This is a genomic window from Mesorhizobium sp. CA4, from assembly GCF_020165075.1.
Taxonomy (GTDB): domain Bacteria; phylum Pseudomonadota; class Alphaproteobacteria; order Rhizobiales; family Rhizobiaceae; genus Mesorhizobium.
This window is the reverse complement of sequence record NZ_JAIUHK010000044.1, coordinates 1-43,085: the sequence shown is the minus strand read 5'-3', so window position 1 is coordinate 43,085 and position 43,085 is coordinate 1. Positions and strand designations below refer to the sequence as shown.

Genomic DNA, 43,085 nt, shown 5'->3' with positions numbered 1-43,085 from the left:
CTGCTTCACCGCCATTGCGATTCCCTCCGAGCTTCCTTCTCAGAGAATCACAACCAGCCAATTACGCAACAGGCCCACGAGGGGGGAGATTGACTTGCGCCTTGCCTCATCCGCGATCACCCGGCATAGATCGGCCATGGCTCAAGACCCCTACCGACCGCGCCGTTCGGTGCTTTACATTCCCGCCTCAAACGACAAGGCGCTCGCCAAGATCGGCTCCCTGGCCTGCGATGCCGTCATCATCGATCTCGAAGACGCCGTCCTGCCCGCCGACAAGAAAGCGGCGCGCGACAAGATTGTCGGCATCCTGGCTGCGCGCCCCGAACGGCGCTGCGAGATGGTGGTGCGCATCAATCCTTTGGCCAGCGAATGGGGCACCCACGACCTCCTGGCCGTGGCCAAGGCCGAGCCCGACGGCATTCTTCTGCCCAAGATCGGCACGCCGCGCGACATTCTCGAAGCCGGCGACCTGCTCGACGACAATTTCGCGCCGGACAACGTGAAACTATGGGCGATGATCGAGACGTCCAGGGCGCTGCTCAACATCGGTGCCATCGCCGAGCTTGGCCGCGACCCTGCTTCGAGGCTGGCTTGTCTCGTGACCGGAACGAACGACCTGGTGAAGGCGACCGGCATACTGGCGACGCCCGACCGGCGCTATCTGATGCCCTGGCTGATGCAGCTGGTGCTCGCGGCGCGGGCCGGCGGCCTCGATGTTATCGATGGCGTCGCCAATGATTTTCGCGACCTCGACGCTTTTGCCGGCGAATGCGCGGAAGCCGCCGCCATGGGTTTCGACGGCAAGTCGCTGATCCACCCCGCCCAGATCGAAGCGGCGAACCGCGCCTTTTCACCGTCGCCCGAGGCGCTGGCCAGGGCCCGCGCGATCCGGGAGGCGTTCGCGCGGCGCGAAAATGCCGGCAAGGGGGTGATTGCGCTGGACGGCCGCATGGTCGAGCGGCTGCATCTGGCGGAAGCCGAGAAACTTCTGGCGAAGGCCGCGATCATCGGCGCATGATGTCGGGCGAAACACGATTCTTCAGGCCCGGCTTTTCACCCAATCACGACAATTAGGCACGACAGATTAGGCACGACAGGATCAATCCATGAAACTCTACCGCTTCCTCACCGGCCCGGACGACGCCACTTTCTGCCACAAGGTGACGGCGGCGCTGAACAAGGGCTGGCACCTGTTCGGCTCGCCGACCTATGGCTTTGACCAGCAGACGAAGTCGATGCGCTGCGGCCAGGCGGTGGTGAAGGATGTCGAAGGCCAGGACTATACAGCCGATACCAAGCTCAGCGACTGGTAGGGAAGGCCAGCAGGCTCTCTCATTCGTCATCCTAGGGCGTAGCGACGCGAAGCGGAGCGCAGACCCTAGGATCCATTCCGTTCTCTCTGCCGAAGGGCGCGGCGGGCCAGAATATAGGGAAATTGCGGTGTCGGGCGGCAGGCGTTCCGTTCTGCACCGCGGGCTTGGTGTTGATGGAATGGCATGGATCCTAGGGTCTACGCGCGTCGCTTCGCTCCTTGCTTCGCCCTAGGATGACGAGGTGCGCTCTCAGCCCGGTGCCGCCTGCTCGGCGGCTTCCTCGATCCGCTCCATGTCGTCGTCCGACAGGCCGAAATGGTGGCCGATCTCGTGGATCAGCACATGGGTGACGATGTCGCCCAGCGTCTCCTCGTTCTCGGCCCAATAGTCGAGGATGGCGCGGCGGTAGAGCGTGACGCGGTTCGGGCCCTCGCCGGTCTGTGGGTTCCAGCGCTCGGCGATGCCGCGTCCCTCGAACAGGCCGAGCAGGTCGAAGGGCGTCTCCAACGACAGGTCGTCCATGATCTCGTCGGTCGGGAACTCGGCGATCTGGATGATGATCTCGCCGGTGAGCTTGCGGAACTCGTCCGGCAGATGGGCGTAGGTCTCCAGCGCCAGAAGCTCCATCTCGTCCATCGACGGAGAAAGCTGGTCGTGCCAGCTGCGGGTCTTGTAGATGCGGGCCATGAACTGTCCTTTGATCCCGGCATATAGGCTTTCGCGCCGATAGAGGCAAATGGGCCGACTGGGCGTCCGCTTTCAGGGTAAAAACTGGAGGAATAAATTCCTTGCGAGTCTGCTTGACTCTTCCGGCCGCCTCTGGAATCTATAAGAACATAACAGGAACAACTGCCGGAAGTGAACGTCATGGCGATAGACGCCGTGGCGCGGGAAACTGTTTTTGCCCTGCGCCGCCAGATCGCGAAGATCGAGGGAACGCTGCCCGAGCGCCTGCAGGCGCCCGCGGGAAGCGCGGCTGGAGCAATTCCAGGAAAAGTGCGAAGCGGTTTTCCGTCCGGAATTGCGGAAAAACAAATATCTCCCCATACCGCCAAATCGGACATGACGATCCTCCGGCGCGGTCTTGCCGTGGCCTCGGCGGACGCCTTCCTGCACACCGGCATTGATCGCCTCGACACCGCCCTTGGCGGCGGCCTGCCCAAGGCGGCGCTCAGCGAAATCCATGGCCTGGAGACCCGCGATGCCGGTGCCGTCGCCGGTTTCGCGCTCTCGCTCGTAAGCCTGATCCTTAAGGAGAAGCAGGGCCTGCCGATCCTGTGGGTCGGCACGGCGGAAATCTTTCACGAGGCCGGCTTGCCCTATGCCAGGGGCCTTCACGCCCTGTTCGGCATCGAGCCGGAGCAATTGCTGTTTTCCGAGGCGCCGAAGCTGCTGGACGCGCTCTGGATCGCCGAGGAAGCGGCCCGCATGACCGCCTTCGCCGCGGTCGTCCTCGAGATCCGCGGCAGCCCGCGGCTTCTCGACCTCACCGCCACGCGCCGGCTGCACGCCCGTGCCCGGAATGCTGGCCGTCCACTGCTTTTGCTGCGCCAGGCCGGCGAGGCCGATCCCACCGCCGCACCCGTGCGCCTCATCGTTTCGGCCGCACCTTCGGCAAGCCGCGAGACGGTCGCCGGGCCGCTCGCCGGCTCGATCGGCCGCCCCGCCTTCAAAGTCGATATCGGCAAGAGCCGCACGGCCCTGCCCGGACAATTCACACTGGAGTGGAACCCCGATGAGCACGCTTTTGCAGAAAGAACAGAGAATTCTGTCGCTGTGGTTCCCGCATCTGGCCGCGGAGCGGATCCTGCGCCAGCGCCTGGGTCGGTCCTGGCGTTCCCGGCCCTCGCATCACCTGCCTCTGGTGATCAGCCATCGCGACAACAACACCCAGCGCATCGCAGCCCTCGACGAGCGGGCTGAGGCGCTGAAGCTGAAGCGCGGCATGGGCATTGCCGATGCCCGCGCCATGCACCCCTCGATCGATGTGGTGGAGGCCGACGCGGAAGCCGACCGCCGCCTGCTCGAAGGCCTTGCCGACTGGTGCGACCGCTACACGCCTTTGGTGGCGATCGACGGCGAGGACGGGCTGTTCCTCGACGTCACCGGCTGCACGCATCTGTTCGGCGGCGAGCGCGCCATGCAGGACGAGATCCTCACCCGCTTCTTCCAGCAGGGCTTCGATGTCCGCGCCGGGCTGGCCTCGACGCCGGGGGCCGCCTGGGCGGCGGCGCGCTTCCATGGCGATCGCATCGTGGCCGGCGGCGAGGAGGAAGCGCTGCTTTCGCCGCTGCCCTTGTCGGCGCTGCGCATCGCGCCGGAGACCCGCGCCGGCCTGGAAAGTGTGGGCCTGTGCACCGCCGGCGCGGTGATGGCAGCACCGCGCGCGCCGCTTGCCCGCCGTTTCGGCGCCACCTTGCTTCTGCGCCTCGACCAGGCGCTCGGCCGCCTAGACGAGGCCGTGTCGCCGCGCCTTCCCGTCGCGCCGCTCTCGGTCGAGCGCCATCTTGCCGAGCCGGTCATGCTCACCGACGATATCGAGCGGCTGGTGAGCCGGCTGGCGATCGCCTTGAAGACCGACCTCGAACGCCGCGGCGAGGGCGCAAGGACGCTGGCGCTGCTTTTCTTCCGCGTCGACGGCGCCGTCAACCGTATCGCCGTCGGCACCTCGCGCCCGATGCGCGAGCCGCGGCTGATCCAGAGGTTGTTCCATGAGCGGCTCACCGCGCTGGAGCAGAATATCGACGCCGGCTTCGGCTTCGACCTCGTGCGGCTGTCCGTGCTGTCGGTCGCCGCCTTCGACCTGATTCAGGGCGACCTGACCGGCGAGGCGGACGACGACGATGCCGACATCGCGCTCTTTGCCGACCGCGTCCGCGCCCGTCTCGGCGAGGCCGCCATGCTGAAGCCGGTGATCGTCGAGAGCCATCTGCCGGAACGGGCCGTCAAAACTGTGCCTTTCGCCGAAGCGCCGCAAAGGCGCGCCCCGGCGGCCGGCCGGGCGGCGCCGCCCCGAACAGCACCGCCGATGACCGTCTATCCGCCGGAGCGGCCGGTGCGCCTGTTCCGCTCGCCCGAACCGATCGAGGTGCCGGCGACCGAGATCCCCGAAGGCCCGCCGATGAATTTCCGCTGGCGGCGCGCGCTCTACCGCGTCGCCCGCGCCGAGGGGCCGGAACGCATCGCCGCCGAATGGTGGCGCCAGCTGCCCGGCGAGGAAGAGGCGCCGACCCGCGACTATTACCGCATCGAGGACAGCGAGGGGCGCCGCTACTGGCTCTACCGCCAGGGTCTCTACAACAGCGCCGCGCAGGCCGCGCCGCCACGCTGGTTCATGCATGGGGTGTTCGCATGAACGCGCTGACCGTCATCCCCTATGCCGAGTTCGGCATCCAGTCGAACTTCTCCTTCCTGCGCGGCGCCTCCAAGCCCGAGGAGCTGGTGGTCACGGCGAAATTCTACGGCTTTGCCTCGATCGGCCTTGCCGACAAGAACACGGTCGCCGGCGTCGTGCGCGCCTGGCAGCAGGCCAAGGTGGAGAAGATGGCCTATCATCCGGGCTGCCGCCTGGTGTTCGGCGACGGCACGCCGGACATCCTCGCCTATCCCCGCGACCGCCAGGGCTGGGGGCATCTCTGCCGCATGCTCACGCAAGCCAATCTGCGCGACGAGAACGAGAAGGGCGCGACGCTGCTCGAGCTTGACGACCTGCTCGAATGGGGCGATCGGATGTCGCTGGCGATCCTGCCCGAGCTGTCGGCAGACGCGAAAGACAATCTGGTATTCATTAGCCGGCTTAAGGATCGCTTCGGCGCGGCGCTCCGTCTTGCCGTGGCGCCGGACTATGGCGGCAATGACCGTTTCCGCATCGAGCAGGCGGCGGCAATGGCCGAGCATGCGCGCGTCCCGCTGATGGCGACCAATGACGTGCTCTACCATGCAGCCGACCGCCGTCCGCTGCAGGACGTGCTCACCGCGATCCGCCTCAACACGCCGGTTTCCGAGGTCGGGCTGGAGCTGATCGCCAATGCCGAGCGTCATCTGAAGCCGCCGCTGGAGATGGCGCGGCTTTTCCGCCGCCAGCCGCAGGCGCTGGCGGAGACGCTGCGTTTCGCCGAGGAGCTCACTTTCTCGCTCAGCGACCTCGAATACAATTATCCGGACGAGCCGACCGAATCCGGACTTGGGCCGCAGGCCGAACTCGAGCGTTTGGCATGTGAGGGGGCGGCAAGGCGCTACCCGGCCGGCGTACCTTCGCATGTCACGCAACGCATCAAAGAAGAACTCGCCCTGATCGAGCGCCTGAATTACGCGCGCTATTTCCTGACCGTCTACGACATCGTGAAATTCGCCCGCAGTCAGGGCATCCTCTGCCAGGGGCGCGGTTCTGCCGCCAATTCGGTCATCTGCTTCTGCATCGGCATCACCGAAGTCGGCCCCGACCGGATCGATGCACTCTTCGAGCGCTTCATCTCCGAGGAGCGCAACGAGCCGCCCGACATCGACGTCGATTTCGAGCATGAACGGCGCGACGAGGTCATTGCCTATATCTACGAGAAATACAGCGCCAAGCGCACCGCCTTGGCCGCCGCCGTCATCAGCTATCGCGGCCGCTCCGCCCTGCGCGAAGTGGCCAAGGCCATGGGCCTGTCGGAAGACGTCAGGAGCGCGCTGTCGAGCACCATCTGGGGCTGGTCGACTTCCGAGCTTGGCGAAAGGGAAGCCAATGCCGGCGGCCTCGACCGCACCGATCCGCTGTCCAGGCAGGTGCTGGAGCGTGCCAACGAGATCATGGGCTTTCCCCGCCATCTTTCCCAGCATGTCGGCGGCTTCGTCATCACCCGCGACCGGCTCGACGAGGTCGTGCCCATCGTCAAGACGGCGATGGAGGAGCGCAAGATGGTCGAATGGGACAAGGACGATCTCGACGCGGTGAAGATCCTCAAGGTCGACGTGCTGGCGCTCGGCATGCTGACCTGCCTGAAGCGCGCTCTGACCTTGCTCACGCAGCATTATCCGCAGGCGCGGGATCCGTTTGGACAGCCCTATGTGCTCGCCACACTTCCGGAAGAGGACAGACGCGTCTACGCCATGATCCAAAGAGCCGATACGCTCGGCGTCTTCCAGATCGAGTCGCGCGCGCAGATGTCGATGTTGCCGCGCCTCAAGCCAAAGAACTTCTACGACCTCGTCATCGAGGTGGCGATCGTGCGGCCCGGTCCGATCCAGGGCGACATGGTGCATCCCTATCTGCGCAGACGACAGGGCAAGGAGAAGGCCGAATACCCCAAGCCTGAGCTGGAAGAGATCCTTGGCAAGACGCTCGGCGTGCCTTTGTTTCAGGAGCAGGCAATGAAGATCGCCATTGTCGCCGGCGGCTTCCGGCCGGGCGAAGCCGACGAACTGCGCCGCGCCATGGCGACCTTCAAGCGAACCGGCACGATCGGCAACTATGAGACGCGGATGGTCGAAGGGATGGTCGAGAAAGGCTATCCCAGGGAGTTCGCCGAGCGCTGCTTCAAGCAGATCGAAGGCTTTGGCGAATATGGCTTTCCCGAAAGCCACGCCGCCTCCTTCGCGCTGCTGGTCTACGCCTCCTGCTGGTTCAAGACCTTTTATCCGGACGTGTTCTGCGCTGCGATCCTGAATTCCCAGCCGATGGGTTTCTACCAGCCGGCCCAGCTCGTGCGCGACGCGCGCGACCATGGCGTCGAGATACGCGAGGTCGACATCAACCATTCCGTCTGGGACTGCACGCTGGAGGCCACCGCCTTCGATCCGTCGCGCATCCTCGAGCGTCACGCCTCGATGCGCGGCGTTATCGAAACGGCGCATGCGGTGCGGCTCGGCTTCCGCCAGATCAAGGGCCTGTCCGAAGAGCGCATGGATACAGTCGTCGCCCAGCGCGGCGACGGCTATCGCTCGGTCAGGGATGTCTGGCTGCGCTCGGGCCTCGATGTCGGCGAGATCGAAAGATTGGCCGAGGCGGACGCCTTCCGCTCGATCGGTCTCGACCGCCGCGCCGCGCTCTGGGAGGTGCGGGCGCTCGACGGCAAGAGCGCCGCCGAGAAACTGCCGCTGTTCGACCAGCCTTCGCTCAATCTGCGTGAGCTGGAGCCGGAAACGAAACTGCCGAAAATGCCGCTCGGCGAGCATGTCGTCCACGATTACCGCTCGCTCGGCCTGTCGCTAAAGGAGCATCCCGTCGCCTTCCTGCGCGAAAGGCTGGATCGCGCCGGCGTCACCCCCAATGCCCGCCTGCCGTCGGTGCGCGATGGCCGCCGCGTCTCTGTCGCCGGCCTCGTTCTGGTCCGCCAGCGTCCCGGCAAGGGCAATGCCATCTTCCTCACGCTGGAGGATGAGAAGTCGATCGCCAATGTGATCATCTGGCCGCGCGTCTTCGACCGTTTCCGCTCCATCGTCATGGGCGCCCGCTTCATCCGCGTCACCGGCAAGCTGCAGCATGAATCGGACGTCATCCACATCGTCGCCGACAGGGTCGAGGATTTGACGTCCTGGCTGAGCGTGCTGCTGGAATCCGCCAATCGACCGGTCATCGAGCATAATCCCGCCGAACGGCCGATGGGATCCGCCGCAAGCCGTGGCCAGCCGGTCCATCAGGATGTCGCGACGCTCTCAAGCGCCGCGCAACAGGTCATGCCGAAAGGGCGGAATTTTCAGTAGGACGATACAGGAAAGCAGACGCCCGACGGCGTGTGCCGTCACGATGCACAACTTGATGTCGGCGGGACAGCATTTCGGATTTCCCCGCTGCAGCGGCCTTATGCAATCACGGACGCCGCCGCCAATCTCGATGGCTTGCGGCATCCTTCCGGAAGTGGTCGTCGGCGTAGGCGCCGTCACGACGGCCCGCTGAGCCGCGGCGGTGGCGTCAGCATGTCCTCGGCCGAGATCGTGCGCGCCTCCGAGGGCAGCATGATCGGGATGCCGTCGCGCACCGGATAGGCGAGCTTCGCCACGCGCGAAACCAGTTCGCTGCGCTCGGGGTCCCAGGTCAGCGGCCCCTTGGTCAGCGGGCAGGCCAGCAATTCAAGAAGCTTCGGGTCGACCTCGGCCTTCCGTCCGTCCCGTCCGTCCGTCATGGAACTCACCCCCGTGTCGGCAAACTATTGCAGGCTCGGCCCAAACTCATCGTCCTCGCGCGCCAGCGTCATTTCGGTGATGGCGATCAGCGTCTCGGCGCGCGTCTTCAGGTCCGGCGCTTCCAGGAGCGCCTGCTTCTCGGCCGGTCCATAGGGCGCCATCATCGACAGCGCGTTGACCAGCATGCCGTTTTCGGCGCGGCTGACGCTCTCCCAATCGGCCTCCAGATCGTTGGCCTGCAGATAGGCGCGAAACGCCTTGAGCAGCGCCGGCCGGTCGACGTCGGCGCCGGCTGGATCTTCCTCGAGATCGGCGAGAAACGGCATGATCTTGCACTGCCGGAACGGCGCCTTTGCCGCGAGCTCCTGCACGATGCGGAACCGGCACACGCCCTGCAGCGAGATCAGATAGCGGCCGTCGCCCGTTTCGGCGAGCGAGATGATGCGTCCGGCGCAACCGACGCTGCACAGCTCCGGCTCGCCGTCGTCGCGCAAAGCGCCGTCGAGGCTCGGCTGGATCATGCCGATCAGCCGGGAGCCGGCCATCGCCTGGTCGATCATCTGCAGATAGCGCGGCTCGAAGACGTTGAGCGGCATGCGGCCGCCGGGCAGAAGCAGCGCGCCGGCGAGCGGGAACACCGGGATTGCCGACGGCAAATCCTTGGCAAGCCGGTAGAGTGCGTTACCGACGCGCACCGCAACCCTCCCAAAGCAACGCCGGCAAGCGCATCACCTGCAATCTCCTCTCGCCCGGCAACTCGTCTTCGTTTGGCGGCGAACCGCCAGCCTGCCCTTATCTGGCGCTGGCGCTCCGCCGCTCAAGCCTGCCGGCCTCGACAGCCGGCAAAAAATTCGGGGCAATTCCGAAAAATCAGCGATTTCGGCCCGGAATTGCGCAAAGAACAAGCCTAGAGCAATTCCAGGAAAAGTGTGAAACGGTTTTCCGTCCGGAATTGCGTCAGAACAACATGACAGCGCGAATCCGTGAAACGCCGAAACCGCTCTACGAGAACAGCAGCGACGAGAGCTTGCGGCGTGCCGCGAGCGTCGCCTCGTCGGTCATTCCCCACGCCTCGAAGAACTTCAACAGCTGCGCCCTGGCGCCGTCGTCATTCCAGCTCCGGTCGGCCTTGACGATCGCCAGCAGATTGTCGGCGGCCGCATTGCGCTCGCCGCGGGCGTTCTGGATCATCGCCAGGTCGAAGCGCGCCTGATGGTCGGCGGGGTTGGCGGCGAGCCGGCGCTCGAACTCGGCCGGATTGCCGAGCGCCGCCGCTTCCGCCGCCAGCGTCATCTTGGCGCGCAGCGCCGCCAGTGCCGGCGCGTCCTTCTTGTCGTCGGGCGCCCGGGCGAGCACCGCTTCGGCGCCTTCCGCGTCGCCGGCATCGAACAGGATCTCGCCCAGCCCCGCGATCGCCTCAAGCGTCTCGGGCGCCTGCTCGAGGATCGCCTCGTAAATGTCGGCCGCGGTCTGCACGTCGCCGGCCGTGCGCGCCTCGGCCGCGGCGGCAAGCGCGTCCGCGATCTGCGGCGCGCCGCCGGCCTTGCCGCCGACCTTCTGGATGAATTGGGTGATCTGGCTTTCGGGGATAGCGCCCATGAAGCCGTCGACAGGCTGGCCGTCCTTGAAGGCAATGACCGCGGGGATCGACTGAATGCCGAGCTGGCCGGCGATCGAGGGATGATCGTCGATGTTCATCTTGACCAGCTTGACCTTGCCGCCCGCGGCCTGCACCGCCTTTTCGAGCTGCGGCGTCAGCTGCTTGCAGGGGCCGCACCATGGCGCCCAGAAGTCGACCAGCACCGGCTGGCGGCGCGATTCCTGGATGACGTCGGCGGCGAAGGTGGCTGTTGTCGTCTCCTTGATCAGGTCGGCCGCCGCCGGCGCGTCGCCCAGCGAAACCTTGGGGCGATCGCCGCCGCCATATTGCACGGTCTGGGCGTACTGGCCGCCATTGCCGCCAAACGCGCCGCTATAGGGATTGTTGTCGCTCATCGTGTCGCCCTTTCGGTCGCGCTCTCAGGCGTCGGTGCCCAGCGCGTTATTGTCGGATTTCGGAACCGCCTTCCATGTGGCGATCAAGCCCCGACTTTCAAGATTATGAGACTTTCAGGATAACAGGATCATGGCCGGTTGCCTCGACGAATCTGATCAGGTCGGCGGCGGCGATCGAGGTCGTCGCCTCATTGGTCAGCGGATGGCCGTTGATAACGTCATGGCTCATCAATGCCTGGTCGAGCACCACCTTGACCTTCCCTTCGGTGTCGTTGATCAGGCCGAAGACGGTGACCGCGCCGGGGATGACGCCGAGCAGTTCCATCAGCATCTCCGGCTTGCCGAACGACACCCGGCTGGCGGCGCCGATCAGGTGGTGGATCTGCTTCAGGTCGACCGCGGCGTCTTCTTCAACGGTGACGAGGAAATAATTGTCCTTCTTGTCCTTGAAGAACAGGTTCTTGGTGTGGCCGCCGGGAATCTCGCCGCGCAGGGTTTGCGAATCGGCGACCGTGAACAGCGGCGGGTGCCTGACCGTCGAGACGGAAATGCCAAGATCGGCAAGAAATTCGTTGAGCTCGGCTTCGGTCTTCGGCATCGGTCCTCGCGCGATCGAACAGGGCTCATGCCGTTTACGGCCAACCGTGCCATCGGGGCAAGGCCGCCGGAGCACTTCCAGGAAAACGGCTTTGCCTGCGGGATTTGCGATCGGTCCGCTTCGGCGCCGGTTCGATGCTTTCGATGCGAACGTCGCCGCGGGAAGAAATTCGCTCCAAAAAGACCGTCATTTCCCTGTTGCAATCGCCGCGCTCTTCGGCCATATAGGCGCGGCTTGCGGCCCAAGGCCGCGCGAGCGGGTGTAGCTCAGGGGTAGAGCACAACCTTGCCAAGGTTGGGGTCGGGCGTTCGAATCGCCTCACCCGCTCCATTTCCTCACCGAGGATCAAGCAAACGAAAGCCGCGGTCTCCGCGGCTTTTTCGTTTTCTAGGCGTTGAAATTGCACGACCCAGAAGCGGCCAGGAAAGTCAGGTTGCCGCGATTGCCAGTTCGCCGATTGATGTACCGTCAACCGCCTCATCGCCGTGATCGCTCTATTCTGTCCTAGTTTAGGGCAGCGGCTCTTTTCGTTCCTCCATGCGCCTGAGGAGAACCGATGCCAGAGACAGGTGATCCAGGCAGCGATCGATAGGATCTGAGGCAATGTCATGCCCGCGAGGGTTGCGGATGGCCGACATCACGCCCGCGAATATGAACTTAAACCCATCTGCTCATCAATGTCGCTCGACGTTGCCAGGTTGGTGAGCTTGATCTTTGGAGCGGCCTCCGCAAACGCTGCCATCATCAGCTTGTAACCGCTATCATTTATGCCGGAGAGCTTTTTTACCTGAATGTCCAGGTACTTGAATGCCTCAAAGGTGGCCTGCGAATAATGGCCGTTGTCAAACAGCTTCACAGAGACCCCGGCGATCTCCGGGTGAATGTTGCGCTCATCGAATGGATGGACGCCCCGACTCTCAGTAACTGAAGGTTGGCCGACATTTTTCGCCGCTCGTGCGATCCTCTCGAAGAGCGTCAGCGCCTCGCTCATGGATAGAGGTTAGCCTTAATGCTCCTGAAGATAGCGTCATAGGTCTCCTGCGTTCCCTCCGCGGGCAGATTGATTTCGACGCGGACTGTGAGAGCTATATCACCTTTCTGCGTCTTCGGAGGGAGGGGCGAAGGGTCCTGTTCAAAGACCTGATCCTGTGCCTTCTGCTCAGCAGGCCTAGCCTTCTTGGGGGAACTCTTCGGTTTTGTGGTGATAGCCGACTTTGTCTTCGGAGTCGGCTGGCTCTGCTCCGCCATATACCCAGCGAGTTCCCGCAGAGCGATGAACACGCCCGCCTGACGGCTCCCGATAACGTCGCTAGTCTTGTCGGCGCTGCGAAAATAACTGATCAGCTGATCCTTGTTCATCGTCCAAGCATCATCGCCGCGCAGTTCGAATAGGTCCGCGTATGCCTTCTTTACTATGCCTGAAAACGACGACTGGAACTCGCTCTCGTCATGCTTGGTCATTGCATCATGACCGACGTCAGTTCGCTTCCCCTGCTCGTCGATTAAGCCCAGGAACTGAAGCACGTTAATAACGTAGCTCTCGTTCTTCGACGCTAACCCGAGCTTCTTGACAGTGTCAGAAGTCACCGTCGTCGGGAAACTCTTCCGGAGAAAGCCAATCATCTGAGTGATGTTGCCAGCGCCGGAGATGTACGGATGACTTGCCATGTTCGCCCCACAAGATTACCCAAGCTATTGATCAACTGACTCGCGCGTCGGGTCAATGCCCGAGCGGTTCGCCGATCGGGCCAATGCCGCAATTGGCGGGCAGGCTAGCCATTCGCCGGTCCCATTCGCCGGCGTCGCTTGAAGACGTCCGGCCTTCGGGGAACAGATCGGCGCGGCGCATCGGCGATTCAACCCCAGATCACATCGGATAACGTTTGCGTGCCACTCCATTTCAACGCCGCGGCGGTTTCTATATCTCCTCCCTGGGCCGAGAACCGCCGGCGGTGGATGGCCTGCACCGCGACACGACGCGACCGGACGGCCCGTTTCGGAAAAAGCGGCTTTGCCGCTTCCTCCATCACGAGGAGATGTCATCATGCGTTCTTTCAACCCTAAAATCATCGCGGCCGCCTCGATCTTCGCGGCCATACCGCTTTCGAGCGCCTATGCCGTGCACCGCCACAATAGAGCGGCGGTCGACACCATGACCACGGCGTCGGTGCCGGCGGACCCGGAAGCGAGAGCCGCGACGGAGCAACTGCTTGGCGTGAAACAAGGCATCCGCACGGCCAGGCAGGCCGGCAAGATCACACAGCACCAGGCCCGCGAGCTGATGCGGCAGGCGGATGCCATCCAGCCCACCCGAGGCCGTTCGGCGATCGCACAGATCAATGAGCTGGACCAGCGGCTTCAGGACTCCACCGGCCAGGGGACCTACATAGGCAGCGGTGGGGACGGGGGCTATTACCCGAACGGCTGACCGCCTGCATGAGCGATGCGATGCGGCAATCCTGGAGCAATTCCGGGAAGGCTGGTCGCGATCCCGCCCGGCGCCGTCGCCTTCGGCCCCGGGTCGCATGACAACAAGGACCTGAAGCGCCCGGTGTTTCGCAAGATCGCCGAGCCGCTTCACGCTTCACCGCTGCCGTCACCGATCACGCAACTACGCCAGCCGCGCCCGCGTCGTCCGCGGTGTCGCCAGCAACAGGCTGGTCTCGCTGCCCGTTATGCCGGGGATCAGCCGGATGCGGCGCAGCACCGCGTCGAAATCCGTCAGCGTGGCGGTGCCGAGCTCGACCACCAGGTCCCAGCGGCCGTTGGTGGTGTGGATGGTCGAGACCTCGGCGAGGCCGCCCAGCGCCTTGACGACGCGGTCGGCGGCGTGGCCTTCGATCTCGATCATCATGACGCCGCGTATCTTCTGATCGACCGCGTCGGCGCGCAGCACCACTGTGTAGCCGATGATCTCACCGGATTTTTCCAGCCGCTCCATGCGCGCCCGGACCGTGGCGCGCGAGACGCCGAGATCGACGGCAAGGTCGGAGATGCTGCGCCGCGCATCGTGCCGCAGTAGCGTGACCAGTCTTTCGTCGAGCGCATCCATGACTTTCCATTTCGATCAAATCATCTGACCAGTATGCTAGATTAATCTTCTCGAAATGCCAATTTTCGCTGTTCGAACCGCCAGCGGCTGGTGGTTCACTCCTTCGATCAATCGCAAGGTGAGAAAAATGCGCTGCAGGATCGTCGGCGCGCCGGTGCAGGACGGCGCAGGCAGGATGGGATGCGAGATGGGGCCGAGCGCGCTGCGCACGGCAGGCCTGGTCTCGGTGCTGGCCGAGCTCGGCCACGAGGTCGAGGACTGGGGCGCGGTCGAGAAGGCCGCCGCGCGTCCGGTGGTGCATGGCAATCTCGCGCTGAAGGCGCTGCCGGAGATTTCCGCCTGGACGGCGGCGATCGCCGAGACCGCCTACGCAGCTTCGCGGGACGCCATGCCGATCTTCCTCGGCGGCGACCATTCGATCTCCGCCGGCACGGTGTCGGGCGTGGCGCGCCGCGCCGCCGAGCGTGGCCGGCCGCTCTTCGTGCTGTGGCTCGACGCGCATCCCGATTTCCACACGCTCGACACCACCACCAGCGGCAATCTGCACGGCGTGCCGCTCGCCTATGCCAGCGGGCAGGCGGGTTTCCAGGGCTATTTCCCGGATCTGCCGCAAGCGGTCGACCCGGCCCGAATCTGCGCCATCGGCCTGCGCAGCGTCGACCCGGCCGAGCGCCGCGCGCTCACTGAAGCCGGCGTCACCGTCCACGACATGCGCGCCATCGATGAGCACGGCATCGCGCCCTTGCTGCGCGCCTTCCTGGCCCGCGTCGAGAAGGAGAACGGCCTCCTGCATGTCAGCCTCGACGTCGATTTCCTCGACCCTTCGATCGCGCCGGCCGTCGGCACCACCGTTCCCGGCGGCGCCACCTTCCGCGAGGCGCATCTGGTGATGGAGATGCTCTCCGACTCAGGCCTGGTCTCGAGCCTCGACCTGGTCGAATTGAATCCGTTCCTCGATGAGCGCGGCCGCACCGCGACCCTGATGGTCGACCTCGCCGCCAGCCTGATGGGCCGCCGCATCATGGACCGACCGACCCGCAGCCATTCCGGAAGCCTCTGATCATGACCCAGCCTTCGCGCCTTGCCATCGTTCCCTTCGTCAGCGTCGACCGCATGATGAAGCTGGTGCTCGCCATCGGCGTCGAGCGTTTCCTCACCGAGCTCGCCGCCTATATCGAGGAGGATTTCCGCCGCTGGGAGCTGTTCGACAAGACGCCGCGCATCGCCTCGCACAGCCATGACGGCGTCATCGAGCTGATGCCGACCAGCGACGGCAAGATGTACGGCTTCAAATATGTCAACGGCCATCCGAAGAACATGCGCGAGGGCCGCCAGACCGTCACCGCCTTCGGCGTGCTCGCCGATGTCGGCTCCGGCTATCCGATGCTACTCACCGAAATGACCATCCTGACGGCGCTGCGCACGGCGGCCACCTCGGCGGTGGCGGCAAAATACCTGGCGCCCAAGGACAGCCGAGCCATGGCCATCATCGGCAACGGCGCCCAGTCCGAGTTTCAGGCCATCGCCTTCAAGGCGCTGCTCGGCATCGACCGGCTGCGGCTCTACGACATCGACCGCTCGGCCTCGGAAAAATGCGCCCGCAACCTCGCCGGCAAGGGCTTCGACATCACCATCTGTTCGACCGGGCAGGATGCCGTGGAAGGCGTCGACATCATCACCACGGTGACGGCCGACAAGCAGTACGCCACCATCCTCACCGACAACATGGTCGGGGCCGGCGTCCACATCAACGCGGTCGGCGGCGACTGCCCCGGCAAGACCGAGCTCCACCGCGACATCCTGTTGCGCTCCGACATCTTCGTCGAGTTCCCGCCGCAGACGCGCATCGAGGGCGAGATCCAGCAGCTCGACGCCGACCATTCGGTGACCGAGCTGTGGCAGGTGATGACCGGGAAGGCCGAGGGCCGCAAGACGCCGGAGCAGATCACGCTGTTCGATTCCGTCGGCTTCGCCACGGAAGATTTTTCCGCGCTGCGCTATGTCCGCAACCAGCTCCAGGCCACCGGCCTCTATGAAGAGCTCGACCTGCTCGCCGACCCCGACGAGCCGCGCGACCTGTTCGGCATGCTGGAGCGGGCGGCCATGCAGCCGGCGGCGTAAGCCAACCGCATAGGGCGCCCCCCTCTCCGTCCGCTGCGCGGACACCTCTCCCCCGCCTTTGGCGGGGGCGAGGAACCCAAGCCTTGCAAGGCCGCGCCGTTAGCGATTGGCGTTTCCTCGCCCCCGCAAAGCGGGGGAGAGGTGGATCGGCGCGCAGCGCCGAGACGGAGCGGGGGGCTGCGCCAACGTCGACGATTAAACAACACTACCGCCGCGCCGCGCAGCTTTCCCTCTCCACCAGCACCGGCGCCAGCACCTCGCGCCTTGAAGGCGCTTCCGGCTCGCCCAGCCTCTCGAGCAGCAGGCTCACCGCCAGCGTGCCGATCTTTTCCACCGGCTGCGCGATCGTCGTCAGCGGCGGCCAGGTGGTGACGGCATAGGGGATGTCATCGAAGCCGATCATCGACATGTCGTCGGGAACGTGCATGCCCCGCGAGCGCAGCAACGTCAGCGCGCCCATCGCCATCAGGTCGTTGCAGGCAAACAGCGCGGTTATCTCGGGCGCCTGCACCATCAGCCGCTCCATAGCCAGGCGGCCGCCGGCGAAATGATAGTCGGAATCGACGATCGACGAGGCCGGCAGCTCCATGCCTGCTTCGCCAAGCGCGCGGGCAAAACCGCGCAGGCGGGCCGGGCTGGAGCTCGAATCGCGCGGGCCGCCGATGACGCCGATCTTCTTGTGGCCGAGCCCGGCCAGGTATTTGCCGGCGAGATAGCCGCCATGCTCGTGGTCGACCAGCACCGAATCGACATTGACCGACTGGATCTCGCGGTCGAGCAGCACCGCAGGCACGCTGGGCAACAGGCGGGCGAAGACCCGCGCATGGTCGGACGAGCCGGCGAAGATCAGCCCGTCGATCTGCTTGGCCATCAGCACCGAGAGATAGCGCTCCTCCTTCTCGGCATTGCCGTCGGAGTTGCACAGGATCACCGTGTAGCCGGAGACGAAGCCCGCATCCTCGATCTGCCGCGCGACGCTGGCGAAGAACGGGTTGGAATTGTCGGGGAGAAGCAGGCCGATGGTCTTGGTCTCGCCGCGCCGCAGACTCCGCGCCACAGAGTTCGGGCTGTAGCGCAGCGCGCTGATTGCGGCGCGCACCCGCTCAGCCGTTTCCGGCTCGACGTGGCGCGTGTGGTTCATCACATGCGAGACGGTGGCGACGGACACCCCCGCATGGCGCGCGACATCTGCGATCGTCGTCATAGCCGTTCCCCTCAGCGGATTTTCCGCAACAGCCTCTCCCGGTACGCGTCTAGGATGACCGCGAGCACGATGACAAGGCCAATCACGATCGGTTTGAAATTGTCGCCGACGCCGAGCAGCTGCAATCCGGTGGAAAGCACCTGCAGGATGCAGGCGCCGACCAGCGTGCCGATGATCGAGCCTTTGCCGCCGCTGAGGCTGGTGCCGCCGATGATGACGGCGGCAATGGCGTTGAGCTCGTAGCCGACGCCGGCGATCGGGCTGCCGATGTTGAGGCGCAACAGATAGACCATGGCCGCGATGCCGGCGGTCAGCCCGCTGATAGTGAAGGCGGCGACCTTGTAGAAATCCGGATTGTGACCCGACAGCCGCACCGCCTCGTCATTGGTGCCGACAGCGAAGATCATGCGGCCGAAGACGGTGAGGCGAAGCACGAACCAGCCGGCCGCGATCACCAGCACCGCCACCAGGAAGATCGACGGCAGGAAGCCGCCGATGATGAGGTTGCCGAAATCTACAAAACTCTGCGGCAGGCCGGTGATGGTCGAGTTGTCGCTGACGACGCGCGCGGCGCCCGCCGCCATGTTGAGCATGCCCAGCGTGACGATGAAGGAGGGGATCTTCCAGCGTGTGGAGATCCAGCCATTGAGGAAGCCGCAGGCTGCGCCCGTCGCCATGCAGGCCAAAAGCGCCAGCGTGATCGCCACGGCCGGCGACAGGCTCTCGTTGATCATCACGGTGGCGCCGACCACGGTGCACAGCGCCAGCACCGAGCCGACCGAAAGGTCGATGCCGCCGGTGAGGATGACGAAGGTCATGCCGGCCGCCAGCACCGTGTTGATGGCGATCTGCACGAAGATCTTCAGCGCGTTGCCGGAGGTGGCGAAATAGGGGGCGGTGGCCGAGAAGAACAGCGTGATCAGCACCAGCGCCAGGAGCACGCCGGCATCGCGCACGAGGAAGCGCAGGAATTTTGCCCGGCCTGGAGAAACAGGCGCCGCAACGGCTGCTTCGGTCGTCTCGCTCATGGCCGCACATACTCCTGATAGGCGAGCGACAGGATCCGCTCCTGGTCGAAGTCGGATCGCGCCACTTCGCCGACGATCCTGTTCCTGGAAAAGACGATGATGCGATGGCACATGCCCATCAATTCAGGGAGGTCGGAGGACACCATGATGATGCCTTTCCGCTGCGCCGCCAGCATCCACAGAAGCTGGTAGATCTCGCGCCGCGCGCCGATGTCGACGCCGCGCGTCGGCTCGTCGAGGATCAGCGTCGAGGTGCCGCGGAACAGCCATTTCGCCAGCACCACCTTCTGCTGGTTCCCGCCGGAGAGATTGCGCACCGCCTGCTCGATCGAGCTCGCCTTGACGCGCAGCTGGCCGACGAGATCGTTCGCGGCGGCGGCCTCCGTCCTTCGGTTGAGCAGCCCGTTGCGCGAAACCTTGCTGAGATCGGTGATGGTGATGTTCCTGTCGACGGCCATGTCGAGCAGCAGGCCCTGGCCCTTGCGGTCCTCGGTAAGCAGGCTCAAGCCATGCCGCACCGCATCCTTGGGTGCGGCGATCGCCACCGGCTTGCCGTCGATCTCGACGACGCCGTCGAGCTTCGGGTCGGCGCCGAACAGCGCGCGCATAGCCTCGGTGCGGCCGCTGCCGACAAGGCCGGCGACGCCGAGGATCTCGCCATGGCGCACGGCGAAGGAAATGTCCGGAGTGGAGGCGTCGCGCTTCAGATTGGCGACGCTGAGCGCGACTTTGCCGGGCACGATCGAGGCGTCGAAACCGAATTCGTCGGCGATGTCGCGGCCAATCATCATGCGCACGATATCCGGCACGGAAAGGCCGTGAAGATCGCGCGTCGCGACCAGCCTGCCGTTGCGCAGCACGGTCACCCGGTCGCCGATCTCGAACACCTCGTGCAGCCGGTGCGAGATGTAGATGATGGTGACGCCCTTGGCCTTCAGCCGCTTGATGATGGAAAACAGCCGCTCGATCTCAGGTGGCGTCAGCGTCGCCGTCGGCTCGTCCAGCACCAAGAGCTTCGAGTCGTAGCTCAGCGCCTTGGCGATCTCGACCAGCTGCATCTGCGCCACGCCCAGCGCCTCGACCCTGGTGCGCGGATCGATGTCGAGGCCGACTTCCTTGAGCAGCGCCACGGCGCGGCTGTTGAGCGCCTTGCGGTCGACGATGCCGAAGGCGCGGCGCGGCAGGCTTTCCAGCATCAGATTCTCGGCGATGCTGAGATAGGGCAGAAGATTGAGCTCCTGATGCACGATGCGGATGCCGCTCTGCTGCGCATCATGCGGCGTCTTCGGCTGGTAGGGCTCGCCGTTGAAGGCGATTCTGCCCGAATCCGGCTGGTAGATGCCGGCGAGCAGCTTGATCAGCGTCGACTTGCCGGCGCCGTTCTCGCCCAGGATGATATGGGTCTCGCCGCGCGCGATCGAGAGCGACACGTCGCTCAGCGCGACGGCGCCGGGAAAGATTTTTCCGACCCTTTCAAGAGAGAGAATCGCATCCATGGGCGGCAGAATCCTAAACCGTGCCCGTCGGCGACGACAGCGGCGGGTGCTCCGTCACCGCCGCCGGAACTGGCGGCGGCGGTGACGAGAGAGACAAAGCCTGGCGCCGGAAGGGAGCGCCGGCGGCCCGGCTCGCCTCATGCGGTGACCAGCTTGACGTCGGTCTTGACCCAACCGGAGAATTTCTCGCCGGCTAGCTCGCGCAAACCATAATCGATGCCCATCGCCGCCATCTTGGCGCCATACTGCTCGACGGTGGCGAGCATCTTGCCTTCCTTCAGCAGCGGACCGACGGCCGGGATGTTGTCGAAGCCGACAACCTTGATCTGGCCGGACTTGCCGGCAGCGTCGATCGCCTTGACGACGCCGAGCGCCATGGAATCATTCGCCGCCATCACGCCCTGGATGTCGGGATGCTGGGTGAGGAAGTTGGTCATCAGCGTGTTGGCTTCTTCGGTCTCCCAATGCGCGGTCTTGGAGTCGAGCAGCTTCAGCTTGTACTCCTTCACCGAATCGTCGAAGCCGAGCTTGCGCTGCTTGGCATTGTCGGCCTCGGGATTGCCCTCGAGGATGACGACCTTGCCGCCCTTGCCCAGCGCCTTGCCGAGCGCGTCGCCGGCGAGCTTGGCGCCGGCGCGGTTGTCCGGACCGAAGAAGGCGAGGTCGATGCCGGCCTTCTTCTTGGCCTCGGCGTCGAGCGCGACGTCGATGTTGATGACCTTGATGCCGGCCTTCAGCGCCTTGGCGATCGGCGTGACCATGGCTTTCGAATCTGCCGGCGCCACAACGATGATGTTGTAGTTCTGGGTGATGAAGTTCTCGATGGCGTCGACCTGGGCGGCGAAGTCGCGCTCGTCCTTCATGCCGACTGCGGCGAAATCGAACTTGTCCTTGTTCTTGGCCGCATACTCCTCCGCACCGGCCTGCATCTGCTTGAAGAACTCATTGGCTAAAGACTTCATCACCAGGCCGACCTTCGGCTTGTCGGCGGCGAGGACCGGGCCGAGCGGCAGAGCCAGCGCGCCGGCGGCCAAGGCGCTGGTCTTCAGGAACTGGCGGCGTGAGAACGGGCCAAGCCCATGCGTGTTCGAAATCCTGCTCATGATCTCCTCCACTTGATTGAGCCGTAATCGGTTACGTAACCGATTACGTGGCAAAGTAGATTGCTATTTTATCAGATGTCAACGTCGAGGGTAAGGACGGGAGCGGCACCGGCGCCGAAGCTGCCGATCTCCCCTTGCGGGGGAGATGTCCGGCAGGACAGAGGGGGCGCGAAGGAACGCGGCCTATAACTTCCTCAATCCAAGGGCGGCGCCACCAGCGAGCGACGCGGCGCAGACCTGTGCCGCGCCCTACGAGCGTAGCGTGGTGCAGAATTCCGATATGCTTGCACTAGCCTGATCGAGCTAAAGAAACCGAATGCTGAGATGCCGGCGGGACAGCACCCCCCTCTGGCCTGCCGGCCATCTCCCCCGCAAGGGGGGAGATTACGCGTTTTGCGGTTTTCTTACCGCCAGCCCAGCGCCGGCGCGACGTGCTTCAGGATCGACTCGATGACATGGGCGTTGTAGTCGACGCCCAGCTGGTTGGGCACGGTGAGCAGCAGCGTGTCGGCCTCGGCGATCGCCTCGTCCTCCTTGAGTTGCTCGACCAGCTTGTCCGGTTCAGCGGCATAGGTGCGGCCGAACACGGCGCGCTTTTCCGGCTCGATATAACCAAAGTGGTCCTCGCCCTCGCTGCCGCCGAAATAGGCGCGGTCCATGTCGTTGACGAGAGCAAAAATGCTGCGGCTGACCGAGACGCGCGGCTCCCTGGCATGGCCTGCTTCCTTCCAGGCGGCGCGGTAGGCTCTTATCTGCTTGGCCTGCTGGACATGCAGCGGCTCGCCGGTCTCATCGAACTTCAGCGTCGAGCTTTGCAGATTCATGCCGAGCTTGGCCGCCCACACGGCGGTGGCGTCGGTGGCCGCGCCCCACCAGATGCGTTCGCGCAGGCCCGCCGAGAAGGGCTCGAGCCTCAACAGGCCGGGCGGGTTGGGGAACATCGGCCGCGGATTGGGCTGGGCAAAGCCTTCGCCGCGCAGCAGGTCGAGGAAGATCTCCGAATGCCGGCGCGCCATGTCGGCGTCGCTCTTGCCCTCTTCCGGCACGTAGCCGAAATAGCGCCAGCCGTCGATCACCTGCTCGGGCGAGCCGCGGCTGATGCCCAACTGCAGACGCCCGCCGGCAATCAGGTCGGCAGCACCCGCGTCCTCGGCCATATAGAGCGGGTTCTCGTAGCGCATATCGATGACGGCGGTGCCGAGCTCGATACGCTTGGTCTTGGCGCCGGCGGCGGCAAGCAACGGAAACGGCGAGGCGAGCTGCCGGGCAAAATGGTGGACGCGGTAATAGGCGCCGTCGGCGCCGAGTTCCTCGGCCGCGACCGCGAGGTCGATCGACTGCAGCAGCGCGTCTGCGCCCGAGCGCGTGCCCGATTGCGGCGAGGGCGACCAATGCCCGAACGACAGAAATCCGATTTTCTTCATTGGCTCCGTTCCTGCTGGAGCGGCCGTCGACCGCTTAAAACTTCTTGTTGCTCCAGCAGATAGCCAGGGCAGTGCCGCGATACAACGGACACCGAACGGATACAGTCCGTCAATGAGTTCATCGAAATGTCCGGTCCCGACCTCGCCTCACGCGGGACCAGATCGGATCATCTGCGGCATTTTCGCCGGCGCCGCAGCGCTGTATCGTTCTCACCGACCGATGATTCCCCAGCATTGGACGAAGCCTTGATGCATGGCCTGACACCTATATTTTCCACCGTGACGGCCTCGTTCCTGGCCTCCTTCGTCGAAGTGGTCGAAGCCTTCACCATCGTGCTCGCCGTCGGCGTGACGCGCAGCTGGCGCCCGGCGCTGACAGGCGCGGCGCTGGCGCTCGCCCTGCTGGCGGCGCTGGTGCTTGTTTTCGGGCCGCTTCTGGCGCTCGTCCCCATCACCGCCCTGCAATTCGTGGTCGGCGTGCTTTTGATCCTGTTCGGCATGCGCTGGCTGCGCAAGGCGATCCTGCGCAGCGTCGGCGTCATCGCACTGCATGACGAGGAGCAGGCTTTTTCCAAGGAGACGGCCGCCTTGCAGCGGCAGGCCAATGACCGCCGCGCCGACTATCGGGCGGCCGTCGCGTCGTTCAAGGCGGTGCTGCTCGAAGGCGTCGAAGTGGTGTTCATTGTCATCGCCGTCGGCGCCGCGCATGGGCAGACGCTTTATGCCGGCCTCGGCGCGCTGGCGGCCTTCCTGCTGGTGATGCTGATCGGCCTTGCCGTGCACCGGCCGCTGGCGCGTGTGCCCGAGAATGCGCTGAAATTCGTCGTCGGGCTGATGCTGACCAGCTTCGGCGTGTTCTGGACCGGCGAGGGCCTCGGCGCCGAATGGCCGGGCGCCGACCTCGCTCTGCTCGCCATCTTCGCCGTCATTGCCGTTACATCCTTCGCCATTATGCGCTGGTTGCGCGGCGCTTACCCGGCACCCGCCGAAGGGGTAGTCCGATGACCGTGATCCGTCTCGTCCTCAAGGAACTCGTCGGCATGTTCGTCGACGACGGCAGCCTTGCGTTGCTGGCGCTGATCCTGATCGCGCTGATCACCGCCGCGGTAAAGCTTCTGACGCTGCCGCCGCTCGTCGGCGGCTTCCTGCTTCTCGCCGGCTGCCTGGCAATTCTCCTGCAGAGCACCTGCCGCGCCGCGCGCGGCAAGGCGCGTTGATCGGCGTTCATTTTCTGGGAAATCAGCGCAAACGCAGGAGACTGGCGGAAGCTTCACAACCTCGTCATCCACGGGCGGAGCGACGCGAAGCGGAGCGCAGACCCGAGGATCCATTCCGTGACCTTGGTCGAGGAAAGCAGCGGAGCAGAATTCTGCATCGTGGCAACGCCTCGACGTCACGGAATGGATTCTATGGTCTGCGTGCGTCGCTTCGCTCCTTGCTCCGCCATAGAATGACGACCTGACAAGCGCGTCAGCCAATCTCCAACGTATGCCGCCTGCCAAGGCAGACAGAGCCGTCGGTCATTCTGTACCGGAAACTAATAGACCGTGAAAAGCGTCGGCAGGTCCCCGCTGAGACGCAAATATTCGACCGCCTCGATCACAGGAAACAAAGCCAGGAAATAGAGCCCGTCGCGAAACGTGTTCCGCAGCGCGCCCGTCGAGAACAGCCACTGCGCCTCGTCGCGGTAAAGCAGCGGATTCGGCCAGAAGGACGGCGTGCGTTCGGCGTAGGCCGCGTAAGCCGGACCGAATTTGCCGGCGAGATATTCGGCCTCCTTGCGCGCGGTGAAGCGGAAGACGAGGAAGCTTGCCAGGCCGAGCATTCCAGCCGCCAGCACCGAACCGAACATCAGTCCGATGCCGGCCGCGCCGACAGTTGAAAAGAAATAGAGCGGGTTCCGGGTCATCGAGAACGGGCCGGACACGATCAGCTCGTCATTCTTCCTGCCACCGACGAAGAGGATGCTCCACAGCCGGCCGAGGAAGCAGATCAGCACCATCGCGAAGCCGATCGTCTCCACGACTTCGTGCCCGTCCGACCCTTCGGCCAGGGCCGGCTTGCTGAACAGGAGCAGGATGATGGCAAGCACGGCGGCCACCTGCACGACGATCAGCCGCTTGTGCTGGTCGAACGCTTTCGGCGCCGATTTGAGAGACGTGTAGGCCATTCCTTCTCACCGCTCCGGCGCCGGCAAGGGCACCAAGGCTTCTCTAGCTTCTCTGCCGCGTGATGGCGAGGCCCCGCGGATGTTTTTGGCCGACCTTACGAATTTGTAAGGGCGCGGACAGGCTGCGGTGAATTCGCCTGCCTAGCCTGACGATCGCCGCCGAACGCAATTTTTCGGGCGCGAATGGAAACGGAAATTGCCATGACCGCAATCATTGAACACGACTCCGAATTGAACCGGGTTCCGGACGTCGCCATCGACTTCTGGCTGATCAAGATCATGGCGGTGACCATGGGCGAGACGGCGGCCGATTATCTCGCCGTCAATCTTGGCCTCGGCCTTACCGGCACGTCGCTCATCATGACCGGTGTTCTGATTGTCGCGATCGCCCTGCAATTCGCGCAGAAGCGCTACGTGCCCTGGGCCTACTGGCTCGCCGTGGTCCTGATCAGCATCGTCGGCACGTTGGTCACCGACAACATCGTCGACAATTTCGGCGCCCGGCTGGAGACGACGACGATCGTCTTCTCGGTCGCCCTCGCACTGACTTTCGCGGCCTGGTACGCCACCGAAAAGACCCTGTCGATCCACACCATCTTCACCACCAGGCGCGAGATTTTCTACTGGCTGGCGATCCTCTTCACCTTTTCGCTCGGCACCGCCGCCGGCGATCTGGTGGCCGAGCGCTTCGCCCTGGGCTATCTCGCCACCGGGCTCATCTTCGGCAGCCTGATCGCGGCGATCGCGTCTGCCTGGTTCTTCCTCGGCCTGAACGCCGTCCTCGCCTTCTGGCTCGCCTATATCCTGACCCGGCCGTTCGGCGCCTCCTTCGGCGACCTGCTCTCGCAGCCTGTCGAACACGGCGGCATGGGCTTCGGCACCACCTTCACCAGCCTGACCTTTCTCGGCTGCATCATGGCTATCATTCTCCATATGACGCTGAGAAAATTGATCGAAGAAGACGAGCAGGCGCTCCTCGACTAGGGCATGATGCCGAAAAGTGTGAGTGATTTGCGGCTGGGACTAGCTCCGTTTCGAAGAGAGAGCGCCTCTCGCAAAAATGTGTAGCGGTTTTCAGTCCGGAAATGCGTAAAAACAAAGAGATAGGACACCAGCCGAGAAAAGTCCCAGCCCGCGCTGCCGAGCCGGCGAGGCTGCGGCGGCAAGGATAGCACCGGGCAATGCGACTTCTGCTTGTTGAAGACGATCCGAGAACCGCCGACTATATCGTCAGGGGGCTGACCGAGGCCGGCCATGTCTGCGATTTGCTGCGCGACGGCCATGACGGGCTCTTCGCCGCGACTCGCAACGCCTATGACGTGATCGTCGCCGACCGCATGGTTCCCGGCCTCGACGGCCTGTCGATGATCAAGGCGGTGCGCGCCGCCGGCATCCGCACACCGGCTATTTTCCTGACCTCGATCGGCGGCGTCGACGACCGGGTCGAGGGCCTCGAGGCGGGTGGCGACGACTATCTGGTCAAGCCCTTCGCCTTTTCCGAGCTGCTTGCCCGCATCCATGCGCTTGGCCGCCGGCCGGCGGCCCAGGAGCAGAAGACCAACTTACGCGTCGCCGATCTCGAAATGGACCTGATCCAGCGTCGCGTGACCAGGCAAGGCCAGCCGATCGATCTGCAGCCGCGCGAGTTCAGCCTGCTCGAAGTGCTGATGCGGGGCGAGGGCCGCGTCATCACCCGCACCATGCTCCTGGAGCGCGTCTGGGATTTTCACTTCGACCCCAAGACCAGCGTCGTCGAGACGCATATCAGCCGGCTCAGGGCCAAGGTCGACAGGCCGTTCGACGTGCCGCTGATCCACACCGTGCGCAACACCGGCTACAGCCTGCATGTCCCGGCCTGATCTTCCCTCCGCAATTGCGGGTCGGCCAACCGCCTCCGCGGTCACATGAGCGAGACGCGCTCCAGCCTGCTGCGCAGCACGCCGTTCAGGCTGGCCCTGACCTTCGCCTTCCTGTTCCTGCTGGCTTTCATCCTGTCCGGCGCGATCGTTTATCAACTGATGAGCGCTTCGCTCGCCAGGCAGCTCGATCAGTCGATCAAGGAGACCTATTCGCTTATCGCCGCCACCTATGCCGAGAGCGATAAGGAGGATCTCGTCGCCACCGTCAGGGACCACGCCCAGTTCAGCCAGGACAAGGACGAAATCTTTTCCCTCACCGACAAGGACGGCAACCGCCTCGCCGGCGATTTCACCGCCACCAGCCTGCCGGACGGCTTCTCCATGTTCGCCGCCGACTTGCCGGGCGTGGCGCCCGATACCCAATATCGCGCCTATTCGGGCACGGTCGGCGACAACAAGCTGACGGTCGCCTTCTCGCTTTCGGAAACCGAGGATCTGGAAAGGATCGTGCTGATGAGCTTCGGCTGGGCCACGCTCTTCATCACCGTCTTGGCGGTCGGCGGCGGCGCCGTGCTTGCCTCGCGCGTCCAGCGCCGCCTCGACGGCATCGCCAACACCATGGTCGACGTCTCGCATGGGCGGCTCGATGCGCGCATTCCGCTGACCGGCAATGGCGACGACATCGACGCCGTCTCGGCCCAGGTGAATTCCGCGCTCGATCGCCTGTCGGCCCTGGTCGATGGCATGCGGGAGGTAAGCGCCAACATCGCCCATGATCTCAAGACGCCGCTCAACCGGCTGCAGATGATCCTGGAATCGGCCGCCGACAAGACGGTGTCGGGCAAGGATGTCTCGACCGAGCTGACCGACGCCCGTGCCGAAAGCCAGCAGATCAACAGCACCTTCGACGCCTTGCTGCGCATCGCCCAGATCGAGGCCGGCGCCCGCAAGGCACGCTTCGTCGATCTCGATGTGGGGCCGGTCGTCGAGACCATTGGCGAAGTCTATGCCGATGTCGCCGAGGACGACGGCAAGTCACTGTCCACGGTGATCGTTCCGGGCACGAAATGGTATGTGCACGGCGACCGCGACCTGCTCATGCAGATGCTCGCCAATTTGGTCGAGAACGCGCTCAGGCATTGCCCGCCGGGCACCGCGATCGAGCTCTCGGTGACCGGCGGAGGCAGTCATGTGCTCATCCATGTCCGCGACAATGGCATGGGGATTCCCGCCGAGGAGCGCGAAAAGGTGTTCCGTCGGCTCTACCGGCTCGATGCCAGCCGCACGACGCCCGGCAGCGGCCTGGGCCTCAGCCTAGTCAAGGCGGTGGCCGACCTGCATGGCGCCGCAATAACGCTCGAGGACCGCAATCCGGGTCTCGGCGTCACAATCAGCTTTCCGGCCGTCGCATCCGCCTGATCGCCCGCTAACGCGATCCGCTACCGCGCCCCGCCCGCGCGGCGGAAATCGGAAGGCGACATGCCGGCGAGCTTGCGGAAGGACTTGTTGAAGGCGCTGAGCGAGCCGAAGCCCGAGTCCATGGCGACCCTCAGCACATTGGCGTCCTCATGCATCAGGAGCGCCTGGGCGTAGCTCAACCGCAGCAGGTTGACATATTCGTTGAGCGTCATGCCGGTCGATTTCTTGAACAGGCTCATGGCGTATTTGGGATGGATATCTGCGGCCGCGGCGATGGTCACAGAATCGATGTCGTAGAGGAAATTCTCGGCGATGAAATCGCACATGCGCCCGACATTACGCGAGGACTGCTGGTCGAAGGCATTGCCGGCGCCTTGCCCAGCCACCCTTTCCGGAACCAGCCGGTAAGGCTCGAAGCGTACCCGCTCGAGCCGAAGCAGCAGCTCGTTGACGGCGTGCTCGGTCCTGGCCGGATCGCCCGAGCGCGCATATTCGTTCCAGCGCTTGAAATTGTCGTCGTCCGACTGGTCGGTCGCGTTGGTCACCAGCGTCGCGCCGGTCATCAGCCGATGGCGTATGTCGGCCGGCAGGTGCAGGCGGAAGAAATGCACCAGCGGCAGATGCGCGCCGGCATAGACGGCGTCGTCGGAAAGATCGTCCATCTGGTGCGGCAAGCCGCCCCAGAACAGGCACATCTCGCCGGCCGAAAGCGAAATCTCGTGCTCGGCCATGCGGTAATGCACGCGGCCCTGCACGATGAAATTCACCTCCACCTGGGCGTGCCAGTGCGGCTTCAGCATCACCAACGGGTGGTTGTAAAACATCTGCAGCATGAGCGGCAGTCCTTCGACGCTGCTCGCGCCAGGCTGGTAGAACGGACGCTCCGGCATCTTACTTTCCGCCAACTTCTTATTCCCTCTGACGGCGACAAGCCTTCCGCGCCGCATAGTCTAGCCACGCTCACAGTGAGAGAGCAAATGAAATGGGAGGATTTCAATGCGCACTACACTGACCTGCGCCGCGCTTATGCTTGCCCTGGGTTCCGGCTCGGCCCTGGCGCAGTCCGGCGAGATCACCATCTGGAGCTGGAACATCGCCGCCTCGTCGCTGAAGGCGACGGTCGAGGGCTTCAACAAGAAATACCCCGACATCAAGGTCACGGTTCAGGACCTCGGCAACCAGCCCACCTATGACAAATCGATCGCCGGCTGCGCCGCCGGCGGCGTCGGCCTGCCCGATATCGTCTCGATCGAGAATGGCGAGGCGGAAAACTACTGGAGCCAGTTCCCGGACTGCTTCGTCGATTTGCACACGCTGGGTTACACGGCGGAAGACCAGAAGAAATTCCCCGATTTCAAGCGCACCGAGCTCGAAGTCGGCGACAAGGCCTACGCGATGCCATGGGATTCCGGCCCGGTCGCCGTCTTCTACCGCCGCGACTTCTACGAGAAGGCCGGCGTCGATCCCGCCTCGATCAAGACCTGGGACGATTTCATCGCCGCCGGCAAAAAGATCCAGGACGCCAATCCGGGCGTGTCGATGACCAATGCCGATTTCAACGGCGACACCGAATTCTTCCGCATGATCTCCAACGAGCAGGGCTGCGCCTATTTCGCCGAGGACGGCCAGTCGATCACCGTGGCCGAGCCGAAATGCGTCGATGCCATGACCAAGGTCAAGGAAATGAAGGACGCCGGCATCGTGTCGTCGGCCGACTGGTCGACCAAGATCACCAACAACACCGCCGGCACGGTCGCCAGCCAGGTCTATGGCGGCTGGTATGAAGGCACGATCCGTACCGAATCGCCGAAGGAGAGCGGCAAATGGGGCGTCTATCTGATGCCGAGCCTGACCGCCGACGGCCCGCGCGCCGCCAATCTCGGCGGCTCGTCCCTGGCCATCACCTCGGCCTCGAAGAACAAGGAAGCGGCCTACGCCTATCTGAAATATACGCTCGAGACCAATGAGGGCCAGATCACCATGCTGAAGGATTTCGGCCTGGTGCCGTCGCTGATCTCGGCGCTCGACGATCCTTACGTCTCGCAGCCGCAGCCCTATTGGGGCGGCCAGGCCGTGTGGAAAGATATCCTGGCCACGCTGCCCAAGGTGGTGCCGAGCCGCGGCACACAGTTCCAGAGCGACGCCGAGATCATCGTCCGCGCCGTGCAGACCAAATATCTGGCCAACGGCTATCCCGACGCCAAGGCCGCGCTCGACGACGCCGCCAAGCAGATCGCCGCCGCGACAGGTTTGCCGGTGAAGTAGGGCGCCGCCTCACCTTCTCCCCTTGTGGGAGAAGGTGGATTGGCGCGCAGCGCCAAGACGGTTGAGGGGTGTTCCAGCGGAGTGAGACGTTGGCGTTCCCTGGAACACCCTCATCCGGCCGCTTCGCGGCCACCCTCTCCCACCGGGGGAGAAGGGAAAGACAGACGAAAGGAGGAAGAATGCGCACCCAGAACGCCACCGCGTACCGCTTCCTCACGCCTTACCTTCTGATCTTCGCCATCTTCTGGATTTGGCCGATCATCTCTTCCTTCATCATCTCCTTCCAGGCGACCCGCACCGTGCCGTGGCGCTTCGCGCCGACCTTCAACTGGGGTCGCCTTATCGGCGACCCCGCCTTCTACAATGCGCTGAAGAACACGCTTCTGATTCTGGTCATCCAGGTGCCGGTGATGATTGCGCTGGCGATCGTCATGGCGGTGCTTTTGAACTCGCCGCTGTTGAAGGCGCGCGGCCTCTACCGCTTCGCCTTCTTCGCCCCGGTCGTGGTTGGCGAGGTCGCCTATTCGGCCGTCTTCCGGCTGATGTTCAGCCTTGATTTCGGCATCGTCAACAAGCTCCTGGAGAGCGTCGGCATCTCAAAGATCGACTGGTTTTCCAACGTCACGCCGGCCATGGCGCTGATCATGATTGCGGTGACCTGGCGCTGGGCCGGCTACAACGCCATCATCATCCTGGCCGGCCTGCAGTCGATCCCGGAGGACGTCTACGAGGCGGCGACGCTCGACCGCGTCAGCAAGCTGAGGCAGTTCTTCTACATCACCTTGCCGCTGCTGAAGCCGGTCATCGTCTTTTGCGCCGTTCTGTCGATCATCGGCACCATGCAGCTCTTCACCGAGCCGTTCCTGATCACGGAGCGCGGCGGGCCGGGCGGCGGCACCGAGACGCTCGGGCTGCTGCTTTACCGCCAGGGTTTCCGCTCGCTCAATTTCGGCTATGCCTCGGCCGTCGCCTACACCATGGCCGGGCTCGCCATCGCCATCACCCTGGTGCAGCTCTGGCTGATGAGGGAACCGAAATGACTTCGCGCTCCCAAAGGCGGCTCGGGCGGAGCATTGCGCTGCATCTTTTCCTGACGCCGCTGGCGCTGGTCTGGCTGTTTCCGCTGTGGATGATGGTGGTGTTCTCCACCATGCCCGACAACGGCATCTTCAGCCCCGGCATCGAGCTCCTGCCGCACGACAATTTCCTCGACAATGTCGCCAACCTGCAGCGCGACACCAATTTCATCGGCGCCATCGGCATCTCGGTCTCGGTCGCGGTGACCTACACCGTGCTGTCGGTGCTGCTCACCTCGATGGCCGGCTGGGCGCTGGCGCGCTACGAGTTCCACGGCAAGGGCGCGGTCGTCGCCATCATCTTCGGCACCATCACGCTTCCCTATGCGGTGGTGCTGATCCCGCAATTCATCATGGTGGCGCGCGACTTCGCTTTGGCCAACACCTGGATCGCGCTGATCGTGCCGCCGCTGTTCAATTCGCTGGGCGTGCTCTTCATGCGCCAGGCTTTCTCGATGATGCCGGCCGAGCTGTTCGACGCCGCCCGCGTCGAAGGCGTCAAGGAATGGCGCATCTTCCTGTTCGTGGCGCTGCCGCTGGCCCGCCCGATGCTGGCGGCGCTCGCGATCATCCTCTTCCTCGCCTCGTGGAACAACTATCTCTGGCCGCTGCTGATCAACAGCCAGCCGGGCGCTATGACCGCGCCGGTGGCGCTCGGCACGCTGATCGGCCTGACCAAGGTTTCGTGGGGCGGCATCATGGCCGGCGCCGTCATGCTGACGGTGCCGATGCTCGTCGTCTTCGTGCTGTTGCAGCGTCATTTCATCGCCGGCATCGCCGCCGGCGCGGTCAAATAGGAAAGCGCGAGATGCCTCGCCCACTGGGACACAGAATGATCCACCCTAGCTACATCTCGCTCTAACATGGCGGCCGTCACCCTCACCAACGTCGTCAAACGCTTCGGCATCTTTGAAGTCGTCCACGGCGCCAACATCGACATCGCCGACGGCGAGTTCGTCGTCTTCGTCGGCCCCTCCGGCTGCGGCAAGTCCACGCTTCTGAGGATGATTGCCGGGCTGGAGGACATCAGCGGCGGCGACATCGCCATCGGCGGCAAGGTGATCAACGATGTCGAGCCGGCCGACCGCGGCATCGCCATGGTGTTCCAGTCCTACGCGCTCTATCCGCACATGACGGTCGAGCAGAACCTCAGCTTCGGTCTCAGGATGAACGGCAATCCGAAGGCCGACACCGAGCGCCGGGTGAAGCGAGCGGCGGAAATCCTGCGCATCGACGAGTTGATGCAGCGCCGGCCGAAGCAATTGTCCGGCGGCCAGCGCCAACGCGTCGCCATCGGCCGCGCCATCGTGCGCGAGCCGCAGGTCTTCCTCTTCGACGAGCCGCTGTCCAATCTGGACGCCGAGCTCAGGGTGCAGATGCGGGTCGAGATCTCGCGCCTGCACAAGGAGCTCGGCGTCACCATGATCTATGTAACACACGACCAGACCGAGGCGATGACGCTGGCCGACCGCATCGTTGTGCTCAAGGCCGGCAATGTCGAGCAGATCGGCGCGCCGCTCGATCTCTATGACGACCCGGCCAACCGTTTTGTCGCCGGCTTCATCGGCTCGCCGAAGATGAATTTCCTCAGCGCCAAGGTCGTCGAGACGACGAACAGCGCCGCGATCATCGAGCTCGCCCATCACGGCGGCGCCAGATTGCGCAAGCCGCTTTGCGAGACTTTTCCCACCCTTGGCGCCGAGGTGGTGCTCGGCGTAAGGCCGGAGCATTTCTTCGAGGCCGGCGAGGGTGATTGCGACATCCCGGTCAAGGCCGATGTCGCCGAGCATCTCGGTTCCGTCAGCTACGTCTACGCCAATGCCGGACCCGAGGAGCTGATCGTCGAGCGCGAGGCCTCGCGCCAGCGCGCCAGCGGCGACCATTTCACGGTCTCGATCAAGGCGGAACGGGCGCTGCTCTTCGACAAGGCGGGTGCCAGGATCCGCTGACCCGCAAGTTTTCTTTGCCGGCATGCCAGGCGTGGCGGCGACCATGGAGAATTCGACATGACATCTGGAAAAATCCGCTGGGGCATTCTCGGACCCGGCAGCATCGCCAAATCCTTTGCGGGCGGCGTGGCAGGGTCGCGCAACGGCGAACTGGCCGCGCTCGGAGCCCGCAATCCCGCCAAGCCGAGCTTGGCCGAAACCTTTCCGGGCGCGCGCATCCTCGACGGCTATGAGGCGCTGCTCGCCGACAAAAACGTCGATGCCGTCTATATTTCGATCCCGCATCCCGGCCATGCTGAATGGGCGATCAAGGCCGCGGAAGCCGGCAAGCATGTCTTGTGCGAAAAACCGCTGGCGCTGACCGCCTTCGAGGCCGACGCCATGATGCATGCGGCACGCAAGGCCGGCACGTTTCTCGGCGAAGCCTTCATGTACCGGCTGCACCCGCAGACGTTGAAGCTGGTCGAGCTGATCAAGTCCGGCGCCGTCGGCGATGTCCGCCTGATCAAGTCGAGCTTTGGTTTCGCCATGCCGGACTTCATGCCCGAGCACCGGCTCTACGCCAATGATCTCGCCGGCGGCGGCATCCTCGATGTCGGCGGCTACCCGGTGTCGATGGCGCGCCTGATCGCGGGCGCGGCGGCGGGGCAGCCCTTCCTCGAGCCCGTCAAGGTGGTGGGCGCCGCCCATCTCGGCCAGTCCGGCGTCGACGAGTGGGCCTCCGCGCTGCTCACCTTCGCCAACGGCATCGTCGCCGAGGTCTCCTGCAGCATTTCGCTCAACCAGGACAACGTTCTGCGCATCTTCGGCACCAAGGGTCAGATCGAGGTGCCCGATTTCTGGTTCGCCGGTGGCAACCGCGACGTCGGACCGGGCCGGATCGAGGTGATCCGGTCCGGGGCGGCTCGCGAGGTGATCAGCCTCGGCGAGACTCGCCACCTCTATTCCTTCGAGGTCGATGCCGCCGGCGAGGCGATCCTTGCCGGACGGCAGGAGTTCGCCTGGCCAGGCATGGGTTGGTCCGACAGCCTCGGCACGCTGCGCGTCCTCGACAAATGGCGCCATGCGGTCGGGCTGGAATATGACATTGAAAAGCCGGCTAAGCGCATCAACACCCTCTCCGGCCGACCGCTGCGGACCAACGGCACCGCCATCGGCAAGCGCGCCATCCCCGGCCTGCCGCGCGCAGTGTCGCTTCTGGCGCTCGGTTTCGAGGATTTCCGCACCTTTTCCTCCGGCTCGATCCTGCTCGACGCCTATTTCGAGGCCGGCGGCAATCTGTTCGACACCGGCTACGTCTATGCCGCCGGCTACACCGAGACGCTGCTTGGCCAATGGCTCAGGAATCGCGGCGTGCGCGAGCAGTCGGTGATCATCGCCAAGGGCGCGCATTCGCCGCTCTGCTATCCCGATGTGATTGCGAAGCAGCTGGCGCAGTCGCTCGACCGGCTGCAGACCGACCATGTCGATATCTATTTCATGCACCGCGACAATCCGGACGTGCCGGTCGGCGAATTCGTCGACGCGATGGACGCAGAGGCCAAGGCCGGCCGCATCCGCGGCCTGTTCGGCGGCTCCAACTGGACGATGGAGCGCATGGACGCGGCCATCGCCTATGCCGAAAAGAACGGCAAGCAGAAGCCCGGCGCGCTCTCCAACAATTTCTCGCTGGCCGAGATGCTGGAGCCGATCTGGCCCGGCTGCGTCACCTCTTCCACGGACGACTGGAAAGCCTGGCTAACGGCAAGGCAGATGCCGAACTTCGCCTGGTCCAGCCAGGGCCGCGGCTTCTTCACCGAGCGCGCCGGCCGCGACCGGACCGACAATGAAGAGCTGGTGCGGGTCTGGTATTCGGAAAAGAATTTCGGCCGCCGCGACCGCGCCATCCAACTGGCGCGAAAGCTCGGCAAGAGCCCGATCCATGTCGCGCTTGCCTACGTGCTGGCGCAGCCCTTCCCGTCGGTGCCGCTGATCGGCCCGCGCAGGCTGGACGAGCTTGAAGACAGTCTTAGGGCGCTGGATATCAAACTGACGCCGGAGGATCTGGCGTGGCTGGATGAGGGGCCGGAGAGACGGAGGGCGTAGCGCTGACGCTGGAGATTAGCGAAACCCTCCGTGACGGCCAATCTCCCCCCTTGCGGGGGAGATGCCTGGCAAGGCAGAGGGGGGTGCTGTCCCGCCGACCTCTCCAACTGGCTTACAATCCAGGCCGGCGTGACGACCTGGCCAAGGTAGCGTTCCGTCACACCCCCCTCTGGCCTGCCGGCCATCTCCCCCGCAGGGGGGAGATCGGCAGCTTCGCCGCCCCGCCAACATCTCAGGCCCGCCTACCGATCCACCCGTGTCGACAGAATAATCGACGACGACGTCCGCTCGACCCCGTCCATCGCCCCGATCCGATCAAGCAGCGCGTCAAGATCCCGGATGGACGGCGCGTCGACGATGACGATCATGTCGAAATTGCCGCTCACCGAATGCACTGTGCGGACCGGCGGCATCGCCGCGAGGCTGCGCACCACCTTGTCGGCGAGCTTCGGCGTCACGGTGAGCAGCACATGCGCCTTGACCAGCCCTTGCTCATAATCGGGCGACAGCCTGACCCCATAGCCCGTGATGATGCCGCGCTGCTCCAGCCGCTCGATGCGGCTCTGCACCGTGGTGCGCGACACGCCGAGCTGACGCGCGAGCTCGGCGGTCGAGGCGCGGGCGTTGGCGCGCAACAAGGTAAGCAGCGCCTGTTCGGCTTGACTGATCATTTCGACGAAACCTTTCGGCATATCGCTCAAACTTAAGCTTCATATTGCAAGATTCCACGCTTCCTTTCGACCGGCAAGCTGCAAGGATTCTCGCCACATCGCAATCAGCATTGGCAGGGGATATGATCAGGAAGAACATCGTTGTCGTCGGCGCCGGCAAGATCGGCTCGACCGTCGCCGAAATGCTGAACGCCACGGGCGACTACCGCGTCACGCTGGTCGACCGCTCGGCGGCCCAGCTTGCCGCTGCCGAACTGCCGGCCGGCATCGCGACGCAGGAGCTCGATATCACTGCCTCGGGTGAGCTCGAAAACGTGCTTGCCGGCAAATTCGCCGTACTGAGCGCCGCGCCCTTCCACCTCACCACGCGCATCGCCGAGGCGGCCGCCGCCACCGGCGTGCACTATCTCGACCTGACCGAGGACGTGGTCTCGACGCGCCGCGTCAAGGAGCTGGCGCGTGACGCCAAAAGCGCCTTTATCCCGCAATGCGGCCTGGCGCCGGGCTTCATCTCGATCGTCGCCAACGATCTCGCCAGCCGCTTCGACACGCTGGAAAGCGTGCGCATGCGCGTCGGCGCGCTGCCGCAATATCCGTCCAACGCGCTGAACTACAATCTCACCTGGAGCACCGACGGCGTCATCAACGAATATTGCGAGCCCTGCGAGGCGATCGTCGAGGGCGAGCTGATCGAGGTGCCGCCGCTGGAGGAGCGCGAGGAATTCTCGCTCGACGGCGTCACCTATGAGGCCTTCAACACCTCCGGCGGTCTGGGCACGCTCGCCGAGACGCTGAAGGGCAAGGTGCGCACGCTGAACTACCGCACCATCCGCTATCCCGGGCACGCCGCGATCATGAAGGCGCTGCTCAACGACCTCGGCCTGCGTCATCGCCGCGACGTGCTCAAGGACATTTTCGAGAGCGCCCTGCCGGCGACGCTGCAGGACGTGGTCATCGTCTTCGTCACCGTATCGGGACGCCGTAACGGCCGCCTGCTGCAGGAGACCTACGCCAACAAGATCTATTCGCAGCGCGTCGGCAACATCGTGCGCAGCGCCATCCAGATCACCACCGCCTCCGGCATCTGCGCCGTGCTCGACATGCTGGCCGACGGCTCGCTGCCGGCGAGCGGCTTCGTCAAGCAGGAAGACATCGCCCTCGACGCCTTCCTCGCCAACCGCTTCGGCCGCGCCTATGCCCAGCACGAGATGGTCAGCCGGCTCGCAAGCTGAGCTGTATAATCTCCCCCCTCGAGGTCCCCTCGAGGGGAGATGTCGCCGAAGGCGACAGAGGGGGGCCCCCCCGCGCGTGGAGCGCTAACCTCCATCTGTCCGCAAGGGAGGTCGCATCCGGTCGCACCGACCCCCTCTGGCCTGCCGGCCATCTCCCCCTCAAGGGGGGAGATTACGCTGCCCTAAACATGCAGCGCGTGGCCCAGCGCCTTCAGCGCCGCTTCCTGGAAGCCTTCGCCCTGCGTCGGATGCGCATGGATCGTGCCGGCGATGTCCTCCAGCCGCGCGCCCATTTCCAGCGCCAGGCCAAACGCCGCCGACAGTTCCGACACGCCCTGCCCGACCGCCTGGATGCCCAGCAGCAGATGGTTGTCGGCACGTGCCACGACCCGCACAAAACCGTCCTCGCCCTGTTTGGTCATGGCGCGGCCGTTGGCGGCGAAGGGGAACTGGCCGATCTTGATCTCGCCGGCGAACGCCTTCGCCTCTTCCGGCGTGAGACCGGCGGCGACCAGCTCCGGATCGGTGAAGCAGATCGCAGGGATGGCGCGCTTGTCCCAGCTTCTTTTATGACCGGCGACGATCTCGGCCACCATCTCGCCCTGCGCCATCGCCCGATGCGCCAGCATCGGCTCGCCGGTGACGTCGCCGATGGCAAAAATACCGCGCATCGAGGTGCGGCACTGGTCGTCGATGCGGATGAATTTTCCTGCCATGTCGAGGTCGATCCGCTCCAGTCCCCAGCCTTCGGTCAGCGGCTTGCGGCCGACCGTGACCAGGATCCTGTCGGCGGTGACCTTGGCGTTCATGCCCTCGGCGGTTTCGACCAGCAGCGCATCGCCCTTGGTCGACAATCCCTTGGCCTTGACGCCCAGCATCACCTCGACGCCGAGCTCGCCAAGCCGCTTCAGCACCGGTCGGGTGAGTTCCGCATCATATTGGGTGAGCACGCGCGGCAGGGCTTCGACCACGGTGACCTTGGCGCCCATCTTGGCGAAGGCCATGCCGAGTTCCAACCCGATATAGCCGCCGCCGACGACCGCGAGCTTCTCCGGCACTTCGCTCAGCGCCAGCGCCTCGGTGGACGAGATGACCGGGCCGCCGAAAGGCAGGAACGGCAATTCGACCGGCGCCGAGCCGGTGGCGATCACCACGGTCTCCGCGTGGATGACCTGCGTGCCGGTCTCGGTCTCGACCTCGACGGTCTTGCCGTCCCGGAACGTCGCCCAGCCTTGTACGGTTTTCACCTTGGCCTTTTTCAAAAGTCCGGCCACGCCGCTGTTGAGCCGGCTAACGATGCCGTCTTTCCATGCTATGGTCTTGGTCAGGTCGAGCGTCAGAGCACCGACCTTGATGCCCAGCGGATCCTTGCCGCCGGCAATATGCGCGATCTTCCCGAACTCTTCCGCGGCATGGATGAGCGCCTTGGACGGGATGCAGCCGACATTGAGGCAGGTGCCGCCCGGCTTGCCGAACTCGACGATGACCGTGTCGACGCCGAGCTGTCCGGCGCGAATGGCGCAGACATAGCCGCCCGGCCCGGCCCCGATGACAAGCAGCTTGCAGGAGATTTCTTTCATCTTGTCAGCCCTTTCGGCGATGGCCGGCGCGCGCCTTCCCTTCCCCCCCTTGTGGGGGAAGGTGGATCGGCGCGTCAGCGCCGAGACGGATGAGGGGTGTTCCAGCGGAGTGAGACGCAGGCGTTCCCTGGAGCACCCCTCATCCGTCGCCTGCGGCGACACCTTCTCCCACAAGGGGAGAAGGGGGAGCGCGCATCCTGGCGCCGCGACGTTCGAGATCAACTTCACTCCCTCAATCCAAAAAGATCAGCGCCGGCGTCTCAAGCAGCGCCTTGATGCGCTGCACGAACACCGCGGCATCCCAGCCGTCGATGACGCGGTGGTCGAAGCTGGACGACAGGTTCATCATCTTGCGCGGGATGAACTGCGTGCCGTCCCACACCGGCCGCACCATCATCTTGTTGACGCCGACGATCGCCACTTCCGGATAGTTGATGACCGGCGTCGTCGCCACGCCGCCCATGGCGCCGAGCGAGGTGATGGTGATGGTCGAGCCGGAAAGCTCCTCGCGGCTCGCCGTGCCGGCCTTGGCCGCATCGGCCAGCCGGTTGACCTCTGCCGCGCAATCCCACAGGTCGCGCGCCTCGGCATGTTTCACAACCGGCACCACCAGCCCGTTCGGCGTCTGCGCGGCGATGCCGATATGGATGCCTTCATGCCGGTGGATGATGCCGGCATCGTCGTCGAACAAGGCGTTGAGGTTCGGCTGCTCGCCAATCGCCTTGACCATCGCCCGCATCAGGAATGGCAGCAGCGTCAGCTTGGGCCTTTCCGTCCCCTTGGCGCCGCGCTTCTCCTTGTTGAGCGTGGCGCGCAAGTCCTCCAACGCGGTGACGTCGATCTCCTCGACATAGGTGATATGCGGGATGCGCGATTTCGCCAGCGACATCTTTTCGGCGATCTTGCGCCGGAGACCGACGACCTTGATGTCCTCGACGCCGTCCTTGCGGGCAAGCCCGGTGGCGCGGGCAACTTGCGGGCCGCGCGCGAGGAACGCGTCGATATCCTCATGGCTGATGCGCCCGGCCGGACCGCTGCCCGCAACCTGGCGCAGATCGATGCCGGCTTCCTTTGCGCGCAGGCGGACGGCAGGCGAGGCAAGCGGCTTCTCGCCTTCCGCGCGCGGCGGGTCTGAAAGGCTGGGCATGGCGCGACCCTTTTTAGCGCCGTCATCGTGGGACTTGTCCCGAGAATCTGCCGACCTGCGTGGATGCGACGCCGCCAGTTCCGGGGAACCAGCGGATCCTCGGGACGAGCCCGAGGATGACGGCGCTACGTCTTGCACAGGCTGGAGGGGAAGACGATCGCCATGGCTCGGCCCAGCGGGGATGCCGTCGGCACCACTCTCACCTGGCGAGATGTTTTTCACATTGCCGTCGCCGGCCACCTTCAGCCGCACGATCGGCGAGCCGATCGCCACCGTGTCGCCGATCTCGGCGCCCAGCCACAGGATCTCGCCGTCGACCGGCGAGGGGATTTCGACGGTTGCCTTGTCGGTCATGACGGCGGCGAGCACCGTGTCCTCGCGCACAAGGTCGCCGACCTTGACGTGCCACTCGACAAGCTCGGCCTCGGCGACGCCTTCGCCGACATCGGGAAGCTTTATGACGTGCTCGCCCATCTCAGGCCTCCCCCCTCTAAGCTTCCAATGTTTCGATCAGCGCGCGCCCGACTCGCGCCGGACCGGGGAAATAATCCCATTCCTGCGCATGCGGATAGGGCGTGTCCCAGCCGGCGACCCGCGCCACTGGCGCTTCCAGATGATAGAAGCAGTTCTCCTGCACCAGCGCCGCCAGCTCGGCGCCGAAGCCGGAGGTCAGCGTCGCCTCGTGCACGACGACGCAACGACCGGTCTTCTTCACCGATGCGACGATCGCCTCGAGATCGAGCGGCAGCAGCGTCCTGAGGTCGATCACCTCGGCGTCGATGCCGGTCTCCTCGGCCGCTGCCTGCGCGACATAGACCATCGTGCCGTAAGCGAGCACGGTGACCGCGGAGCCTTGCCTGCGTATCGCCGCCTTGCCGAGCGGAATCGTGTAATGACCATCGGCGACCTCGCCGAGCTCATGCTTCGACCATGGCGTCACCGGTTTGTCGTGGTGGCCGTCGAACGGGCCGTTATAGAGCCGCTTCGGCTCGAGGAAGATCACCGGATCCGGATCCTCGATCGCCGCGATCAGCAATCCCTTGGCGTCGTGCGGATTGGAGGGCACGATCACCTTCAGGCCCGAGACATGGGTGAACAGCGCTTCCGGGCTCTGGCTGTGCGTCTGGCCGCCGAAAATGCCGCCGCCGGTCGGCATGCGCACCACGATCGGGCAGGTGAAGTCGCCGTTCGAACGGTAACGCAAGCGCGCCGCCTCCGATACGATCTGGTCGTAGGCCGGGTAAACATAGTCGGCAAACTGCACCTCGACGCAAGGCCGCAGCCCATAGGCGGCCATGCCGATGGCCGAACCGACGATGCCGGACTCGCTGATCGGCGCGTCGAAGCAGCGGCTCTTGCCGTATTTGGCCTGCAAGCCTTGCGTGGCGCGGAAGACGCCGCCGAAGAAGCCGACATCCTCGCCATAGACGATGACTTGGCTGTCGCGCCCCATCGATACGTCCATGGCGTCGCGGATCGCCTCGATCATGGTACGCCTGGGCATGGTCACACCCCCGCCTGCTGGCGCTGGCGTCTCAGATGCGGCGGCATCTCGGCATAGACGCCTTCGAACATGTCGCGCGTCGACGGCTTGCCGCCGGCATGCAGCGTGCCGTGGCTTTCGGCTTCCTTCTGCGCCGCGATCACCGTCTCGAGAATCTCGGCTTCCGCCTGCGTATGGCGCTGTTCCGACCAAACGCCTTTGTGGATGAGATGGTTCTTCAGCCGGATCACCGGATCGCCGAGCGGCCAGGCGTCGGACTCGGCCTTCGGCCGGTAGGCTGACGGATCGTCGGAGGTCGAATGCGCGCCGGCGCGGTAGGTGACGTATTCGACCAGCGTCGGCCCGAGATTGGCGCGCGCCCGCTCCGCCGCCCATTTGGCCACGGCGTGGACAGCGAGATAGTCATTGCCGTCGACGCGCAGCGACGGGATCCCGAAGCCGAGCCCGCGCGCGGCAAAGGTGCCGGAGCCGCCGCGCGCGATGCCCTGGAAGGTCGAGATCGCCCACTGGTTGTTGACGACGTTGAGCACGACAGGCGCCTTGTAGGTCGAAGCAAACACCAGCGCAGCATGAAAGTCTGACTCGGCCGTGGAGCCGTCGCCGATCCAGGCGGCGGCGATGCGCGAATCGTTGGAGATGGCCGAGGCCATCGCCCAGCCGACCGCCTGGATATACTGCGTCGCCAGATTGCCGGAGATCGAGAAGAAGCCGTGCTCCTTTGACGAATACATGATCGGCAATTGCCGGCCCTTCAGCGGATCGGCCTCGTTGGAATAGATCTGGTTCATCATCATGACCATCGGATAGCCGTCGGCGATCAAAAGGCCGGCTTGCCGGTAGGTCGGGAAGTTCATGTCGCCGGGCCTCAGCGCCTTGCGGAAAGCACAGCTCACCGCCTCTTCGCCCAGATGCTGCATGTAGAAGGAGGTCTTGCCCTGGCGCTGCGCCATCTGCATGCGCGCATCGAAGGTCCTCAGCGTCACCATATGGCGCAGGCCTTCGAGCAATTCCTCGTCGCCGAGCAGCCCGGCCCACGGCCCGACGGCCTCGCCGGCGCGGTTCAGCACGCGGATGATGGAGAAAGCCATGTCGCGGATGCTGCGCGGATCGACGTCGATCTCCGGACGCGGCACCGAGCCGGCCTTGGGGATGGTCACATTCGAGAAATCGGGCGTGCCGCCGGGCCGCACCTCGGGCTCGGGGACATGGAAGCGCAACAGTCCAGCGTCGGCCATGAGCTCACATCCTCCAATGTTGCCGGTGCGATCTTTGCACATCCGCGCCGCCAGACCAGTGCCAAATTCGCCGGACCTCGGCACGGCCTTCCTCCCGGGCCGTCAGCTCGGCTGAGCAATGCGGTACGCAAGCGACAAGATGCAGATATGGCGACGAAATTTCTTGTCGATGTTTTTGCCCGCCGCGCAATTTGGCGGAAGTTTGCGGGGCGATTGCCGCCAGAAAAGACAACCTATGCATGCGCGGCGGCCGCCGCAGTTAATCTCCCCGTCGTGGGAGAGACGCCCGGCAGAGCAGAGGCGGGCGTGACAGGCGCTACTTTAGGATCGTCATTCTAAGGCGGAGCAAGGAGCGGAGCGACGCGCGTAGACCCTAGAATCCTGTGTGTTGGTTCTGGTGTATGGTTGAAGTGGGAAGGAGGCCGAGTGGATCCTGGTCGTCCTTTCGGACAGGC

The 43,085-nt window shown here is 64.6% G+C and carries 38 protein-coding genes, 1 tRNA gene and 1 pseudogene; 20 read left to right on the top strand and 20 right to left on the bottom strand.

The features are described from left to right. The first annotated feature begins 136 nt into the window (after positions 1–136). The gene (locus LB528_RS26575) at positions 137–1,018 is read left to right on the top strand and encodes an HpcH/HpaI aldolase/citrate lyase family protein (RefSeq protein ID WP_224716874.1); all 882 of its coding nucleotides are present in this window, start codon (positions 137–139) and stop codon (positions 1,016–1,018) included. Between the two features lie 88 nt (positions 1,019–1,106). Beyond that, positions 1,107–1,313 (top strand): DUF1737 domain-containing protein, encoded by a 207-nt coding sequence (locus LB528_RS26570; protein ID WP_224517914.1) that lies wholly within the window; start codon positions 1,107–1,109, stop codon positions 1,311–1,313. Positions 1,314–1,562: 249 nt separating this feature from the next. Here LB528_RS26570 and LB528_RS26565 read toward each other — a convergent pair whose 3' ends face one another. Continuing rightward, the gene (locus LB528_RS26565) at positions 1,563–2,000 is read right to left on the bottom strand and encodes a metallopeptidase family protein (protein ID WP_224517913.1); all 438 of its coding nucleotides are present in this window, start codon (positions 1,998–2,000) and stop codon (positions 1,563–1,565) included. A 180-nt stretch (positions 2,001–2,180) separates the two neighbouring features. Between LB528_RS26565 and LB528_RS26560 the strand changes: the two genes are divergently transcribed. Genes LB528_RS26560 through LB528_RS26550 form a run of 3 tightly spaced genes read left to right on the top strand, consistent with a single transcriptional unit; the run spans position 2,181 to position 7,997 of the window. After that, complete coding sequence (locus LB528_RS26560) at positions 2,181–3,236, top strand: ImuA family protein (protein ID WP_224716876.1); 1,056 nt, start codon at positions 2,181–2,183, stop codon at positions 3,234–3,236. Continuing rightward, complete coding sequence (locus LB528_RS26555; protein ID WP_224716875.1) at positions 3,178–4,668, top strand: DUF6504 family protein; 1,491 nt, start codon at positions 3,178–3,180, stop codon at positions 4,666–4,668. Before LB528_RS26560 ends, LB528_RS26555 begins: the two co-directional genes overlap by 59 nt. After that, a complete protein-coding gene (locus tag LB528_RS26550) occupies positions 4,665–7,997 on the top strand; it encodes an error-prone DNA polymerase (protein WP_224716873.1) in 3,333 nt (1,110 codons plus the stop codon). Before LB528_RS26555 ends, LB528_RS26550 begins: the two co-directional genes overlap by 4 nt. A gap of 176 nt (positions 7,998–8,173) precedes the next feature. Here the strand turns inward: LB528_RS26550 and LB528_RS26545 are convergent, their stop codons facing one another. From LB528_RS26545 to LB528_RS26530, 4 genes are all read right to left on the bottom strand, one after another. After that, positions 8,174–8,416, bottom strand: coding sequence for a Trm112 family protein (locus LB528_RS26545; protein WP_224716872.1), 243 nt, complete (start codon positions 8,414–8,416; stop codon positions 8,174–8,176). Between the two features lie 24 nt (positions 8,417–8,440). Continuing rightward, positions 8,441–9,112: an LON peptidase substrate-binding domain-containing protein gene (locus LB528_RS26540; RefSeq protein WP_224716871.1), complete on the bottom strand. Its 672-nt coding sequence runs from the start codon at positions 9,110–9,112 to the stop codon at positions 8,441–8,443. A gap of 307 nt (positions 9,113–9,419) precedes the next feature. Beyond that, a complete protein-coding gene (gene trxA / locus LB528_RS26535; protein WP_224716870.1) occupies positions 9,420–10,412 on the bottom strand; it encodes a thioredoxin in 993 nt (330 codons plus the stop codon). Positions 10,413–10,515: 103 nt separating this feature from the next. Beyond that, on the bottom strand, positions 10,516–11,010 hold the full coding sequence (locus LB528_RS26530) for a prolyl-tRNA synthetase associated domain-containing protein (RefSeq protein ID WP_224716869.1): 495 nt from the start codon (positions 11,008–11,010) through the stop codon (positions 10,516–10,518). Between the two features lie 255 nt (positions 11,011–11,265). Here LB528_RS26530 and LB528_RS26525 point away from each other — a divergent pair. Beyond that, positions 11,266–11,340 (top strand) — tRNA-Gly (locus LB528_RS26525). Between the two features lie 179 nt (positions 11,341–11,519). Here the strand turns inward: LB528_RS26525 and LB528_RS26520 are convergent. Together LB528_RS26520 and LB528_RS26515 are read right to left on the bottom strand one after the other, a co-directional pair. Further along, a pseudogene (locus tag LB528_RS26520) lies at positions 11,520–12,001 on the bottom strand (TIGR02391 family protein). Then, positions 11,998–12,678, bottom strand: coding sequence for a DUF5343 domain-containing protein (locus LB528_RS26515; protein WP_224716868.1), 681 nt, complete (start codon positions 12,676–12,678; stop codon positions 11,998–12,000). The pseudogene LB528_RS26520 and the gene LB528_RS26515 overlap by 4 nt, the downstream one beginning before the upstream one ends. A gap of 376 nt (positions 12,679–13,054) precedes the next feature. Between LB528_RS26515 and LB528_RS26510 the strand changes: the two genes are divergently transcribed. After that, entirely contained in the window at positions 13,055–13,438 is a 384-nt protein-coding gene (locus tag LB528_RS26510; protein WP_224716867.1) for a hypothetical protein, read from the top strand. Between the two features lie 183 nt (positions 13,439–13,621). Here LB528_RS26510 and LB528_RS26505 read toward each other — a convergent pair whose 3' ends face one another. Continuing rightward, a complete protein-coding gene (locus LB528_RS26505) occupies positions 13,622–14,062 on the bottom strand; it encodes an Lrp/AsnC family transcriptional regulator (RefSeq protein ID WP_224716866.1) in 441 nt (146 codons plus the stop codon). Positions 14,063–14,189: 127 nt separating this feature from the next. Between LB528_RS26505 and rocF the strand changes: the two genes are divergently transcribed. Next, on the top strand, positions 14,190–15,122 hold the full coding sequence (gene rocF, locus LB528_RS26500; protein WP_224716865.1) for an arginase: 933 nt from the start codon (positions 14,190–14,192) through the stop codon (positions 15,120–15,122). Positions 15,123–15,124: 2 nt separating this feature from the next. Beyond that, positions 15,125–16,183: an ornithine cyclodeaminase gene (locus LB528_RS26495; protein ID WP_224716864.1), complete on the top strand. Its 1,059-nt coding sequence runs from the start codon at positions 15,125–15,127 to the stop codon at positions 16,181–16,183. A 205-nt stretch (positions 16,184–16,388) separates the two neighbouring features. On the opposite strand, the gene LB528_RS26490 is transcribed toward LB528_RS26495, so the two are convergent. The 5 genes from LB528_RS26490 to LB528_RS26470 all read right to left on the bottom strand — a co-directional run bounded on the left by LB528_RS26490 (position 16,389) and on the right by LB528_RS26470 (position 22,438). Next, positions 16,389–17,387, bottom strand: a complete 999-nt coding sequence (locus LB528_RS26490; RefSeq protein WP_224716863.1) for a LacI family DNA-binding transcriptional regulator — start codon at positions 17,385–17,387, stop codon at positions 16,389–16,391. A gap of 11 nt (positions 17,388–17,398) precedes the next feature. Continuing rightward, the gene (locus LB528_RS26485; RefSeq protein WP_224716862.1) at positions 17,399–18,415 is read right to left on the bottom strand and encodes an ABC transporter permease; all 1,017 of its coding nucleotides are present in this window, start codon (positions 18,413–18,415) and stop codon (positions 17,399–17,401) included. Further along, complete coding sequence (locus LB528_RS26480; protein WP_224716861.1) at positions 18,412–19,911, bottom strand: sugar ABC transporter ATP-binding protein; 1,500 nt, start codon at positions 19,909–19,911, stop codon at positions 18,412–18,414. Before LB528_RS26480 ends, LB528_RS26485 begins: the two co-directional genes overlap by 4 nt. 137 nt (positions 19,912–20,048) lie before the next feature. Further along, on the bottom strand, positions 20,049–21,014 hold the full coding sequence (locus LB528_RS26475; RefSeq protein WP_224716860.1) for a sugar ABC transporter substrate-binding protein: 966 nt from the start codon (positions 21,012–21,014) through the stop codon (positions 20,049–20,051). A 404-nt stretch (positions 21,015–21,418) separates the two neighbouring features. Then, positions 21,419–22,438, bottom strand: a complete 1,020-nt coding sequence (locus LB528_RS26470) for an LLM class flavin-dependent oxidoreductase (RefSeq protein WP_224515364.1) — start codon at positions 22,436–22,438, stop codon at positions 21,419–21,421. Positions 22,439–22,687: 249 nt separating this feature from the next. Here LB528_RS26470 and LB528_RS26465 point away from each other — a divergent pair, with 249 nt between their 5' ends. Beyond that, positions 22,688–23,443 carry a COG4280 domain-containing protein gene (locus LB528_RS26465; protein ID WP_224515363.1) on the top strand — a complete coding sequence of 252 codons (756 nt, stop codon included), beginning with the start codon at positions 22,688–22,690 and terminating at the stop codon, positions 23,441–23,443. Then, positions 23,440–23,655, top strand: a complete 216-nt coding sequence (locus tag LB528_RS26460; RefSeq protein ID WP_224515362.1) for a hypothetical protein — start codon at positions 23,440–23,442, stop codon at positions 23,653–23,655. Before LB528_RS26465 ends, LB528_RS26460 begins: the two co-directional genes overlap by 4 nt. 320 nt (positions 23,656–23,975) lie before the next feature. On the opposite strand, the gene LB528_RS26455 is transcribed toward LB528_RS26460, so the two are convergent. Then, positions 23,976–24,608 carry a methyltransferase family protein gene (locus LB528_RS26455; protein ID WP_224716859.1) on the bottom strand — a complete coding sequence of 211 codons (633 nt, stop codon included), beginning with the start codon at positions 24,606–24,608 and terminating at the stop codon, positions 23,976–23,978. A 201-nt stretch (positions 24,609–24,809) separates the two neighbouring features. Between LB528_RS26455 and LB528_RS26450 the strand changes: the two genes are divergently transcribed. The 3 genes from LB528_RS26450 (at position 24,810) to LB528_RS26440 (ending at position 27,886) form a co-directional block, all read left to right on the top strand. Then, the gene (locus tag LB528_RS26450; RefSeq protein WP_224716858.1) at positions 24,810–25,592 is read left to right on the top strand and encodes a hypothetical protein; all 783 of its coding nucleotides are present in this window, start codon (positions 24,810–24,812) and stop codon (positions 25,590–25,592) included. Positions 25,593–25,789: 197 nt separating this feature from the next. After that, on the top strand, positions 25,790–26,467 hold the full coding sequence (locus LB528_RS26445; protein ID WP_224515359.1) for a winged helix-turn-helix domain-containing protein: 678 nt from the start codon (positions 25,790–25,792) through the stop codon (positions 26,465–26,467). A 45-nt stretch (positions 26,468–26,512) separates the two neighbouring features. Continuing rightward, the gene (locus LB528_RS26440; protein ID WP_224716857.1) at positions 26,513–27,886 is read left to right on the top strand and encodes a sensor histidine kinase; all 1,374 of its coding nucleotides are present in this window, start codon (positions 26,513–26,515) and stop codon (positions 27,884–27,886) included. Between the two features lie 20 nt (positions 27,887–27,906). On the opposite strand, the gene LB528_RS26435 is transcribed toward LB528_RS26440, so the two are convergent. Beyond that, positions 27,907–28,776 carry a helix-turn-helix domain-containing protein gene (locus LB528_RS26435; protein WP_224515355.1) on the bottom strand — a complete coding sequence of 290 codons (870 nt, stop codon included), beginning with the start codon at positions 28,774–28,776 and terminating at the stop codon, positions 27,907–27,909. 106 nt (positions 28,777–28,882) lie between these two features. On the opposite strand from LB528_RS26435, the gene LB528_RS26430 reads away from it, so the two are divergent. From LB528_RS26430 to LB528_RS26410, 5 genes are all read left to right on the top strand, one after another. Next, complete coding sequence (locus LB528_RS26430; RefSeq protein WP_224515352.1) at positions 28,883–30,151, top strand: ABC transporter substrate-binding protein; 1,269 nt, start codon at positions 28,883–28,885, stop codon at positions 30,149–30,151. Positions 30,152–30,330: 179 nt separating this feature from the next. Further along, the gene (locus LB528_RS26425; protein ID WP_224608942.1) at positions 30,331–31,191 is read left to right on the top strand and encodes a carbohydrate ABC transporter permease; all 861 of its coding nucleotides are present in this window, start codon (positions 30,331–30,333) and stop codon (positions 31,189–31,191) included. Beyond that, positions 31,188–32,024: a carbohydrate ABC transporter permease gene (locus LB528_RS26420; protein ID WP_224515348.1), complete on the top strand. Its 837-nt coding sequence runs from the start codon at positions 31,188–31,190 to the stop codon at positions 32,022–32,024. Before LB528_RS26425 ends, LB528_RS26420 begins: the two co-directional genes overlap by 4 nt. A 66-nt stretch (positions 32,025–32,090) precedes the next feature. Continuing rightward, on the top strand, positions 32,091–33,176 hold the full coding sequence (locus LB528_RS26415; RefSeq protein ID WP_224716856.1) for an ABC transporter ATP-binding protein: 1,086 nt from the start codon (positions 32,091–32,093) through the stop codon (positions 33,174–33,176). A gap of 57 nt (positions 33,177–33,233) precedes the next feature. Further along, positions 33,234–35,261 (top strand): aldo/keto reductase, encoded by a 2,028-nt coding sequence (locus LB528_RS26410; protein ID WP_224716855.1) that lies wholly within the window; start codon positions 33,234–33,236, stop codon positions 35,259–35,261. Between the two features lie 242 nt (positions 35,262–35,503). On the opposite strand, the gene LB528_RS26405 is transcribed toward LB528_RS26410, so the two are convergent. After that, a complete protein-coding gene (locus LB528_RS26405) occupies positions 35,504–35,932 on the bottom strand; it encodes an Lrp/AsnC family transcriptional regulator (RefSeq protein ID WP_224716854.1) in 429 nt (142 codons plus the stop codon). 122 nt (positions 35,933–36,054) lie between these two features. Between LB528_RS26405 and LB528_RS26400 the strand changes: the two genes are divergently transcribed. After that, positions 36,055–37,164 carry a saccharopine dehydrogenase family protein gene (locus tag LB528_RS26400; RefSeq protein WP_224716853.1) on the top strand — a complete coding sequence of 370 codons (1,110 nt, stop codon included), beginning with the start codon at positions 36,055–36,057 and terminating at the stop codon, positions 37,162–37,164. A gap of 182 nt (positions 37,165–37,346) precedes the next feature. On the opposite strand, the gene lpdA is transcribed toward LB528_RS26400, so the two are convergent. The 4 genes from lpdA to LB528_RS26380 form a co-directional block, all read right to left on the bottom strand. Then, the gene (gene lpdA / locus LB528_RS26395) at positions 37,347–38,744 is read right to left on the bottom strand and encodes a dihydrolipoyl dehydrogenase (RefSeq protein ID WP_224716852.1); all 1,398 of its coding nucleotides are present in this window, start codon (positions 38,742–38,744) and stop codon (positions 37,347–37,349) included. A 232-nt stretch (positions 38,745–38,976) separates the two neighbouring features. Further along, positions 38,977–40,365, bottom strand: coding sequence for a dihydrolipoamide acetyltransferase family protein (locus LB528_RS26390; protein WP_224716851.1), 1,389 nt, complete (start codon positions 40,363–40,365; stop codon positions 38,977–38,979). A 16-nt stretch (positions 40,366–40,381) separates the two neighbouring features. Next, positions 40,382–41,395: an alpha-ketoacid dehydrogenase subunit beta gene (locus tag LB528_RS26385; protein ID WP_224515333.1), complete on the bottom strand. Its 1,014-nt coding sequence runs from the start codon at positions 41,393–41,395 to the stop codon at positions 40,382–40,384. A 2-nt stretch (positions 41,396–41,397) separates the two neighbouring features. Beyond that, the gene (locus tag LB528_RS26380; protein ID WP_224515330.1) at positions 41,398–42,630 is read right to left on the bottom strand and encodes a 3-methyl-2-oxobutanoate dehydrogenase (2-methylpropanoyl-transferring) subunit alpha; all 1,233 of its coding nucleotides are present in this window, start codon (positions 42,628–42,630) and stop codon (positions 41,398–41,400) included. Between the last annotated feature and the right edge of the window lie 455 nt (positions 42,631–43,085).

What these genes read in the sequence shown, in the direction of transcription:
- LB528_RS26440 (WP_224716857.1), top strand. Translation starts at nt 26,513, where the DNA reads ATGAGCGAGACGCGCTCCAGCCTGCTGCGCAGCACGCCGTTCAGGCTG.
- LB528_RS26390 (WP_224716851.1), bottom strand. Translation starts at nt 40,365, where the DNA reads ATGGGCGAGCACGTCATAAAGCTTCCCGATGTCGGCGAAGGCGTCGCC.
- LB528_RS26575 (WP_224716874.1), top strand. Translation starts at nt 137, where the DNA reads ATGGCTCAAGACCCCTACCGACCGCGCCGTTCGGTGCTTTACATTCCC.
- LB528_RS26530 (WP_224716869.1), bottom strand. Translation starts at nt 11,010, where the DNA reads ATGCCGAAGACCGAAGCCGAGCTCAACGAATTTCTTGCCGATCTTGGC.
- LB528_RS26550 (WP_224716873.1), top strand. Translation starts at nt 4,665, where the DNA reads ATGAACGCGCTGACCGTCATCCCCTATGCCGAGTTCGGCATCCAGTCG.
- rocF (WP_224716865.1), top strand. Translation starts at nt 14,190, where the DNA reads ATGCGCTGCAGGATCGTCGGCGCGCCGGTGCAGGACGGCGCAGGCAGG.
- LB528_RS26470 (WP_224515364.1), bottom strand. Translation starts at nt 22,438, where the DNA reads ATGAAGAAAATCGGATTTCTGTCGTTCGGGCATTGGTCGCCCTCGCCG.
- LB528_RS26430 (WP_224515352.1), top strand. Translation starts at nt 28,883, where the DNA reads ATGCGCACTACACTGACCTGCGCCGCGCTTATGCTTGCCCTGGGTTCC.
- LB528_RS26465 (WP_224515363.1), top strand. Translation starts at nt 22,688, where the DNA reads ATGCATGGCCTGACACCTATATTTTCCACCGTGACGGCCTCGTTCCTG.
- LB528_RS26385 (WP_224515333.1), bottom strand. Translation starts at nt 41,395, where the DNA reads ATGCCCAGGCGTACCATGATCGAGGCGATCCGCGACGCCATGGACGTA.
- trxA (WP_224716870.1), bottom strand. Translation starts at nt 10,412, where the DNA reads ATGAGCGACAACAATCCCTATAGCGGCGCGTTTGGCGGCAATGGCGGC.
- LB528_RS26570 (WP_224517914.1), top strand. Translation starts at nt 1,107, where the DNA reads ATGAAACTCTACCGCTTCCTCACCGGCCCGGACGACGCCACTTTCTGC.
- lpdA (WP_224716852.1), bottom strand. Translation starts at nt 38,744, where the DNA reads ATGAAAGAAATCTCCTGCAAGCTGCTTGTCATCGGGGCCGGGCCGGGC.
- LB528_RS26545 (WP_224716872.1), bottom strand. Translation starts at nt 8,416, where the DNA reads ATGACGGACGGACGGGACGGACGGAAGGCCGAGGTCGACCCGAAGCTT.
- LB528_RS26380 (WP_224515330.1), bottom strand. Translation starts at nt 42,630, where the DNA reads ATGGCCGACGCTGGACTGTTGCGCTTCCATGTCCCCGAGCCCGAGGTG.
- LB528_RS26490 (WP_224716863.1), bottom strand. Translation starts at nt 17,387, where the DNA reads ATGACGACGATCGCAGATGTCGCGCGCCATGCGGGGGTGTCCGTCGCC.
- LB528_RS26425 (WP_224608942.1), top strand. Translation starts at nt 30,331, where the DNA reads ATGCGCACCCAGAACGCCACCGCGTACCGCTTCCTCACGCCTTACCTT.
- LB528_RS26485 (WP_224716862.1), bottom strand. Translation starts at nt 18,415, where the DNA reads ATGAGCGAGACGACCGAAGCAGCCGTTGCGGCGCCTGTTTCTCCAGGC.
- LB528_RS26420 (WP_224515348.1), top strand. Translation starts at nt 31,188, where the DNA reads ATGACTTCGCGCTCCCAAAGGCGGCTCGGGCGGAGCATTGCGCTGCAT.
- LB528_RS26495 (WP_224716864.1), top strand. Translation starts at nt 15,125, where the DNA reads ATGACCCAGCCTTCGCGCCTTGCCATCGTTCCCTTCGTCAGCGTCGAC.
- LB528_RS26415 (WP_224716856.1), top strand. Translation starts at nt 32,091, where the DNA reads ATGGCGGCCGTCACCCTCACCAACGTCGTCAAACGCTTCGGCATCTTT.
- LB528_RS26475 (WP_224716860.1), bottom strand. Translation starts at nt 21,014, where the DNA reads ATGAGCAGGATTTCGAACACGCATGGGCTTGGCCCGTTCTCACGCCGC.
- LB528_RS26515 (WP_224716868.1), bottom strand. Translation starts at nt 12,678, where the DNA reads ATGGCAAGTCATCCGTACATCTCCGGCGCTGGCAACATCACTCAGATG.
- LB528_RS26455 (WP_224716859.1), bottom strand. Translation starts at nt 24,608, where the DNA reads ATGGCCTACACGTCTCTCAAATCGGCGCCGAAAGCGTTCGACCAGCAC.
- LB528_RS26445 (WP_224515359.1), top strand. Translation starts at nt 25,790, where the DNA reads ATGCGACTTCTGCTTGTTGAAGACGATCCGAGAACCGCCGACTATATC.
- LB528_RS26565 (WP_224517913.1), bottom strand. Translation starts at nt 2,000, where the DNA reads ATGGCCCGCATCTACAAGACCCGCAGCTGGCACGACCAGCTTTCTCCG.
- LB528_RS26505 (WP_224716866.1), bottom strand. Translation starts at nt 14,062, where the DNA reads ATGGATGCGCTCGACGAAAGACTGGTCACGCTACTGCGGCACGATGCG.
- LB528_RS26510 (WP_224716867.1), top strand. Translation starts at nt 13,055, where the DNA reads ATGCGTTCTTTCAACCCTAAAATCATCGCGGCCGCCTCGATCTTCGCG.
- LB528_RS26450 (WP_224716858.1), top strand. Translation starts at nt 24,810, where the DNA reads ATGACCGCAATCATTGAACACGACTCCGAATTGAACCGGGTTCCGGAC.
- LB528_RS26560 (WP_224716876.1), top strand. Translation starts at nt 2,181, where the DNA reads ATGGCGATAGACGCCGTGGCGCGGGAAACTGTTTTTGCCCTGCGCCGC.
- LB528_RS26405 (WP_224716854.1), bottom strand. Translation starts at nt 35,932, where the DNA reads ATGATCAGTCAAGCCGAACAGGCGCTGCTTACCTTGTTGCGCGCCAAC.
- LB528_RS26480 (WP_224716861.1), bottom strand. Translation starts at nt 19,911, where the DNA reads ATGGATGCGATTCTCTCTCTTGAAAGGGTCGGAAAAATCTTTCCCGGC.
- LB528_RS26410 (WP_224716855.1), top strand. Translation starts at nt 33,234, where the DNA reads ATGACATCTGGAAAAATCCGCTGGGGCATTCTCGGACCCGGCAGCATC.
- LB528_RS26460 (WP_224515362.1), top strand. Translation starts at nt 23,440, where the DNA reads ATGACCGTGATCCGTCTCGTCCTCAAGGAACTCGTCGGCATGTTCGTC.
- LB528_RS26435 (WP_224515355.1), bottom strand. Translation starts at nt 28,776, where the DNA reads ATGCCGGAGCGTCCGTTCTACCAGCCTGGCGCGAGCAGCGTCGAAGGA.
- LB528_RS26400 (WP_224716853.1), top strand. Translation starts at nt 36,055, where the DNA reads ATGATCAGGAAGAACATCGTTGTCGTCGGCGCCGGCAAGATCGGCTCG.